At 68.6% G+C, this 54862-nt stretch carries 54 protein-coding genes, 3 tRNA genes, 1 other RNA gene and 4 pseudogenes (2 of these 62 cut by a window edge); 19 read left to right on the forward strand and 43 right to left on the reverse strand.

Translation table 11 applies throughout. The features are described 5' to 3' along the window. The 3 genes in view from recR to dnaX are tightly spaced (at most 34 nt apart) and all read right to left on the reverse strand, a layout consistent with a single transcriptional unit that may run on beyond the window. A protein-coding gene (recR, locus tag IPG65_RS18050) for a recombination mediator RecR (RefSeq protein WP_293192486.1) crosses the window boundary here: on the reverse strand, nt 1–83 show its beginning. It extends 502 nt beyond the left edge of the window; the window shows 83 of its 585 coding nt (coding positions 1–83); the start codon lies at nt 81–83; its stop codon lies off the left edge, out of view. A 34-nt stretch (nt 84–117) separates the two neighbouring features. Beyond that, entirely contained in the window at nt 118–453 is a 336-nt protein-coding gene (locus IPG65_RS18055) for a YbaB/EbfC family nucleoid-associated protein (RefSeq protein WP_293192489.1), read from the reverse strand. Between the two features lie 29 nt (nt 454–482). Then, nucleotides 483–2426 carry a DNA polymerase III subunit gamma/tau gene (dnaX, locus tag IPG65_RS18060; RefSeq protein WP_293192492.1) on the reverse strand — a complete coding sequence of 648 codons (1944 nt, stop codon included), beginning with the start codon at nt 2424–2426 and terminating at the stop codon, nt 483–485. 175 nt (nt 2427–2601) lie between these two features. Between dnaX and IPG65_RS18065 the strand changes: the two genes are divergently transcribed. Next, a complete protein-coding gene (locus IPG65_RS18065; protein WP_293192494.1) occupies nt 2602–2853 on the forward strand; it encodes a hypothetical protein in 252 nt (83 codons plus the stop codon). A gap of 5 nt (nt 2854–2858) precedes the next feature. Further along, nucleotides 2859–2955: signal recognition particle sRNA small type (gene ffs, locus IPG65_RS18070), an RNA gene on the forward strand. A gap of 213 nt (nt 2956–3168) precedes the next feature. Here ffs and IPG65_RS18075 read toward each other — a convergent pair. The 8 genes from IPG65_RS18075 to IPG65_RS18110 all read right to left on the reverse strand — a co-directional run bounded on the left by IPG65_RS18075 (nt 3169) and on the right by IPG65_RS18110 (nt 10604). Continuing rightward, nucleotides 3169–3450: a nitrogen fixation protein FixH gene (locus tag IPG65_RS18075; protein ID WP_293192496.1), complete on the reverse strand. Its 282-nt coding sequence runs from the start codon at nt 3448–3450 to the stop codon at nt 3169–3171. A gap of 4 nt (nt 3451–3454) precedes the next feature. Further along, nucleotides 3455–4882, reverse strand: a complete 1428-nt coding sequence (ccoG, locus tag IPG65_RS18080; protein WP_293192498.1) for a cytochrome c oxidase accessory protein CcoG — start codon at nt 4880–4882, stop codon at nt 3455–3457. Nucleotides 4883–4904: 22 nt separating this feature from the next. After that, a complete protein-coding gene (gene ccoP / locus IPG65_RS18085; RefSeq protein ID WP_293192500.1) occupies nt 4905–5828 on the reverse strand; it encodes a cytochrome-c oxidase, cbb3-type subunit III in 924 nt (307 codons plus the stop codon). A gap of 36 nt (nt 5829–5864) precedes the next feature. Further along, a complete protein-coding gene (locus tag IPG65_RS18090; RefSeq protein ID WP_293192502.1) occupies nt 5865–6002 on the reverse strand; it encodes a cbb3-type cytochrome c oxidase subunit 3 in 138 nt (45 codons plus the stop codon). Nucleotides 6003–6020: 18 nt separating this feature from the next. Next, nucleotides 6021–6623, reverse strand: a complete 603-nt coding sequence (gene ccoO / locus IPG65_RS18095) for a cytochrome-c oxidase, cbb3-type subunit II (protein WP_293192503.1) — start codon at nt 6621–6623, stop codon at nt 6021–6023. A gap of 42 nt (nt 6624–6665) precedes the next feature. Next, nucleotides 6666–8102 (reverse strand): cytochrome-c oxidase, cbb3-type subunit I, encoded by a 1437-nt coding sequence (gene ccoN, locus IPG65_RS18100; protein WP_293192505.1) that lies wholly within the window; start codon nt 8100–8102, stop codon nt 6666–6668. Between the two features lie 67 nt (nt 8103–8169). After that, the gene (gene ccoS / locus IPG65_RS18105) at nt 8170–8307 is read right to left on the reverse strand and encodes a cbb3-type cytochrome oxidase assembly protein CcoS (RefSeq protein ID WP_293192507.1); all 138 of its coding nucleotides are present in this window, start codon (nt 8305–8307) and stop codon (nt 8170–8172) included. Continuing rightward, nucleotides 8307–10604, reverse strand: a complete 2298-nt coding sequence (locus tag IPG65_RS18110; protein WP_293193064.1) for a cation-translocating P-type ATPase — start codon at nt 10602–10604, stop codon at nt 8307–8309. The genes ccoS and IPG65_RS18110 overlap by 1 nt, the downstream gene beginning before the upstream one ends. 190 nt (nt 10605–10794) lie before the next feature. Between IPG65_RS18110 and IPG65_RS18115 the strand changes: the two genes are divergently transcribed. Next, entirely contained in the window at nt 10795–11238 is a 444-nt protein-coding gene (locus tag IPG65_RS18115; RefSeq protein WP_293192509.1) for a universal stress protein, read from the forward strand. Between the two features lie 100 nt (nt 11239–11338). Here IPG65_RS18115 and IPG65_RS18120 read toward each other — a convergent pair whose 3' ends face one another. The 5 genes and pseudogenes from IPG65_RS18120 to IPG65_RS18140 all read right to left on the reverse strand — a co-directional run bounded on the left by IPG65_RS18120 (nt 11339) and on the right by IPG65_RS18140 (nt 16685). Continuing rightward, nucleotides 11339–11941: a LapA family protein gene (locus IPG65_RS18120; RefSeq protein WP_293192511.1), complete on the reverse strand. Its 603-nt coding sequence runs from the start codon at nt 11939–11941 to the stop codon at nt 11339–11341. A 113-nt stretch (nt 11942–12054) separates the two neighbouring features. Further along, nucleotides 12055–13614 (reverse strand): malonyl-CoA synthase, encoded by a 1560-nt coding sequence (locus IPG65_RS18125; RefSeq protein ID WP_293192513.1) that lies wholly within the window; start codon nt 13612–13614, stop codon nt 12055–12057. A 107-nt stretch (nt 13615–13721) separates the two neighbouring features. Further along, nucleotides 13722–14912, reverse strand: a complete 1191-nt coding sequence (locus IPG65_RS18130) for a CoA transferase (protein ID WP_293192515.1) — start codon at nt 14910–14912, stop codon at nt 13722–13724. Next, nucleotides 14909–15874 (reverse strand): tripartite tricarboxylate transporter substrate binding protein, encoded by a 966-nt coding sequence (locus tag IPG65_RS18135; RefSeq protein WP_293192517.1) that lies wholly within the window; start codon nt 15872–15874, stop codon nt 14909–14911. Before IPG65_RS18135 ends, IPG65_RS18130 begins: the two co-directional genes overlap by 4 nt. Nucleotides 15875–15936: 62 nt before the next feature. After that, nucleotides 15937–16685 (reverse strand): annotated as a pseudogene (locus IPG65_RS18140) (enoyl-CoA hydratase/isomerase family protein). A gap of 50 nt (nt 16686–16735) precedes the next feature. On the opposite strand from IPG65_RS18140, the gene IPG65_RS18145 reads away from it, so the two are divergent. Then, nucleotides 16736–17464, forward strand: a complete 729-nt coding sequence (locus tag IPG65_RS18145; protein ID WP_293192519.1) for a GntR family transcriptional regulator — start codon at nt 16736–16738, stop codon at nt 17462–17464. Nucleotides 17465–17599: 135 nt separating this feature from the next. Here IPG65_RS18145 and IPG65_RS18150 read toward each other — a convergent pair. The 7 genes and pseudogenes from IPG65_RS18150 to uvrC all read right to left on the reverse strand — a co-directional run bounded on the left by IPG65_RS18150 (nt 17600) and on the right by uvrC (nt 23425). Further along, nucleotides 17600–17676: transfer RNA gene (locus IPG65_RS18150), tRNA-Arg, on the reverse strand. A 154-nt stretch (nt 17677–17830) separates the two neighbouring features. Then, nucleotides 17831–19771 carry a SurA N-terminal domain-containing protein gene (locus tag IPG65_RS18155; RefSeq protein ID WP_293192521.1) on the reverse strand — a complete coding sequence of 647 codons (1941 nt, stop codon included), beginning with the start codon at nt 19769–19771 and terminating at the stop codon, nt 17831–17833. Nucleotides 19772–19840: 69 nt separating this feature from the next. Beyond that, nucleotides 19841–19916 (reverse strand) — tRNA-Val (locus IPG65_RS18160). A 17-nt stretch (nt 19917–19933) separates the two neighbouring features. Continuing rightward, nucleotides 19934–20206, reverse strand: a complete 273-nt coding sequence (locus IPG65_RS18165; RefSeq protein WP_124862790.1) for an HU family DNA-binding protein — start codon at nt 20204–20206, stop codon at nt 19934–19936. A 389-nt stretch (nt 20207–20595) separates the two neighbouring features. After that, nucleotides 20596–20750 (reverse strand): annotated as a pseudogene (locus IPG65_RS18170) (EamA/RhaT family transporter); the annotation flags it as partial. Beyond that, nucleotides 20747–21313 carry a CDP-diacylglycerol--glycerol-3-phosphate 3-phosphatidyltransferase gene (pgsA, locus tag IPG65_RS18175; protein ID WP_293192531.1) on the reverse strand — a complete coding sequence of 189 codons (567 nt, stop codon included), beginning with the start codon at nt 21311–21313 and terminating at the stop codon, nt 20747–20749. The gene pgsA and the pseudogene IPG65_RS18170, both read right to left, overlap by 4 nt. A gap of 141 nt (nt 21314–21454) precedes the next feature. Beyond that, nucleotides 21455–23425, reverse strand: a complete 1971-nt coding sequence (uvrC, locus tag IPG65_RS18180; protein WP_293192534.1) for an excinuclease ABC subunit UvrC — start codon at nt 23423–23425, stop codon at nt 21455–21457. Between the two features lie 46 nt (nt 23426–23471). Here uvrC and earP point away from each other — a divergent pair, with 46 nt between their 5' ends. The 4 genes from earP to IPG65_RS18200 all read left to right on the forward strand — a co-directional run bounded on the left by earP (nt 23472) and on the right by IPG65_RS18200 (nt 27360). Further along, nucleotides 23472–24578, forward strand: coding sequence for an elongation factor P maturation arginine rhamnosyltransferase EarP (gene earP, locus IPG65_RS18185; RefSeq protein WP_293193066.1), 1107 nt, complete (start codon nt 23472–23474; stop codon nt 24576–24578). Between the two features lie 142 nt (nt 24579–24720). Next, nucleotides 24721–25275: an elongation factor P gene (gene efp, locus IPG65_RS18190; RefSeq protein ID WP_293192537.1), complete on the forward strand. Its 555-nt coding sequence runs from the start codon at nt 24721–24723 to the stop codon at nt 25273–25275. Between the two features lie 102 nt (nt 25276–25377). After that, nucleotides 25378–26244, forward strand: a complete 867-nt coding sequence (locus IPG65_RS18195) for a TIGR00730 family Rossman fold protein (protein WP_293192540.1) — start codon at nt 25378–25380, stop codon at nt 26242–26244. Nucleotides 26245–26382: 138 nt separating this feature from the next. After that, nucleotides 26383–27360, forward strand: coding sequence for a GMP reductase (locus IPG65_RS18200; RefSeq protein WP_293192542.1), 978 nt, complete (start codon nt 26383–26385; stop codon nt 27358–27360). Nucleotides 27361–27446: 86 nt separating this feature from the next. Here IPG65_RS18200 and IPG65_RS18205 read toward each other — a convergent pair whose 3' ends face one another. Continuing rightward, the gene (locus tag IPG65_RS18205; RefSeq protein ID WP_293192544.1) at nt 27447–28334 is read right to left on the reverse strand and encodes an alpha/beta hydrolase; all 888 of its coding nucleotides are present in this window, start codon (nt 28332–28334) and stop codon (nt 27447–27449) included. Between the two features lie 698 nt (nt 28335–29032). Between IPG65_RS18205 and IPG65_RS19440 the strand changes: the two genes are divergently transcribed. After that, a complete protein-coding gene (locus IPG65_RS19440; RefSeq protein ID WP_366819516.1) occupies nt 29033–29662 on the forward strand; it encodes a hypothetical protein in 630 nt (209 codons plus the stop codon). On the opposite strand, the gene IPG65_RS19445 is transcribed toward IPG65_RS19440, so the two are convergent. Both IPG65_RS19445 and IPG65_RS18215 read right to left on the reverse strand, forming a co-directional pair. Next, nucleotides 29586–29918 (reverse strand): DUF1016 N-terminal domain-containing protein, encoded by a 333-nt coding sequence (locus tag IPG65_RS19445; protein ID WP_293193662.1) that lies wholly within the window; start codon nt 29916–29918, stop codon nt 29586–29588. The two genes, IPG65_RS19440 and IPG65_RS19445, sit on opposite strands and share 77 nt — an antisense overlap. Next, nucleotides 29915–30493, reverse strand: a complete 579-nt coding sequence (locus IPG65_RS18215) for a hypothetical protein (RefSeq protein ID WP_293192546.1) — start codon at nt 30491–30493, stop codon at nt 29915–29917. The genes IPG65_RS19445 and IPG65_RS18215 overlap by 4 nt, the downstream gene beginning before the upstream one ends. A gap of 39 nt (nt 30494–30532) precedes the next feature. On the opposite strand from IPG65_RS18215, the gene IPG65_RS18220 reads away from it, so the two are divergent. The 4 genes and pseudogenes from IPG65_RS18220 (at nt 30533) to IPG65_RS18235 (ending at nt 35653) form a co-directional block, all read left to right on the forward strand. Beyond that, nucleotides 30533–31015 (forward strand): YhcG family protein, encoded by a 483-nt coding sequence (locus IPG65_RS18220; RefSeq protein WP_293192548.1) that lies wholly within the window; start codon nt 30533–30535, stop codon nt 31013–31015. Between the two features lie 68 nt (nt 31016–31083). Next, nucleotides 31084–32335 (forward strand): annotated as a pseudogene (locus tag IPG65_RS18225) (IS256 family transposase). An 82-nt stretch (nt 32336–32417) separates the two neighbouring features. Continuing rightward, a complete protein-coding gene (locus IPG65_RS18230; protein WP_293193068.1) occupies nt 32418–32828 on the forward strand; it encodes a PDDEXK nuclease domain-containing protein in 411 nt (136 codons plus the stop codon). Then, a complete protein-coding gene (locus IPG65_RS18235) occupies nt 32825–35653 on the forward strand; it encodes a DUF499 domain-containing protein (RefSeq protein ID WP_293192550.1) in 2829 nt (942 codons plus the stop codon). The genes IPG65_RS18230 and IPG65_RS18235 overlap by 4 nt, the downstream gene beginning before the upstream one ends. Before the next feature lie 134 nt (nt 35654–35787). Here IPG65_RS18235 and IPG65_RS18240 read toward each other — a convergent pair. The 3 genes and pseudogenes from IPG65_RS18240 to IPG65_RS18250 all read right to left on the reverse strand — a co-directional run bounded on the left by IPG65_RS18240 (nt 35788) and on the right by IPG65_RS18250 (nt 36927). Next, a tRNA-Ala gene (locus tag IPG65_RS18240) sits at nt 35788–35863 on the reverse strand. A gap of 15 nt (nt 35864–35878) precedes the next feature. Then, nucleotides 35879–36070, reverse strand: a pseudogene (locus tag IPG65_RS18245) (aminotransferase class V-fold PLP-dependent enzyme); the annotation flags it as partial. 17 nt (nt 36071–36087) lie between these two features. Beyond that, entirely contained in the window at nt 36088–36927 is an 840-nt protein-coding gene (locus tag IPG65_RS18250) for a TatD family hydrolase (RefSeq protein ID WP_293192552.1), read from the reverse strand. 77 nt (nt 36928–37004) lie between these two features. Between IPG65_RS18250 and IPG65_RS18255 the strand changes: the two genes are divergently transcribed. From IPG65_RS18255 to IPG65_RS18270, 4 genes are read left to right on the forward strand one after another with little or no spacing between them, the layout of a single operon-like run. After that, entirely contained in the window at nt 37005–37922 is a 918-nt protein-coding gene (locus IPG65_RS18255; protein ID WP_366932147.1) for a trypsin-like peptidase domain-containing protein, read from the forward strand. Nucleotides 37923–37945: 23 nt separating this feature from the next. Next, entirely contained in the window at nt 37946–38965 is a 1020-nt protein-coding gene (locus IPG65_RS18260; RefSeq protein ID WP_293192554.1) for a MoxR family ATPase, read from the forward strand. After that, nucleotides 38962–39975, forward strand: coding sequence for a DUF58 domain-containing protein (locus IPG65_RS18265; protein ID WP_293192555.1), 1014 nt, complete (start codon nt 38962–38964; stop codon nt 39973–39975). The genes IPG65_RS18260 and IPG65_RS18265 overlap by 4 nt, the downstream gene beginning before the upstream one ends. A 35-nt stretch (nt 39976–40010) precedes the next feature. Then, entirely contained in the window at nt 40011–41105 is a 1095-nt protein-coding gene (locus IPG65_RS18270; protein ID WP_293192557.1) for a VWA domain-containing protein, read from the forward strand. Between the two features lie 122 nt (nt 41106–41227). On the opposite strand, the gene IPG65_RS18275 is transcribed toward IPG65_RS18270, so the two are convergent. The 5 genes from IPG65_RS18275 to IPG65_RS18295 all read right to left on the reverse strand — a co-directional run bounded on the left by IPG65_RS18275 (nt 41228) and on the right by IPG65_RS18295 (nt 44917). After that, on the reverse strand, nt 41228–41749 hold the full coding sequence (locus IPG65_RS18275) for a GNAT family N-acetyltransferase (RefSeq protein ID WP_293192559.1): 522 nt from the start codon (nt 41747–41749) through the stop codon (nt 41228–41230). Between the two features lie 10 nt (nt 41750–41759). Next, the gene (gene lolD / locus IPG65_RS18280) at nt 41760–42488 is read right to left on the reverse strand and encodes a lipoprotein-releasing ABC transporter ATP-binding protein LolD (protein ID WP_293192562.1); all 729 of its coding nucleotides are present in this window, start codon (nt 42486–42488) and stop codon (nt 41760–41762) included. Then, nucleotides 42481–43749 (reverse strand): lipoprotein-releasing ABC transporter permease subunit, encoded by a 1269-nt coding sequence (locus IPG65_RS18285; protein ID WP_293192565.1) that lies wholly within the window; start codon nt 43747–43749, stop codon nt 42481–42483. Before IPG65_RS18285 ends, lolD begins: the two co-directional genes overlap by 8 nt. A gap of 228 nt (nt 43750–43977) precedes the next feature. Then, nucleotides 43978–44238, reverse strand: coding sequence for a hypothetical protein (locus tag IPG65_RS18290; RefSeq protein ID WP_293192568.1), 261 nt, complete (start codon nt 44236–44238; stop codon nt 43978–43980). 103 nt (nt 44239–44341) lie between these two features. Then, a complete protein-coding gene (locus IPG65_RS18295) occupies nt 44342–44917 on the reverse strand; it encodes a hypothetical protein (RefSeq protein ID WP_293192571.1) in 576 nt (191 codons plus the stop codon). Between the two features lie 13 nt (nt 44918–44930). On the opposite strand from IPG65_RS18295, the gene recJ reads away from it, so the two are divergent. After that, on the forward strand, nt 44931–46670 hold the full coding sequence (gene recJ / locus IPG65_RS18300) for a single-stranded-DNA-specific exonuclease RecJ (RefSeq protein WP_293192574.1): 1740 nt from the start codon (nt 44931–44933) through the stop codon (nt 46668–46670). 101 nt (nt 46671–46771) lie between these two features. Beyond that, a complete protein-coding gene (locus IPG65_RS18305) occupies nt 46772–47545 on the forward strand; it encodes a ferredoxin--NADP reductase (protein WP_293192576.1) in 774 nt (257 codons plus the stop codon). An 88-nt stretch (nt 47546–47633) separates the two neighbouring features. Here the strand turns inward: IPG65_RS18305 and IPG65_RS18310 are convergent, their stop codons facing one another. From IPG65_RS18310 to IPG65_RS18350, 9 genes are all read right to left on the reverse strand, one after another. Further along, nucleotides 47634–48497 (reverse strand): dienelactone hydrolase family protein, encoded by an 864-nt coding sequence (locus tag IPG65_RS18310; protein ID WP_293192578.1) that lies wholly within the window; start codon nt 48495–48497, stop codon nt 47634–47636. A gap of 40 nt (nt 48498–48537) precedes the next feature. Further along, nucleotides 48538–49038, reverse strand: a complete 501-nt coding sequence (gene coaD, locus IPG65_RS18315; protein WP_293192580.1) for a pantetheine-phosphate adenylyltransferase — start codon at nt 49036–49038, stop codon at nt 48538–48540. 156 nt (nt 49039–49194) lie between these two features. After that, nucleotides 49195–49803: an RsmD family RNA methyltransferase gene (locus tag IPG65_RS18320; RefSeq protein ID WP_293192582.1), complete on the reverse strand. Its 609-nt coding sequence runs from the start codon at nt 49801–49803 to the stop codon at nt 49195–49197. 97 nt (nt 49804–49900) lie between these two features. Beyond that, nucleotides 49901–50272, reverse strand: a complete 372-nt coding sequence (locus tag IPG65_RS18325) for a DUF1304 domain-containing protein (RefSeq protein WP_293192584.1) — start codon at nt 50270–50272, stop codon at nt 49901–49903. Between the two features lie 7 nt (nt 50273–50279). Further along, on the reverse strand, nt 50280–50705 hold the full coding sequence (locus IPG65_RS18330) for an organic hydroperoxide resistance protein (RefSeq protein WP_293192586.1): 426 nt from the start codon (nt 50703–50705) through the stop codon (nt 50280–50282). 75 nt (nt 50706–50780) lie between these two features. Beyond that, a complete protein-coding gene (locus IPG65_RS18335) occupies nt 50781–51233 on the reverse strand; it encodes a MarR family transcriptional regulator (protein ID WP_293192588.1) in 453 nt (150 codons plus the stop codon). An 84-nt stretch (nt 51234–51317) separates the two neighbouring features. Next, nucleotides 51318–52139: a crotonase/enoyl-CoA hydratase family protein gene (locus IPG65_RS18340; protein ID WP_293192590.1), complete on the reverse strand. Its 822-nt coding sequence runs from the start codon at nt 52137–52139 to the stop codon at nt 51318–51320. An 82-nt stretch (nt 52140–52221) separates the two neighbouring features. Next, a complete protein-coding gene (locus IPG65_RS18345) occupies nt 52222–53865 on the reverse strand; it encodes a hypothetical protein (RefSeq protein ID WP_293192592.1) in 1644 nt (547 codons plus the stop codon). A gap of 189 nt (nt 53866–54054) precedes the next feature. Beyond that, nucleotides 54055–54862 carry the 3' portion of a pitrilysin family protein gene (locus tag IPG65_RS18350; RefSeq protein ID WP_293192594.1) on the reverse strand. Its footprint extends 542 nt past the window's final position, so the window shows 808 of its 1350 coding nt (coding positions 543–1350); its start codon lies beyond the right edge, outside the window — the gene reads right to left on this strand; it ends in the stop codon at nt 54055–54057.

The raw sequence follows: 54862 nt of genomic DNA on the forward strand, positions 1-54862 counted from the left end.
AAGGCCATGCGCTGCGCCGAGCGCACGCCCACGCCGGGCAGGCGGCGCAGCGACTGCACGAGGGTGTCGAGAGCGTGGGGCATGGGGAGGCTGGCGTTGAGCGCCAAGCGCTCGACCTCAGAATGGGAGCTTCATCCCCGGCGGCAGGCCGGGCATGCCGGCGGGCATCAGCTTGCCCATCTTCTCGGCCGACACCTCCTCGGCCTTGCGCACGGCCGCGTTGAAGGCGGCGGCGACCAGGTCTTCCAGCATGTCCTTGTCGTCGGCCAGCAGGCTGGGGTCGATGGTGACGCGCTTGACGTCGTGCTTGCAGGTCATCAGCACCTTGACCAGGCCGGCGCCGGATTCGCCCTCGACTTCGAGCGTGGCCAGTTCGTCCTGCGCCTTCTTCAGGTTGTCCTGCATGGCCTGGGCCTGTTTCATCAGGCCGGCGAGTTGTCCTTTGTTGAACATCGGGTTCCTTCTTTCAAGTCGTCATGGCATCAAAGGGCCTTGATGCTGCCGGGCACGATTCTCGCCCCAAAGTCGCGCATCATCTCCTGCACGAAGGGGTCGGCCATGAGCAGCGCCTCGGCGGCCTTCAGGCGGCCGGCGGCGTGGATGGCGTTGCGGCGCGCGGGGCTGTCGCCGACGGGGCCGGTCTCGACGCGCAGGCGCACGGCATGGCCGGCGTCGGCCAGCGCGGCCTGCAGGCGCTCGCGCGCGGCGGACTGGCCGAGCGATTCTCGCTCGACGCGCAGCGTCCACTCGCCCTCGGCGCGGGCCACCAGTTGCGACTGCAGGGCCAGCTCGCGCACCAGCGCGGCGATGGCCTCGCGCGCGACCAGCTCCTGCACCAGCGCATGCCAGAAATCGCCCTCGGACGTGGCCTGCACGGGGAGCGGCTGGGGTAAGGTGGCTTGGGGCGCGGGCCCGGCGGCGGGGCTTTCGCGCACCTTGACTGCTACTATTTCAGTAGCTTTTGGCGCATACTCGGCGTGGGCTTTAGGCACTTTTTGCACTGAATCGGCGGACGGCGGCCGCTGGCGCACGGGCAGCGGCTGCACCGACGGGTGCGCGCGGGGCGACAGAGCCGCCGGCAGCAGGTCGTCGGGCGCCCATTCATCGGGGGGCGGCTGGTCGGCCGGGTCGGCATCGAGCGGGGCGAATTCGCCTGCGGCCGCGTCGCTGGACGCCGCTTCGACGGCCGCCATCGCCGGAGGCGGCGGTTCAGGCGCTGCGGCTGGGGCCGGGGGTGGATCGATGGACGCGCGCCCAGGCGGCGGCGCGGGGGTGGGCGCCGGGGGCGGCACCTCAGCCGTTTTCAGAGTTTTTTTTTCCGCCGCGCCCGCCTTGAAGGGCAGCAGCCGCAGCAACACCATGGTCAGGCCGGCGTATTCGTCGGGCGCCAGCCCCAACTCGGCGCGGCCGTGGATGCACAGGCTGTAGAGAAGCTGGGTCTCGTCGGGCGGCATCGAGCCGGCCAGGCGCGCGGTTTCCTGCGCGTCGGGATCGGTGTCGTCGATGGCCATGCCGGGCACGGCCTGGCGCACGGCCATGCGCTGCAGCACGCCGGCCATGTCCTCCAGCGTGGCGGCGGCGGACAGGCCGGCGGCGCGCAGCTGCTCGGACTGCTCGACCACCGCCTTGCCGTCGCCGGCCGCCAGGGCGGCGATGAGGCCGAAGACGGCGCCGCGGTCGGCGCTGCCCAGCATCAGGCGCACCGGGGCTTCGTCGATGCGGCCGGAGCCGAAGGCGATGGCCTGGTCGGTCAGGCTGAGCGCGTCGCGCATGGAGCCGCGCGCGGCGCGCGCCAGCAAGCGCAGCGCCTGGGGCTCGGCGGGCACGCTCTCTTGCGCCAGCACGCGCGCCAGGTGCTCCAGCACCGTCTCGGGCGCCATGGGGCGCAGGTTGAACTGCAGGCAGCGGCTCAGCACGGTGACCGGCACTTTCTGCGGATCGGTGGTGGCGAGCACGAACTTGAGGTATTCGGGCGGCTCCTCCAGCGTCTTCAGCATCGCGTTGAAGGCGTGGCCGGTGAGCATGTGCACTTCGTCGATCATGAAGACCTTGAAGCGGCCCTGCACGGGCTTGTAGACGGCCTGCTCCAGCAGGCCCTGCACCTCGTCCACGCCGCGGTTGCTGGCGGCGTCCAGCTCGGTGTAGTCGACGAAGCGGCCGGCGTCTATGTCCCTGCAGGCCGGGCACTGGCCGCAGGGCGTGGCGGTGATGCCGCCCTTCCCGTCGGCGCCGGTGCAGTTGAGCGACTTGGCCAGGATGCGCGAGACCGTGGTCTTGCCCACGCCGCGCGTGCCGGTGAACAGGTAGGCATGGTGCAGGCGCTGCTGCGTGAGCGCGTTGCTCAGGGCCTGCACCACGTGCTCCTGGCCCACCATCTCGGAGAAGTTCCGCGGCCGGTATTTGCGGGCCAGCACCAAATAAGACATGGCGCCAATTTTACGGGGCGAAAAGGACGAGGCCGCGATTAGGGAACCGATTCAGAAACTGATGCGTTATGGCAACGCTGCCTCACACCGCCGGGCAAAGGGGGTATGCTGCAGTGCAATATAAATGTCATCGCCGGTCACGCGGCGCCCCGCGCCAGCCTCCCCCGTCCACACCATGCTGCACCGCATCGAGAGTCCTGATTTCGCCGACCCGGAGACGGCCCTGGCCGACGCCTGTCCACAGGCCGCCGCGCTGGTGCAGTTGCTGTGCGACTGTCGCCACCCCCGCGCCGGACGCCTGATGGCGCGCCTGCGCGACTGCCAGGAATCGCAGCAGATCGACCTGCTGCGCGCCGAGGTCTTCAACCTGCTGGCCCTCAGCTTCGGCCCCACCGAAGCGCAGCGCCGCCTGCAGCCACTACAATAGACCTCGACGGGCCTTCCCGCATGGTGAAGGAGCCAACCGGGTCAGGTGGGGAACCAAGCAGCCCTCACTCTGGAGTCAGTGCCGGGGTCAAGGCTCGTCACCTTTCCGCCCTCCTCTCAAGACGCCTTCCGCTACTATATTTGTAGCTGACAGCGCAATTTGGGCGCGGGCAAACGCCTGTTTTGATCAAAAACGCAGGTGTGCGGGGTGAAAATGCTGGAGACCCGCATCCGCAGCACCGCCGCCCTCAAGGCGGGGCAGGCGCCCCACATCAAATCATCGCGAAGCACCCGCTGTCCTTGAGGACCGTGCCCATCACGGCTGCGCGGCCGGTGCGGCGCCGGGCGCGGCCACGCCGCCGGTGGCCGCATGGTTGCGCGCCTGCATGGCGGGCGCCAGCGCGGCGGCGCCAGGGACGACTTGACTCACCTGCGGGATGGGCCGCGTCGCATCGGTGTACACCGGATCGGGCCAGCGGATGGCCAGGTACAGCGTGACGAAACCGGCCACGACGACGACCGCCGGGCCGCTGACCACCAGCCACATGTGGCCGTACTTCCACCACGGGCCGGAAGAGGATGTCTGGGAGGGGTTCATCGGGCTACCTCGGGACCATGAAGACGGATTTTTCCTTGACCTCGCCCACGTCCGGCGACCGCACGAGGAAGTGGATCTCGTGCGAGCCGGGCCGGGCCGCGTCGTAGGGCAGGCGCAGCCGCACCGGCACCCACAGCGCCTGCGCGCCGTCGATGGTGACGCTGGCGTCCGTCGCCAGCTCCAGCCCCAGCAGGCCCTCGGCGGCCAGTGTGTAGGTGCGCGGCTGCTCGGTGGCGTTCATGATCTGGAGACGGTAGACGTTCTCGATCAGGCCGCCCTCGACGATGCGCGCCAGCGTGGCGCGGTCGCGCACGATGTCTACCTTGAACGGCGTGCGCAGGAACAGGCTGGCGACCAGCGCCAGGGTCACGGCCGCCAGGATGGTCGCGTACACCAGCACGCGCGGGCGCAGCACATGGCGCACGATGCGGCGGCTGTCCCAGCCCTGCTCCAGCGCGTGCTCGGTGGAGTAGCGGATCAGCCCGCGCGGGTAGCCGACCTTGTCCATCACGTCGTTGCAGACGTCGATGCACGCGGCGCAGCTGATGCATTCGTGCTGCAGCCCGTTGCGGATGTCGATCCCGGTCGGGCAGACCTGCACGCACAGCGTGCAGTTGACGCAGTCGCCCAGGCCCAGCGTCTTCGGGTCGGCCTTGCGCGAGCGCGCGCCGCGCGGCTCGCCGCGCCGGGCGTCGTAGGTGACGATGAGCGTGTCCTTGTCGAACATGGCGCTCTGGAAACGCGCGTAGGGGCACATGTACTTGCACACCTGCTCGCGCATGTAGCCGGCGTTGCCGTAGGTGGCGAAGCCGTAGAAGGAGATCCAGAACATCTCCCACGGCCCCAGCGACCAGTGGACGACGTGCGAGGCCAGCTCGCGGATGGGCGTGAAGTAGCCGACGAAGGTGAAGCCCGTCCACAGGCCGACGGCGATCCAGGCCGCCTGCTTGGCACCCTTGCGCAGCAGCTTGTTGGGCGACAGGGCCGCCGCGTCGAGCCGCATGCGCGCGGAGCGGTCGCCCTCGATGCGGCGCTCGATCCACAGGAAGATCTCGGTGTAGACGGTTTGCGGGCAGCTGTAGCCGCACCATTGGCGCCCGGCCACGGTGGTGAACAGGAACAGCAGCAGCGCCGAGATGATAAGGATGGCGGCCAGGTAGATCACGTCCTGCGGATACAGGACCAAGCCGAAGATGTAGAAGCGCCGGGCGTCCAGGTCGAACAGCATGGCTTGGCGCCCACCCCACTGGAGCCAGGGCATGCCGTAGTAGAAGATCTGCGTGGCGAAGACGAAGAACCAGCGCCACTTGGCGAACAGCCCCGTCACGCTGCGGGGATAGACCTTCTTGTGCGCCTCGTACAGCGACACCATCACCTCGTCGCCCGCGTGGTCGGCGACGGCGGGATGCTGGGTGGCGGAGCGCTGGTTCATGGGAGGCAAGGGCTGCGGGGAGTCAGTTCTTGGCTGCGGCGGGCTCGCCGCCGCCCCTGCCCCAGACGTAGGCAGTCAACACCGTCAGTTGCTCGGGCGTGAACTTGCTCTCCCAGGCCGGCATGACGCCGGTCTTGCCGCTATTGATCATGTTGACGATGTGCGACTCCACGCCGGGACCATGGGTGAAGATGCCGCTCGTCAGGTTGGGGGCGCCCAGCGCCGCGTTGCCCTTGCCATCGGCCCCGTGGCAAGCGGCGCACACCATGAATTTCTCGCGGCCCAGGTTGGCGCGGACCGAGTCGTGCGGCGCGCCGGACAGGCTGAGCACGTGGTTGGCCAGGTTGCGCACGTCCTCCGGCGAGCCGACGGCGGCACCCATCGGCGTCATGACGCCGGTGCGGCCCTTGGCGATGGTTTCGCGGATCTGCTCGGGCTGGCCGCCCCAGTTCCACTGGTGGTCGGTCAGGTTGGGGAAGCCCTTGCTGCCGCGCGCGTCGGAGCCGTGGCACTGCGCGCAGTTGTTCATGAACAGCCGGTCGCCGATGGCCATGGCCTGCGCGTCCTTGGCCAGATCCTCGGGGCTCTTGCCGGCGAAGGCGGCGTAGATGGGGGCCACCTGCTCATTGCCGCGCTCGACCTCGCGATCGAATTGGCCGGTCTGCGACCAGTTCAGCGAGCCGGCATACGACCCCAGGCCCGGGTACAGGTACAGGTACGCGACCGCGAACACGCAGGTGATGATGAACAGCCCCACCCACCAGCGCGGCAGCGGGTTGTTCATCTCGCGCAGGTCTTCGTCCCAGACGTGGCCGGTGGTGTTGTCGTGCAGGGTCATGGCCTTGGTCTTGCCGCTGATCCACAGCAGCGCCAGGCAGAACACGATGCCGCCAATGGTGATGGCGGTGATGAACACCGACCAGAAGTTGCTCGTGAAGTCGCTCATTTGTCGTTCCTTGTCGTGCGGCGGTGCCAGGCCGGATCAGTCCTGCTCGAAGGGCAGCCGCGCCGCTTCCTCGAAGCGCGCCCGGTTGCGGTCCGACCAGGCCCAGACCACGATGCCGATGAACGCAATGAGCGCCACCACGGTCACGATGCTGCGCAGAAGATTGATGTCCATGACGATGCGCCTCGCGGCTTACTTGCGGTGAATGCCCAGCACCTGCAGGTAGGCGATGAGGGCTTCCATCTCCGTCTTGCCCTTGACCTCCTCGGGCGCCTTGGCGATTTCCTCGTCGGTGTAGGGCGCGCCCAGGGTGCGCAGGCCGCGCATGTGGGTCTGCACCGTGTCGGCGTCGGCGGCGCTGCGCTCCAGCCAGGGGTAGGCGGGCATGTTGGACTCGGGGACCACGTCGCGCGGGTTGTTGAGGTGCGCTCGGTGCCAGTCGTCGGAGTAGCGCCCGCCCACGCGCGCCAGATCGGGGCCGGTGCGCTTGCTGCCCCACTGGTGGGGCCGGTCGTACACGAACTCGCCCGCCACTGAGTACGGCCCATAGCGCAGGGCCTCGGCGCGGAACGGTCGGATCATCTGCGAATGGCAGTTGTAGCAGCCCTCGCGCACGTAGATGTCGCGCCCGACCACCTGCAGCGCGGTGTAGGGCTTGAGGCCCTCGATCGGCTGCGTGGTGGACTTCTGGAAGAACAGCGGCACGATCTCCACCAGTCCACCGACGGAGACCACCAGCAGGATCAGCACGATCATCAGGAAGTTGCTGGTCTCGATCCGGGCGTGGCCGGTCACCTTTCTTGAGCCATGATGCTTTTGCCCTCTTCTTCTTTGGCTTCAGGCGTGCGCCGCGACGGCGGGAATCTGCACCGGCACCGCCCGCCCGGCCGTGGCCGTCTTGATGGTGTTCCACAGCATGATGACCATGCCGCCCAGGTACAGCAGGCCACCCAGCAGGCGCAGCACGTAGAACGGGTAGGTCGCCTTGACGGACTCGACGAAGGTGTAGGTGAGCGTGCCGTCGGTGTTGACCGCCCGCCACATCAGGCCCTGCATCACGCCGGCGATCCACATCGCGGCGATGTACACCACGATGCCGATGGTGGCGATCCAGAAATGCGCCTCGATGGCCCGGACGCTGTACATCTGCTTGCGGCCGAACAGGCGCGGGATCATGTAGTACATCGAGCCCATGGTGATCAGGCCCACCCAGCCCAGCGCGCCGGAGTGCACGTGGCCCACCGTCCAGTCGGTGTAGTGGCTGAGCGCGTTGACCGTCTTGATCGACATCATCGGCCCCTCGAAGGTGGACATGCCGTAGAACGACAGCGCCACGATCAGGAAGCGCAGGATCGGATCCTCGCGCAGCTTGTGCCACGCGCCCGAGAGGGTCATGATGCCGTTGATCATGCCGCCCCAGCTCGGCGCCAGCAGGATCAGCGAGAACACCATGCCCACCGACTGCACCCAGTCCGGCAGCGCCGTGTAGTGCAGGTGGTGGGGCCCGGCCCACATGTAGGTGAAGATCAGCGCCCAGAAGTGGACGATGGAAAGGCGGTAGCTGTACACCGGCCGCTCGGCCTGCTTGGGGATGAAGTAGTACATCATCCCCAGGAAGCCCGCCGTCAGGAAGAAGCCCACCGCGTTGTGGCCGTACCACCACTGCACCATGGCGTCCTGCACGCCGGCGTAGGCGGAGTACGACTTCATCAAGCCGACCGGCCACGCGGCGCTGTTGACCACGTGCAGCAGCGCGATGGCCAGGATGAACCCGCCATAGAACCAGTTGGCCACGTAGATGTGCCTGACCCGGCGCGTGCCCACGGTGCCGAAGAACACCACGGCGTAGGACACCCAGACCAGGGTGATCAGGATGTCGATCGGCCACTCCAGTTCGGCGTACTCCTTGGCGCTGGTGTAGCCCAGCGGCAACGAGAGGACAGCCGCCACGATGACCAGTTGCCAGCCCCAGAAGGTGAAGGCCGCCAGCTTGTCGGAGAACAGGCGCACCTGGCAGGTGCGCTGCACCACGTAGTAGGAGGTGCCGATCAGCCCGCACCCGCCAAAGGCGAAGATCACCGCGTTGGTGTGCAGCGGCCGCAGGCGGCCGTAGCTGAGCCAGGGGATGCCGAAATTCAGCTCCGGCCAGGCCAGCTGCGCGGCGACGATCACACCCACCAGCATGCCGATCACGCCCCAGACCACCGTCATGATGGCGAACTGCCGGACCACCTTGTCGTTGTAGACCGTCGCTTGTGTATTGGCGAATGTCATTTCAGCCTCTTCCTTTTCATTCCGTTCGCAGTGTCCTGGAACCCGCCATGGTTTTGCTTGATGTAAATCAATCGTGCTCGAGAATCCGCTCGCCCTCTCGGTCCACGTCCTCGAACTGACCCCGGTGGATGGCCCAGCCCAGCGCTCCCAGGATGAAGAACACCAGCACCACCGACAGCGGGATCAGCAGAAAAAGAATGTCCATCACGCCCCCTCCAGGTCCGGCCCGGAGGCCAGGCGCAGCGCGTTGAGCACCACCAGCAGCGAACTCGCCGCCATGCCCAGCCCCGCCGCCCAGGCCGGCATCCAGCCCACCATCGCCAGTGGCACCCCCGCCGCGTTGTAGGCCACGGCCCAGCCCAGGTTCTGCTTGACGATGCGCAGGGTGCGCCGGGCCTGGCGCTGGGTGGAGTCGATCAGCATCAGCCGCTTGCCCAGGACGACGAAATCCGCTTGCGCCCGCGCCAGCGGCACGGCCCGGCCGAAGGCGAACGACACGTGGGCGCCAGCCAGCACCGGGCCGTCGTTCAGGCCATCGCCCACCATGGCCACGCGGGCGCCCTGGCGCTGCGCCTCGCGCGCCAGGCGCAACTTGTCGGCCGGCGTGCAACCACCCAGCACCTCATCAATGCCCGCCAGGTGGCCGACCCGCTCGGTCGCCTGCGGGCGGTCGCCCGACATCAGGCGCACCCGCAGGCCCAGCTCGTGCAGGGCGGCAACGGCCGACGCCGCGTCCGGGCGCAGATCCTCGCGCAGATGGAAGCTCGCCAGCCAGCCGCGCGCGTCGCTCAAATGGCTCGCCGGGCCGGCCGGAGAGCCGGCAGGTACGCCGCAGAAATCCGCCGAGCCCAGCCGCACCTCGCCCCGCGCATCGCCGATCCGGCCCCGCACGCCCTGGCCAGCCACCTCGGCCACCTCTTGCACATCCGCAGCGGCGACCGCCCCCGCATCCCGCGCCGCCGCCAGCAAGGCACGCGAGACCGGGTGCAGGCTGCCCTGCGCCAGCGCCGCCGCCAGGGCCAGCGCCTGCGCGGGCGTCACGCCTGCGCGCACATGGACCTGCTCCAGCACGAAGGCGTCGCGCGTCAGCGTGCCGGTCTTATCGAACACCACCGTGTCCACCTCGGCCAGCGCCTCGATCGCCTGCAGCCGCCGCACCAGCACGCCCCGCCGGGCCAGCGCGCCGGCGCTGGCCAGCATGGCGGCCGGCGTGGCCAGCGACAGGGCGCACGGACAGGTGACCACCAGGATCGCCACCGCGACCATCGGTGCCCGTCCCGGATCGCTGGGCCACCACCAGGCGCAAGCGAGCCCGGCGGCCAGCAGCACGAAGACGAGAAAGGGCGTGGCCAGTCGGTCGGCCCGCTGGGCGATGCGCGGCTTGCTGATCGAGGCCTGCTCCATCAGCGCCACGATCTGCGCATAGCGCGTCTCGGCGCCCACCTGCTCCACGCGCACCTCGACCGGCGCGGTCAGGTTGTGGCTGCCGGCCACCACGCGCTGCCCCTGGCCGCGCGCCAGCGGTGTGGATTCGCCGGTCAGCAGGGCTTCGTCGACCGAGGTGTGGCCGCCGAGCACCACGCCGTCGGCGGGAAAGGCTTCGCCCGGCAGCACGCGCACCACGTCCTCCACGCGCACGCGGCGCGCCGACACGCGCTCCCAGCCGCCAGCCGCGTTGCGGCGCTCCACGCTGTCGGGCAGGCGGTGCATCAGCGCCTCCAGCGCGCCGGCGGTGCGATCGCGCAGGCGCAGCTCCAGCCAGCGGCCGGTGAGCAGGAAGAACACGAACATGGTGAGCGAGTCGAAGTACACCTCGTGCCCGAACACGCCCTCGGGCTCGAAGGTGCCCAGCGTGCTGACGACGAAAGTGATCACCATGCCCAGCGCCACGGGAAGATCCATGCTGACGCGGCGCAGCTTCAGATCCCGCAACGCGCCCCCCAGGAACGGCTGGCACGAGAACAGCACGACCGGCACCGACAGCAGCCACTGCGCCCAGCGCAGCAGGTATACGATGCCGGGCTCGATCTCGCCCGGCGCGGTGAAGTACGTCGGCGCGGCGTACATCATCACCTGCATCATGCACAAGCCCGCCACGCCCAGGCGCCACAGCATGCGGCGCGTCTCGGCCTGGCGGCGCGCGCTGGCCCAGGCGTCGTGCGCGGGCACGGGGCGGTAGCCGGTGCGCATCACGGCCTGCATCCATTCCGACGGCCGGGTCGCCCCCTCCTCCCAGACCACGCGGCCGCGGTGGCTGGCCGCGTTGACTTCCGCCTCGCGCACGCCCGGGGCGCCGCGCAGGGCCTGCTCGATGGTTACGGCGCAGGCCGCGCAATGCATGCCCTCGAAGACGACGCTGGATTCCCAACGCGCGCCTGGCCCGCCGGGGGAAGAAGCTGGCAGCTCGCGGCTGAAGGCGAGCCATTCGTCGCGCTCGTCCAGCAGGGCAAAGCCCGGCGCCGCGCGCGTCGGGCCGTCCGTCCGGGCCGCCGCCAGCGGCATTGGAGGAGTCATGCCCACGCCTTGCATAGGTCGGGCACTTTACGCGCACTTCACACGCCTGGGGGACCCCGGATTTGATCCAGGTCAAGGGTAAGCAGCTTTGTGGGGGATAAGGTAAGGTATCGTTCACTCTCACCGCCGCGTGCGGCGCGGGTGCTCAAGTCAACGACAACTCCCAAGGAGATCCACCATGTACCAACGCATCCTCGTGGCCACCGACGGCTCCGACCTGTCACGCAAGGCCGTGGACAACGCGATCAACCTGGCCGCCACGTGCGGCGCCGAGCTGATCGCCATCAAGGTGGTGCCGCACTATCCGCGCAGCTACTTCGAGGGCTCCGCGCCGCTGTCCGCCGATGAGGTGAGCCGCGTCGAAAAACACTGGGCCGAGGACGGCCAGAGCGTGGTCGAGGCGGTCAAGAGCGCTGGCGCGGCCAAGGGGGTCAAGGTCACGGCCCTCGTGGTCAAGTCGGACCTGGTGTCCGACGCGCTCATCGAAGCGGCCAAGAAACACGGGGCCGACCTGATCGTGATGGCGTCGCACGGCCGCAAGGGCGTCAAGCGCCTGCTGCTGGGCAGCGAGACGCAACAGGTGCTGACGCACTCGGAAACCCCGGTGCTGGTGCTGCGCTGACCCGCCAGCCGCCGGAAACTATCAATTTGATAGCTTCTAACGCAATAAGGGTGCGGACTTCAGGCCGATTTGACCTTAAACCCGCCCCTGGTTCGCCCCCTCAGCGCGGCACGGCGCTGCCGACCGGGTCCTCGGCGGGCCGGGGATTGTGCGCCACCGCGGGCCGCACACTGGCTGGCGCGGGAATGTAGCCGGCCAGCCCTTCGCGCAAACCCATCTCCAGCCGGTCCACGCGCGAGTGCAAATCGCGGTTGTGGTTCTCCACCGTCTGCACGAGGCGGCCGATCTCGGAATCGATCGGGCGCTCGCGCAACCCCATCTCGGCGCGGTCGATGCGCGACAGCGTCTCGCGCGACTGGTTGTTGACGACTTCCGACAGGCGGGCGACTTCCTTGTCCAGGTGCGCGCGCAGGTCCGTGAAGCGCGAGGCCTCGGCCTTGTCGGCCAACTCGCGCTGGGCCGCCAGCTCCTTGGCATGGCGGCGCGTTTCCACCAGCACCGTGCCCTGCGTGAAGGCGATCAGGAGCACGAACATCACCGCCAGCAGCGCCATCAACCCCAGCAGAACCAGGCCGAGCGGCGCGCGCACCTCGGTGAAAATCAGCGACAGATCGGTGGGCCGGTTCATCTCCGTCCAATTGACGCCGACGAAAACGACGATGGCGGCGCAAACCAGCAGCAGAAACAGCGATCGCAAGGACATGGGCAGACTCCTTCGGTTTCCTTGTCAGACTCCAGCCGGCACGCGAGCCAGCCAGTCACGCCTGCGAGTGTAGCCTCGCGCCGCGAGCGGCCCTGTCAGCGAGGGCCGCCTGTTCACGCCCCGGTGAACAAGTCCTTGAAGCGTTCGCGCAGCAGATTCTTCTGCACCTTGCCCATCGTGTTGCGCGGCAGTTCGGTTTCGATGAAGCAGCGCTTGGGGATCTTGAAGTTGGCCAGCTTGGCCTTGAGGTCGGCGATGAGCTGATCGGCCCCCAGCGCCGCGCCCGGCTTGGCGATGACCACCGCCACCCCCACTTCGCCGAAATCGGGGTGCGGCACGCCGATGATGGCGCTCTCGGCCACGCCGGGCATGTCGTTCAGGTAGCCTTCGATCTCGGCCGGATAGACGTTGTAGCCGCCACTGATGATCAGGTCCTTGCTGCGCCCGACGATCGTGACGTAGCCGCGCTCGTCCTGCTTGCCCACGTCGCCGGTCTTGAAGAAGCCGTCCACGGTGAATTCCTCGGCCGTCTTTTCCGGCATCTGCCAGTAGCCGGCGAACACGTTTGGCCCCTGGACCTGGATGCCGCCGATCTCGCCCGCGGGCACGTCCTGGCCGTCGTCGCCCCGCACCCGCAGGCTGACGCCAGGCACCGGAAAGCCCACCGTGCCGCCGCGCCGCTCGCTCTGGTTGCCGTAGCGCGCGTCGGCGCGGTACGGGTTGGACGTGAGCATGATGGTCTCGCTCATGCCGTAACGCTCCAGGATGGTGTGGCCGGTGCGTGACTGCCAGTCGTTGAAGGTCTCGATCAGCAGCGGCGCCGAGCCGCTGATGAACAGGCGCATGCGCGCGGCCTGGGCCTGGGTGAGCGCCGGCTCGGCCAGCATGCGCACGTACAGCGTGGGCACGCCCATGAACACCGTGGCGCGCGGCAAGTCGGCGATGACCCGCTTGGGGTCGAACTTGCCGTGCCACAGCATCTTACTGCCGTTGAGCAGCGCGCCGTGGATGGCCACGAACAGCCCGTGCACGTGGAAGATGGGCAGCGCGTGGATCAGCACGTCGCCAGGTTCCCACCCCCAGTAATCCTTGAGCATCATCGCGTTCGACAGCAGGTTGCCGTGCGTCAGCATCGCGCCCTTGCTGCGGCCGGTGGTGCCGCTGGTGTAGAGGATGGCGGCCAAGTTGCCGGCCTTCCGCTCGGCCGGCACCTGCTGGTCACTGCAATGCGCCGCGCGCTCCAGCAGGCTGCCGCTGCGGTCGTCATCAAGGGTGAACACGTGCCGCGTGCCGGCCTGGAAGGCGATCTGGCTCACCCAGTTGAAGTTCTTGCCGCTGCACACCACCACCGCCGGCGCGGCATTGCCCACGAAATACTCGATCTCGGCGCTCTGGTAGGCGGTGTTGAGCGGCAGGAAGACGAACCCGGCGCGCAGCGTGGCCAGGTACAGGATCACGGCCTCGACCGACTTCTCGACCTGCACCGCCACGCGCGGCGGCACAGCGCCGTCGCGCGGGATGTCGAGCGATTGCAGGAGGTTGGCCATCATGGCCGTGGCGCGGTCGATGTCGCCCCAGGAATAGACCAGGCCGTCGTCGGTTTCGATGGCCGTGCTGTCGAGATCGGAGGGGAAAGCGGCGCGCAGCGCCACGAACAGGTTCTGGTTGGGCATGGTCGGGCTCGATACGGAAAAGCAATGAAAAGCGCGGCAGGACGGCGCGTGCAAGAGCAATCGTAATCAAAATGCGCAGCCATCCGGCCGATGGGAGAGGCGCTGCGTCAGGCGGCACTAGGCGCCACGCTGCGGCCCAGTTCGGCCAGGATGGCATGGCGGTCGGCATCCAGTGCGGGGGGCTGGCGCCGCACCAGCGGCGCGGTGCTGCCGCAGGCCAGCGGATTGCCGGCCACCCGCAGCGGCGCGCCCTGGGGCGAATGCACCTGCGCGACCATGCCGCGGGCCTGAATCTGGGGATGCTCCACGATCTCGGCCACCGAGTGGAATTCCCCCGTCGGAATGCCCTGGCTGCTCAGCAGCTTCATCCAGTGCTGGCGCGGTTGCGTGCGAAGGCGCTCTTCCAGGCAGCGCTTCAACTCCGCCTCGTTCTCCACGCGCTGGGCATTGCTCCGAAAGCGCTCGTCCCGCGGCAGGGCAGGCAGCTCCAGCAGTTCGCACAGGTGCTGGAAGCCGGCGTCGCTGCCCACCGCCACCACGAACCACCCATCCGCGGCGGCATAGACGTCGAACGGCGCCATCGAGGGGTGGCGAGAGCCGATCGGCCCCGGCACGCTGCCCATGGCGCCGAAACGGGCGATGGCGTTTTCCAGCAGTGCCACCTGGCAGTCGAGCATGGACACGTCCACCCGCTCGCCCGCACCGGTGCCGGCCCGGCACAGCAGCGCCGCCTGCGTGCCGATGACGGCGTACAGGCCCGCGCCCAGATCGCCGATCGACACGCCCACGCGGCACGGGCCGGCGCCGGGATGGCCCGTCACGCTCATCATGCCGCTCATGGCCTGCACCACCATGTCGTAGGCCGGGAAACCCCGGTACGGCCCCGTCTGTCCGAAGCCCGAGATCGAGGTCATGATCAGGCGCGGGTACTTCTGCCGCAGTGCATCCCAGCCGTAGCCGAGCTTCTCCATGGTGCCGGGGCGATAGTTCTCGACCAGCACGTCGGCGCGTTCGAGCAAGCGCTCGAACACGTCGCGGTCGGCCGGCGCCTTCAAATCGAGCGCGATCGACTCCTTGTTGCGGTTCACCGACATGAAGTAGGCCGACTGGCCGTCCACGAACGGACCGATGCTGCGCGAGTCGTCGCCGACGCCGGGCTGCTCGACCTTGATCACGCGCGCACCCAGATCGGCCAGCGTCTGCGTGCAGATCGGCCCGGCCAGCACGCGCGTGAGATCAACGACGGTGATGCCCGCCAGCGGCAGCGGCTGGGCGGCGGAATCGCTGGCCGCGCTCATTGCAGGTTCGCCCCGGAACTGCTTGTCAACTCCTTGGAACGCTTGCCTTCCTGCAGCGCCCAGGCACGGAATTCCTCCATTGATGCCGAAGGCAGGGCCTGGTTGCCCTGCTTTTCAAGGCGGGCGCGCACATCGGGATCCTTCAGCGCCTCGACGCTGGCCTGGTACAGGCGTTTGCTCACCTCCGGCGGCAGGCCGGCGGGCCCGAACAGACCGAACCAGAAGGTGAAGTCGAAGTTGTCCACGCCCGACTCCCGCATGCCGGGCACATCAGGAAACAGGGGCGATCGCTGCGCGGTGGTCACCGCGAGCACCCGCAGCTTGCCCGCCTGCGCCATCGGCAGCACCGAGGGCGGCGTGCCGAAGGTCATGTCCACGTCGCCCGCCGCCACGGCCTGGATCGACGGCGCGCCACCCTTGAACGGCACGTGCATCAGCTTGGCATTGACGGCCTGGGAAAACGAAAGCGCTGCGAGGTGCGTGACCACGCCGGCACCCGAAGACGAATAGCTCAGCTTCTCGGGCGCCTTGCGGGCCTCCTGCACCACCGCGCGCACGTCCTGCGCAGGGAAATCCTTCTTCACCGCCAGCAGCATCGGCGCCGACGACCAGCGCGTGATGGGCGTGAAGTTCTTGACGCCGTCGTACCGGGCGCTCTTGTACAAGAGCTGGTCTGAACCATAGATGTTGGCGCTGCCCAGCAGCAGCGTATAGCCATCGGCCGGCGCGCGCGCCACGGCTTCCGAGGCCAGCGTCGTGCCCGCACCGGGTTTGTTGTCCACCACGATCGGCTGGCCCAGCACCTTGCCCATCTTGTCGGTCACGATGCGCGCCACGGCATCGGCGCCGCCACCCGGAGGAAAGCCCACCACCAGGGTGATCGGGCGTTGCGGGTAGGTATCGGCCAGGGCGGCCGCGCTGGCGCAGGCCAGCAGCCAAGGCAGAGCCTTTCGTTTGAACATCCTGTCTCCTTCGTCGATTGTCGTGAAATGAGGCCCGGCACACCGCACGGACCACGAGGGCTTCAGCGCCCCTTGAAACGCGGCGCGCGCTTCTCGCGCCAGGCGGCGCCGCCCTCCAGCAGGTCTTCGGACTGCACCGTGCGGTGCACTTCCGCGGCGATGGCGTCGGCATCGTGCTGGCCGCGTGCGATGAGGTTGAGGTGCTTCTTCATGCCGAAGAGCGGCAGCGGCGCCATGGCTTTCAAGGTGTCCACCAGGGCGCCCGCGGTGCGCTCCAGTTCGGCCGGCTCCGCCAGATGGGTCAGGAAACCACAACGCCACATCTCTTCGGCACGGAGACGCTCGCAGGTCAGGAACAGCCGCTTGGCCGTGTCCAGGCCCAGGCGCGTGACGTAGCGCTCCATTCCGCCCTGGTAGAAGTGCAGGCCAAGGCGGGCCGCCGGCATGAACATCTCGGCGCTGGTGCTACCCACGCGAAAGTCGCAGGCCAACGCCAGATCGGTCGCTCCGCCGTAGACGCCGCCTTGAATCACGGCGATCGAAACCGCCTGCACTGCTCAAAGGCGTCCACCATTTCCCCAAAGCTGCTGCCCTTGGTCTGGCTGCCTTGGACTTCTGATATATCATAACCGCTGCAAAAATACTTGCCCTCGCTGCGCAGGATCAACACGCGAATGTCGTCATGGCGATTCACCTCTTCCAAGTGCTGGATCAGGACCGGCAAATCCTCCGGCGTCAGCTTGTTGGCGGCACCAGGGCGCTGAAGCGTAATGGTGGCGGAGTGCTCTTGAAGGTCGAGGTGAGGCAACATTAGTATCAGAGACTGTATTAGATATATCTAATTCTCAAAGGAATACTCGATTGCAACAATCAGGGTTAACCCGCTCCCCATGGAGCCGGCAGGATGAAATACGGCGGGAACTCGAAACCGCACTGATCAATGGCCAGTTGACTCCCGGCATGGCCATCGACGAACAGGCGTTATGCGCTCGCTTCGGCACCTCGCGCACGCCCGTGCGCGAGGCCTTGCTGCTCCTGGCCGCCAAGGGATTGGTGGATATCGTGCCGCGCACCGGCATCTATGTGCGCCGACTCGGCGTGCGCGAACTGGTCGCCATGATGGAGGGCCTGTCCGAACTCGAGGGCGTGCTGGCACGCCTGGCCGCCAGCAGATGCACCGACGACGCCAGGGCGCGCATGTCGGACGCACTGGCGCAAACCGCCGACTGCGCGCGACAGGACGATCGGCTGGGCTACGCACAGGCGAATGCCGTGCTGCATGAATTGATATATCAAACGAGTGGCAATGACTTCATGGTCGAGCAGACCCGTTTGGCGCGGCTGCGAATCGCCCCCTACCGAGGCCAGCTGTTCGAAAAGCCCGGACGCCTGGCCCGCTCGCATGCCGAGCACGTGGCGGTGATCAGCGCCATATGCGCCGGCCAGCCCGAGACCGCTGCCGAGGCGATGCGTGCCCATATCCTGGCGGGCGGCCAGGCGTTCACCGACGTGGTGCTCAGCGCTTCAGCGCCCGCAGCCGAACCCAAGCCAAGGCGCCGCCAGCGGGCATCAGACATGCGGCTGGCTTGACGATCCCGTGGACCGGCCCCGTCCTGGGTGGCAGAGCGCCGGAACCAGCTCCTTGCCCGCTCCTGACGGCGGTTTTCGCCCATCCAGGGCAAATAAAAAGCCTTGCAACTCATGGAGTTGCAAGGCTTGAATGGATGGCGCGGCTGGCAGGATTCGAACCCACGACCCCTTGGTTCGTAGCCAAGTACTCTATCCAACTGAGCTACAGCCGCGCGAAGCCATAAAGTATACCACGAGAAAATCGTAAATTCATAGCGCCTTCATGTTGGTGGGCTCACCGTGTCGAGGTAACGTTGTCGGCTGGAAGTGACCGACCTCAGGCGCGAGAGGATGACGGATGGTTCAATGAACCAACCTTAGAAACGCCTATCGGGCCGCTGCGGCGTTGGCCGTTCCGGTCGCCGGCATCGGCACCAGGATTTCGGCCTTGTAGCGTGCCTTCAGCAGATCGTAGTAGCTGCGCGCCTCGGCGATGCCCCAGAGTTCTTCGTAGCGCGCCCGGACTTGCGCGGCCTGCTCGGTGGTCTGCTCGGCGGGCGGCAGCACCTTGTCCACGCGTGCCACGGCGTAGCCGTCCGCGCCCAAATCGACACCGACGAACGCAGGCAGCTTGGCCGGGTCGGCGCGCAGCACGGCCTCGACCAGCGACGCGGGCTGATCCTGCGGCGCGTCGCGCGACAAGGTCACGGGGGCGGGCAGGCTGGTGGCGCTGGCCGGCTGGGCCACCCAGGCCTTCAGGCGCGCCTGGCCTTCCTGGCGCGCCATCTCGGCGCCGCGTTCGTTGACGAAAGCCTGGCGCACCTCGTCCTTCACCTCGGCCAACGGGCGCGCGTGCGCCGGGGTGTGCTGCGTCACGCGGCCGGATGCGAGCTGGTTGGGGCCGATCTCGATGGCTTCGGTGTTGCGCTTGTTGTTCAGCGCATCTGCGTTGAACAGCGCGCTGATGAACTTCGGATGGGCCAGCGCACCGGTCGTGCCGGGTGCCGGCGTGCGCGTGACGTAGTCGGCCGTCTGGATGGGGAGCTTGAGCCTGTCGGCCACGGACTTCAAGCTGTCGGACTGCTCGTACACCCCGTTGGTGAAGCTCTCGGCCAGCTCGCTGAACTGCTTTTGCGCCTGCTGGGCGCGGAACTGGTCCTCGAGCTGCGGGCGCAGCTTTTCGAACGGCGGGACGGTGGCCGGTTTGACTTCGGTCAACCGGATGATGTGATAGCCGAATTCGCTTTCGACCAGTTCGCTGATGTCGCCCGCCTTGCCCAGGCCAAACGCCGCCTGCGCGATGATGGGATCAGCGCCCTTGCTGCGCTGGAAGAACCCCAGGTCGCCACCGCTGGGCGCGCTGATGTCATCCTGGGAAGACTTGCGGGCCACGTCGGCGAAGCTGGCCGGCGCGGCGCGCACCTGGGCCAGCAGTTCGGCGGCCGCGGCCTTGGCCTTCTCGCGCTCGGCGGCGGGCACGTCCTTGGGCGCGGGAATCAGGATGTGGCTGGCGCGGCGCTCTTCCGGCGCGCCCAGGGTCGCGGCGTTCTGGTCGTAATAACTGCGCAGCTCCTGCTCGCTCACGTTCACGCCCTTCTTGACGCTGTCAAGGTCGAGCACGAGGTACTCGATGCGGGCGGATTCGGGCGCCTGGTACTGCGCCTGGTGCGCCTTGTAGTAGGCCTCCAGGTCGGCATCGCTGGGGTTCAGTTTGGCGGTGTAGTCCTTGGGCGCGAAGCGCACGACCCGCGCCTCGCGCCGCTCAAGGAAAGCGCCCATCGCCGCATCGACCTGCGCCTGGCTGACGATGGCGGAGTCGACCACGCCGCCCAGCACCTGCCGCTGCGTCAGGTCGGCGCGCACGCGCGCCTCGAAGCCTTCGGGGGTCAGGCCCTGCGTGGCCAGCAACTGGCGGTAGCGGTCCATGTCGAGCCGGCCGTCGGCCCCGCGCAGCGCGGCGATGTTGGGGTCGCGCTGCAGATCGCCGGCCAGGCGTGCGTCGCTCGCCATCAGGTGGGCATCGGCGGCCGCGGCGGCCAACACGTGGTCACGCAGCAGGCGCTCCAGCGTGGCGTACTTCATCCTTGGCGAGTCGAGCAGACCCAGGTCGAGCGCGGGATTGGTGGCGCGCAGGCGATCGATTTCCATGCGATGGGCGTTGTCCCATTCGGTCTGCGTGATGGGCTTGCCGTTCACGCGCGCCACCTTGCTGGCCCCTTCGTTGAACTGGCTGTAGCCCTCGATGCCGAGAAGCATGAACGAGGGGATGACCAGCAGAAACAGCACCACCATCAGGATCTTGGTGTGCTTGCGGACAATGTCGAACATGCCTGGGACTCTTCGTAGGGGAACGGGTGGAAATGAAAAAGGCGAACCGGGGTTCGCCTTTGCGTCAACTGGTGGGTGCTGAGGGGTTCGAACCCCCGACCTACGCCTTGTAAGGGCGCCGCTCTACCAACTGAGCTAAGCACCCCACCTGAACGGCTTGTATCAGTTCAGCGCGTCCTTCAGCGCCTTGCCGGGACGGAACTTGGGTACTTTGGCGGCCTTGATTTTAATCGTTGCGCCGGTGCGTGGATTGCGGCCCGAGCGTGCCGCCCGCTTGCCGACCGCGAAGGTACCGAAGCCCACCAGCGACACGGTACCGCCCTTGCGCAGGGTGGTCTTGACGGCGCCAATGGTCGCTTCCAGGGCGCGCGTGGCGGCAGCCTTGGAAATGTCGGCGTTCTTGGCAATGTGTTCGATCAGCTCGGTTTTGTTCACGAAGGTGCCCCTCTTTCAGGATATTTCAGGAATCTGGAGAAAGCGACATCGGGTTGGCTGGACTGATGGTTTCGCCCATCCCCGTTGTTCGCCAGACCTGCGCCTAGGCCGTCAGCCAAAGCAGCGTGGCACCGCCTGGTGCCCATCCGCCACTCGGCAAAAGCCCGGCCAGCGAGCGATGCATTCTAGACGCAATAGCCCGCCGGCCCGCCGCGCCGCGCCCTGCTGGTGCGATGACGCAACAACAATTCACAAAGTCGAGCGCTGTCGTGAGATATGGAGCAGCTTCGTCAGGACGTCTGGCCCGCGGGGGGCCGCACGACCAGGGCCGTCAGGGCCATGCCGGCGAGGGTCGTCGGCGTGATGGGCTCATCGAACAGCACCCATGCGATCGAGAACGCGTAGCGAATCAGAAAAAGGTGAACGGCGGCGCGTACGGCATGCCGTAGCGCGCGACGATGAAGCCGGTGGCCCAGATGAGGACGAACACCGCCGGCATCCAGCGGACCAAGGCGGAAGTGCCGACGCCGGGATCGCCGCTCATCGAACGCGCGCGCGAATCTCGGGCAGCGCCTTCTGCAGGTAGTACACCATCGACCACACGGTCAGCACCGCCGCCAGCCAGATCAGCCACTGGCCCCAGGCGCGCGTATCCACCAGGCCGAACAGGTGCCCGTCGTACAGCAGGAAGGGGATGGCCACCATCTGCACCGTGGTCTTGAGCTTGCCGAGCATGTGCACCGCCACGCTGCGGCTGGCGCCGATGCGGGCCATCCACTCGCGCAAGGCCGAGATGGCGATCTCGCGCCCGATGATGATCAGCGCCACGAACACGTCCGTGCGCTGCAGGTGCACCAGCACCAGCAGCGAGGCGCAGACCAGGAACTTGTCGGCCACCGGGTCGAGGAAGGCGCCGAAGGACGAGGTCTGGTTGAGCTTGCGCGCCAGGAAGCCGTCGAGCCAGTCGGTCCAGGCGAAGACGATGAACATCACCGTGGCCACCAAGTTGCGCGTTTCGGGCGCCAGCGGCAGGTAGAACACGCCGATGATGAGCGGGATCGCGACGATGCGTGTCCAGGTCAGCAGGGTCGGCACGGTGAAGAACATGGTGGGCGATTGTGTCACGCCGCCGGCGCGCGGCGGGCCGCGCCCGGCGCAAGACCACTTGCTACTTAATACATAGCTGTTGGCCCAGTATCCGTGCTGGCTGGAGGCCGATTTTGCTTGAAACCACGCCGCAGGGCGGATTCAATGCAGCGCGCGGTAGATGTCCTCGGCCAGCGCGCGCGAAATGCCCTCCACCGTGGCCAGGTCGTGTACGCTGGCCGCCTCCACGCCGCGCACGCCGCCGAAGCGCTGCAGCAGGCGCGCGCGCTTCTTGGGGCCGACGCCGGGAATCTCCTCGATGCGGCTGCCGCCCACGCGCACCCGGTCGCGCTGCGCGCGCATGCCGGTGATGGCGAAGCGGTGCGCCTCGTCGCGGATCTGCGCCACCAGCATCAGGGCGGCCGAATCCCTGCCCAGCCAGACCTTCTCGCGCCCGTCGGCGAACACCAGCTCCTCCAGGCCGACCTTGCGGCCCTCGCCCTTCTCGACGCCGACGATCAGCGACACGTCCAGCGCCAGCTCGGCGAACACCTCGCGCGCCACCGCCACCTGCCCCTTGCCGCCGTCGACCAGCACCAGGTCGGGCATGCGCACGGTGGCGGCGTTGCCCTGCTCGCCCAGCGCCTCGGCGATCTTGCCGTAGCGGCGCCGCAGCACCTGGCGCATGGCGGCGTAGTCGTCGCCGGGGGTGATGCCCTCGATGCCATAGCGCCGGTACTCGCCGCCCTGCATGCGGTGGCCCTGGAAGACGACGCAACTGGCCTGCGTGGCCTCGCCGGCGGTGTGGCTGATGTCGAAGCATTCGATGCGCAGCTCATCCAGGTTGTCGGCGGGCAGGTCCAGCGCTTCGGCCAGGGCGCGCGTGCGCGCCTGCTGCGAGCCCTCCTCGGCCAGCAGGCGGGCCAGTTGCAGGGCGGCGTTCTGCTCGGCCATCTCCAGCCACGCGCGGCGCTGGCCGCGCGGCGCGTGCGTGGCCTGGATGCGCGCGCCGGTCTGCTCGCCCAGCGCCTTCAGCAGCGCGGCGCTGACCGGCTCGCTGCTGATGAGCTGCGCCGGCGCGGGCACGCCCAGGTAGTGCTGGGCGATGAAGGCGTCCAGCACCTGCGCCTCCACCGTGGGCAGCTCGGCGTCGCCGCGCTCGGCCGCCAGCGCGTGCGCGTCCTCCACGTGCGTGGGGAAGTACGCCCGGTCGCCCAGGTGGCGCCCGCCGCGCACCATGGCCAGGTTGACGCAGGCGCGCCCGCCCTGCACCTTGACGGCGAGGATGTCCACGTCGGCCTCCGACCCCACCTCCACCGCCTGCTGGTGCAGCACGCGCGAAAGCGACTGCATCTGGTTGCGGATGGCGGCCGCCTGCTCGAACTCCAGCGCCTCGGCGTGCGCCATCATGCGGCGCTCCAGCACCTGCAGCAGCTCCTGCGTCTCGCCGCGCAAGAATTGCTCGGCGTGCGCCACGTCGGCCGCGTAGTCGTCGACGCCGATGTGGCGCACGCACGGGCCGGAACAGCGCTTGATCTGGTACAGCAGGCAGGGCCGCATGCGGTGAGCGAACACCGTGTCCTCGCAGGTGCGCAGGCGGAACACCTTCTGCAGCAGCTGGATGGTTTCCTTCACCGCCCACGCGCCGGGGTACGGCCCGAAGTAGCGGTGCCGCTTGTCGGTGGCGCCGCGGTAGTAGGCCATGCGCGCGTAGGCGCCGGCGGGCGGAAAGCCCTCGCCCGGGTCGCGCGGCGCCTGGCCGGTGCCGGTGATCTTCAGATAGGGGTAGCTCTTGTCGTCGCGAAAGAGGATGTTGTAGCGGGGCGCGAGCTGCTTGATCAGGTTGTTTTCCAGGATCAACGCCTCGGCCTCGGAACGCACCACCGTCGTCTCCAGCCGCGCGATCCGGCCCACCATGTGGCCGATGCGCGTGCCGCCGTGGTCGCGGCCGAAGTAGCTGGACACGCGCTTCTTCAGGTGCCGCGCCTTGCCCACGTACAGCACCTGCCCGGCCGCGTCGTAGTAGCGGTACACGCCCGGCAGGCCGGGCAGCGCGGCCACCTGCGCCAGCAGCTCGGGCGCGTGGCCGGCGGTCGACGAATCGGCGGGGGCGGGCACGTCGGGTTCGCTCATGCGCGGCAGTTTACGGGCGCGCCTGGGCAACAATCGCCCGATGGTCATGCCGTCGCTCACCTGGGACGTGTTCTGCCGCGTCGTGGACAACCACGGCGACCTGGGTGTGTGCTGGCGCCTGTCGCGCGAGCTGGCCGCGCGCGGCCACCAGGTGCGCCTGTGGGTGGACGACGCCCGCGCCCTGCCCTGGATGGCGCCCGGCGCACTGCGGGGCGCCGTGCCCGGCGTGCGGGTGCTGCCCTGGACGCAGCCCCTCGATCCCGCGGTTCTTGCCGCCCTGCCCCGCGCCGACGTGTGGGTCGAGGCCTTCGGTTGCGAGCCGCCGCCGGAATTCGTCGCCCACGGCTCCCAGGCCGTCATCGCGCCGCCGCCCGTGTGGATCAACCTCGAGTACCTCAGCGCCGAGCCCTGGGTCGAGCGCATGCACCGCCTGCCCTCGCCCGTGCCGCGCGGGCCGGCGGCGGGCTGGACCAAGTGGTTCTTCTATCCCGGCTTCACGCCGGGCACCGGCGGGTTGCCGCGCGAACACGACCTGCCCACGCGGCAGGCCGCTTTCGACCGCGCCGCGTGGCTGGCAGCCCAGGGCATCGACTGGCGCGGCGAGCGGCTGGTGTCGCTGTTCTGCTATGAGCCGCCGGCCCTGCCCGCGCTGCTGGCGCAACTGCGGGCCGCGCCGCGGCCCACGCGGCTGCTCGTCACCGCCGGCCGCGCAGCGCAGGCCGTGCGCGCCGCTCTTCAAAATCAAAATGGCCACCAACCCGCACTGGTACTGCGCGAACAGCTATCGATTTCATACCTGCCGCACCTGCCGCAGACCGCCTACGACGAGCTGCTGTGGGCCTGCGACCTCAACTTCGTGCGCGGCGAGGACTCGCTGGTACGCGCCCTGTGGGCCGGCCGGCCCTTCGTCTGGCAGCCCTACCCGCAGCACGACGGCGCGCACCACGCCAAGCTGGACGCCTTCCTGGACTGGTTGGCGGCGCCGCCCGGCCTGGGCGCCTTCCACCGCGCCTGGAGCGGCATCGGCGCCGCCCCGCTGCCCATGCCCGACGAGCCAGCGTGGGCGGACTGCGCCCAGGGCGCGCGGCGCCGCCTGCTGGCGCAGAACGACCTGCTCACCCAACTGGCCGGCTTTGTCCGCGAAAAACGTTAGAATTCAAGGCTTTGCAAAAACCCGCCGGCGGCCGCGAACAGCCAGCCTGCCGGCCCCGGCGCACGTCGCCGCAGCGCGCACAGAACGCCTAGAGCCAGTGCACGAGCGGCCCACGCTCCACCTTCCACTGGAATCTCTACCCATGAAAATCGCTCAGGAAATCCGCGCCGGCAACGTCATCATGCACGGCAAGGATCCGATGATCGTCCTGAAGACCGAATACGCCCGCGGCGGCCGCGGCGCCGCCACCGTGCGCATGAAGCTCAAGGCCCTGCTCAACAACATGGGCACCGAGGTCGTCTTCAAGGCCGACGACAAGATGGACCAGGTCATCCTCGACCACAAGGAATGCACCTACTCCTACTTCGCCGACCCCATGTACGTGTTCATGGACGCCGAGTACAACCAGTACGAGGTCGAGGCCGAGAACATGGGCGACGCCCTGAACTACCTCGAAGACGGCATGGCCGTCGAAGTGGTGTTCTACGACGGCAAGGCCATCTCCGTCGAGCTGCCCACCACCGTGGTGCGCGGCATCACCTGGACCGAACCGGCCGTCAAGGGCGACACCTCGGGCAAGGTGCTCAAGCCGGCCAAGATCGCCACCGGCTTCGAGGTGGCGGTGCCGCTGTTCGTCGCGCAGGACGACAAGATCGAGATCGACACGCGCACCGGCGAATACCGCAAGCGCGTCTGAGGCCACGCGCCGCCCGACTCGCCCAAGGCTCCGGTTTCGGAGCCTTTTCGCCTTCTAGCCCGCGTGGATGTTGCGCCAGTCGCTTCCAATAGAATAGCAATCATGGAAACCACCGAAGACATCAGGGAGTCCACGCCGCTCAGCGACGCCTGGGCCGCGCTGCAGGCCCATGCCGACCGCGGCGAGCCGCTGGAGCCCGATGCCTACAGGCTGGCCTTCGCCGACCCCGAGTTCCTGCTGCGGCGCGAGACGCGCGGCATCCGCTTCCAGCTCGAGCTGCTCAAGCCCGACCTGGGCCTGGCGGCGGCCGGCATCCACCACACGGTGGTCTTCTACGGCGGCGCGCGCTTCGTCGCCCCCGAGGTGGCCGAGCAGCAGCTGGCCATCGCGCGCGCGGCCGGCGACGCGCAGGCCCTGGCGCTGGCCGAGCGCGCCCTGCGCACCTCGCGCTACTACGACCAGGCGCGCGCGTTCGCCCGCCTCGTCGCCAGCTACAGCCTGCGCCAGCCGCAGGCGGAAAAGCTGTTCATCTGCACCGGCGGCGGCCCTGGCGTGATGGAGGCCGCCAACCGCGGCGCCGACGACGTCGGCGTGCCCTCGGTCGGCCTGAACATCGCCCTGCCGCACGAGCAGGCGACCAATCCCTACGTATCGCCGCACCTGGCTTTCAAGTTCCACTACTTCGCGCTGCGCAAGATGCATTTCATGATGCGCGCCAAGGCGCTGGTGGCCTTCCCCGGCGGCTTCGGCACGCTGGACGAGCTGTTCGAGGTGCTCACCCTGGTGCAGACGCGCAAGGCCAAGCCCGTGCCCATCGTGCTGTTCGGCCACGACTACTGGAACCGCTTGCTGAACCTGGAGCTCCTGGTCGAGGAAGGCGCCATCGCCCCCGAGGACCTGGCGCTTTACCAGATCGTCGACACGCCCGAGGCGGCGTGGGACGCCATCCGCCAGTTCTACGGCCTGTGACCGGGCGACGCGGCTAGAATCAGGCACCGGGCCCAGGATTTTCTGGCCCGGTTTTTTGTGCCCGCTTTACAGGGCGGGCACAGAGCCGGCGGCCAGGCCAAGCGCCCTTCCCTCAATCCGAATGGAGCTTGGATCATCATGGAAATCTTCGACTACGACCAGGTCCTGCTGCTGCCGCGCAAGTGCCGGGTGGACAGCCGCGGCGAATGCGACGCGGGCATCGACTTCGGCGGGCGGCGCTTCAAGCTGCCGGCGGTGCCCTCCAACATGAAGACCGTGGTGGACGAGCGCGTGTGCGTCTGGCTGGCCGAGCACGGCTACTTCTACGTCATGCACCGGTTCGACCTGGACAACGTCGCCTTCGTGCGCGACATGAAGGCGCGCGGCCTCTACGCGTCGATCTCGCTGGGCGTCAAGGCGCCCGACTACGCCACGGTGGACCGGCTGGCCGCCGAAGCCCTGGTGCCCGAGTACATCACCATCGACATCGCGCACGGCCACGCCGACTCGGTGCGGGACATGATCGCGCACCTCAAGGCCCGGCTGCCGCGGTCCTTCGTCATCGCCGGCAACGTGGCCACGCCCGAGGCGGTGATCGACCTGGAGAACTGGGGCGCCGACGCCACCAAGGTGGGCGTGGGGCCGGGCAAGGTGTGCATCACGCGGCTGAAGACGGGCTTCGGCACCGGCGGCTGGCAGTTGAGCGCACTGAAGTGGTGCGCGCGCGTGGCGACCAAGCCCATCATCGCCGACGGCGGCATCCGCAGCCACGGCGACATCGCCAAGAGCATCCGCTTCGGCGCCACGATGGTCATGATCGGCTCGCTCTTCGCCGGCCACGAGGAATCGCCCGGCCGCACGGTGGAGGTCGATGGCGAGCTGTTCAAGGAGTACTACGGCTCGGCCAGCGACTTCAACAAGGGCGAGTACCGCCACGTCGAGGGCAAGCGCATCCTGGAGCAGATCAAGGGCAGGCTGGCCGACACGCTGGTCGAGATGGAGCAGGACGTGCAAAGCTCCATCAGCTACGCCGGCGGCCGGGCGCTGCTGGACATCCGCAAGGTCAACTACGTCATCCTGGGCGGCGACAACGCCGGCGAACATCTGCTGATGTGAGACGGATCTCAAGCCATTTCGGCCTATATCCGGCGCTGGTATTGCGCCAGCAGCTATCAGTTCAATAGTTACCGACCTGGCGGCGGTCAGCGCAGCAACTCTTGCACCATCCGGTTCAGCCGGTGGCCGGGCCGCGCCAGCGCATCGACGATGCTGAAGTGGTTCAGCCCCGGCAGCGCCGCCGCCACCGGCACGCGCTCGCGGCCCCAGGCGCGCTGAATCAGGCGGTTCTGGCGCAGGTACTCGCCGCTCTCCTGCGCCCCCGCCACGCCGACCAGGCGCCCATGCCTGGGCGCCGGCAGCCGCGCCGGGCTGGCCTCGTGCACCTGGCGGGGCGTGAGGCGCAGCACCTCCTGCAGGCTGGGCGTGTGCATCAGCGGCTCCAGGTCGTACAGGCCCGACACGCCCATGGCCGCGCGCACCATGCGCGGGGGCAGCGCCGGGTCGAACGCGTCCCAGGCGCAGGCCAGCATCATCGCCGCCGCGTGGCCGCCGGCCGAGTGGCCGATCACCGTGATGCGGCGCGCGCTGCCCTTCAGGCTGGCGGCGTGGCGCCACGCCCAGGCCACGGCGCGCGCCACCTGCAACGTGATCTGCGGGATGCTGAGCCGCGGGCAGAACGCATAGTTGGGCACCACCGCAGCCGCCCCCATGTCGTGCAGCGCGGCGGCGATGAAGCTGTGCTGCGACTTGTCCAGCGCCTTCCAGTACCCGCCGTGCACGAACACCACCACCGGCGCGCCGGCGCGCGGCGCGGCGAAGGCGTCCAGCCGCTCCTGCGGGCCGTCGCCGTAGGCCACGTCCAGCGTGCACGGCAGAGAGCGCCGCGCCAGCGCCGATTCGGCCGCCCAGCGCGCGAAGTACGCGCCGTGGTCCGGCACGCGCATGCGGTTGTTGTACATGCGCTCCAGCCACTGCGTGTCGGGCAGCTCGCGGGGCGGGAGGTGGCGCAGGGATGGGTCGGGACGGTCCATGGTGGGACGAGATTGTCTCAAACGGCGGGCCCCCGCCAGACACCGCCCCGGAGCCGTGGTTGCGGGTCGTGCCGGGCTGCGGCAATTCAGTGCCTGAAGTGCCCGAAGCCTGCCCTCCATCTGTGCGATAAGCTATCTTTCAAAGAGCAAATTCGGCGCGGCATGGTCGCCGGTTCAGGCGCCGGCCGCGCCAAGCAGCCGAACACCACTCCTCGCAGCCACTGGTTCGCCGGCTCTTGGGCCTGCGCCTCGGCGCACGAACCTGGATATCCCGCCAAGTCGGCCGAGACTGGCCCATCCTGAAATGAGTTGACACCAGAACGGTTAGAAATTGCCGGGGCCACCCAGCGATAGACGCCCGGCACACTGCATCGGGCGTTTGCATTCTCAGCAACAGATGCGGTCGCTCGACGCCCCACACATCGACGCGGCGATGGCGTGGATTGGGCACGCCACGGCATCCGTGCGCTTCGTGTTCGTCAAGTCCTTGTCGGAATTCTCATTTCGCCGCCCGCTCCTGGCGAGGCGAGCGATCGGCGACCATCGTTCCAGATCGGAATCAAACCGCCGCGCTTCTGGTAACGCTTCACATTATTATCATCATTTTGATGATATAAAATAATTATAATACTACTATAGTACGGAATTTTTTAATTCTATCGTGCTCTTCTAAAAGATAAGAAAACTCCCTCACCGTCATGCCCATCGACCGACTCTCAGGAATGACCCAAGCGCAACGCGATCGGCTCGCGTTCGTTGAGCTACGCCTGCGCTTCGTGGGCGAAATCCGCCGACAAGACTTGATCACGCGCTTCGATATCCAGGCAGCAGCCGCAACGCGGGACATCGCGCAGTACAAGGAATTGGCCCCGCGCAACATGGAGTACGACCCCAAGGGCAAGGTCTACGTCCGTGCTCCGTGGTTCCGACCTCTGTTCGACTTTTCGGCCGGGCGCGTGCTCGTCTGGCTGTCTCAAGGGTATGGCGATGCCGAGCCAGCCCCGTGGAAAGGCGCGGTGCCGACCGAAGGCACCAGCCTGACGAGCCACATTGATCTCGAATTGGTGCCGGTGTGGGAGGCGCTGCACCAGTTGATTCGCGCGCTGAACCAGCAGGGCGAATCGGCCGCCGGCGCCCTGCTGGCCCGCATGCCCAACCAGGCCGACACCACCCGCGCCCTGGCCTACCGCCTGTACACCCTGTGCGAGCGCAAGGGCTGGGCCGAGGAAGCGCGGGCGTACAACGAACTGGTCACGGCCTGGAGCGCCGTTGAGCAGGCGGCGGGCGAGGCGGGGGTGGTGGGGTCGCAGGCGCAATGGGAGATGTGAGGTACCCATGACTTCCTCTGCACAGCAAGCCCTTGCCGTAAGCCTGCGTCAATTCTCTACTCGCTGCGGAGACAATTTCCTGGCCGTAGGGCGCACGCTCTTCCTTGAGCAGTTTCACGCCAATCCGCTGACCCATGCGCCAATACAGCATCGTCAACGTGCTGTTGGCCATCTGCGCCACATGCTGGCGCGCCTGCTCGATCAACTGGCGCAATTCGCCCAGCAGCGCGGTGTCGGTCTTGGCGGGAACGGTCATGGCTGGCTCCCTAAAAAATCGCCTTGCAGGGCACGGTCGAGCACATCGATTTCGCGTTGAACTTGCAGGCTCAAGGGCGCGTCTAGATACGCCACGCCAGCGTGCAATCTGCCATGAACCCTGCGCCGGAATTCACGCAGCCCGCTTGCCAGTTCACGCATGGCGGCAACGTCTGCTTCGTCCAGTGGAATGTTCAGCGTATGCGGCTCGTTCAGTGACCGCGCCAAGTCGTTGTGGCTCAGGTACTTGTCCCGAATGCGCTTCAGACCCGATGCCTCCCAAATGGCATGCACGCCATGCACGTCCGAATCCGTATCAACTCGAACCTCAGCCAAGCGCTTCAAACTCAAGTTATCCATCGCCCGACGACCCTGCCCAGTCGCGGCAGGGTCCATCAGCCGCGACATGCGCATCAACAACGATTCCATGAGCGCGGTTTGCGTCAAGCGGTGGAACAGAGGCATGTCCCGCGCCAGCACAGCCAGCCCTTGCCCCTGCGCTTTGAAATACAAACATTCAACGGCTTCCCACAACAACTGAATGCCGGTGATCTCCTTGCTCAGGATGTCCCACATCGGTGTGGCATCGGCTTCACGGATCGAAATCTATGGCACATGAAGCGCTTCGCCGACGCGTTTCCCGACGAAAAGATTGTCTTCGCACTGAGTGCAGTGTTGTCGTGGACGCATTTCCGTCAGTTGATCTATCTGGATCGGCCTTTGCAGCGCGAGTTTTATGCCGAGATGTGCCGCGTCGAACGCTGGAGCACACGCACGCTGGAGAAGAAGATCGGCGGCATGCTCTACGAGCGCACCGCCATTTCCAGAAAGCCCGAAGCGGTGGTGGAGATGGAGATTGCCAAGCTGCGCGCAGGCGATACGGTCAGTGCAGAGTTGGTATTCCGAGACCCCTACCTGCTGGATTTTCTGGGCCTGCAAGGCGCCTACAGCGAACGCGACATGGAGTCCGCCATCCTGGCTGACATCGAGCGCTTTCTGCTGGAGATGGGCGACGGCTTTTGCTTCGTGGCCCGACAGAAAAGGCTGATCATCGGGCGCGATGACGAGCCTGTCCTGAATTTTGTGTTCGAGGCATAGCATGACGACCAGGAACATGTATGCCGACGAGCAAGACGAAGATGAAGAACGCGGCGATCGCCGCCAAGATGGCGGCGCTGCCGTCGATCCCGAAGGAGCTGATTGACCAGTTCGTCTCGGGGCCCATGACCGGCGATGCCGTGAACGCGGCGACGGTGGCATTCAAGAAGGCGTTGATCGAGCGCGCCCTGGGTGCCGAGATGTCGCACCATTTGGGCTACCCGAATGGCGCGAGCAAGCCCGGAGGCCGGCACTGCCAACCAGCGCAACGGCCGCAGCGCCAAGACCGTGCTGACCGACGATGGGCCGCTGCGCATCGAAGTCCCGCGCGACCGCGCCGGCTCCTTCGAGCCGGTGCTCATCCCCAAGCACGAACGCCGCTTCACCGGCTTCGACGACAAGATCGTGGCCATGTACGCGCGCGGCCTGACCATGCGCGAGATCCAGGGCTTCCTGCTGGAGAGCTACGGCGTGGAGGTGTCGCCCGAGTTCATCAGTTCGGTCACCGACGCCGTCATGGCCGAGGTCACCGCCTGGCAGGCGCGCCCGCTGGAGCCGAGGTACCCGGTGGTCTTCTTCGACGCCTTGCGCGTGAAGATCAAGGAAGACGCGGTGGTGCGCAACAAGGCCATCTACCTGGCCCTGGGCGTGCTGCCCGATGGCACGCGCGACATCCTGGGCTTGTGGATCGAGGGCACCGAAGGCGCCAAGTTCTGGATGAAGGTGTTCAACGACTTGAAGACCCGCGGCGTCAATGACATCCTCATTGCCGTCACCGACGGCTTGAAGGGCATGCCCGAAGCGCTGGCGGCGGTGTACCCGGCCACCACGCTGCAGACGTGCATCGTGCACCTGATTCGCAACTCCCTGGACTACGCCAGTTGGAAGGATCGCAAGCTGCTGGCGGCGGCCATCAGGCCGATCTACACGGCCGCCAGCGCAGAGGCGGCCGAGGCCGAACTCGACGCCTTCGCTCAAGGCCCGTGGGGCGTCAAGTTCCCCACCGTGGTGGCGGCCTGGCGTCGGGCGTGGGACCGGGTGATTCCGTTCTTTGCATTTCCACCGTCCATCCGCCGGGTGATCTACACGACCAACGCCATCGAGAGCATCAACGCGCGACTGCGCAAGATCATCAAGACACGGGGACACTTCCCCAGTGACGATGCGGCCTCCAAGCTGATCTGGCTGGCGCTGCGCAACATAACGGCCGACTGGGGACGGGCAGCCAAGGATTGGAAGGAGGCGATGAACCAGTTCGCGATACTCCACGAAGATCGCTTCACGCAGCCGACCCATGGCGCCAGCAAGCAAGGAGGTTGAACCATGAATACATGGCTCAACCGGGGCGCCTCCGGCGGCCTGGCAGGGGCCTGAAGACAGAAGAGAAATCAATCGAGAGCAGATCAACCAACCGCCTCGAACACAAAAATTCAGACAGGCCCGCGATGACTTCTATCTCGATCTGCTGTTCTATCACCGCAAGCTGCGGCGGCTGGTGGCCGTCGAGCTGAAGCTGGAACACTTCCAGGCCGGGCACAAGGGCCAGATGGAGCTGTATCTGCGCTGGCTGGACCGCTACGAGCGTCAGCCGACGGAAGAAGCGCCCATTGGCCTGATTCTTTGCGCCAGCGTGAACCGGGAAGAGATCGAAGTGCTGCAACTGGACGGCTCCAGCATCCGCGTGGCCGAGTACCTGACGGAGCTGCCGGATCGCGAGGCGCTGCGCGTCAAGCTGCATCAGGCCATCGAATTGGCGCGCAACAAGGCCGTGGTTGCGCTGCCGCATGCAAAAGATCGTGGAGAAGAAATATGAGCCTGAAACCCTGGCGCGAGATCGCCGAACCCCATGCCGACGTGCGCGAAGGCAAGTTCCAGCAGGCCGAGTTCGCGGCCGATTTGTCGCGCGTGCATGCGGGCACGGCCAATGCCGAATACCAGAACCCGGCGCTGTTTTTTCAGCGCACTTTCATCACCGAAGGCATGCACTTGTTGCTCAATTCGGTGGTCAAGCGCCTGGCGGGCCAGGGGGGCGATCCGGTCATTCAGCTTCAAACGGCCTTTGGTGGCGGCAAGACGCACACCATGCTGGCCGTCTATCACCTGGCCAAGGGCGAAGCGCCCGCCAGTGATTTGCAGGGCGTGCCCGCCATCCTTGATGCGGCAGGCGTGACGGAACTGCCGAAGGCGCGCATTGCAGTGCTCGACGGCATCAAGTCTTCGCCCAACCAGCCGGTGGTGAGGGATGGGCAGAGCATTCGCACCTTGTGGGGCGATCTGGCATGGCAACTGGGCGGCGCCGAGGGTTATGCGCGGGTGGCGGATGCCGATGCTTCGGGCACATCGCCGGGCAAGGAGGTGCTGGCCGATCTGTTGGGCCGCTACGCGCCCTGCGTGATCCTGATCGACGAGTTGGTGGCCTATGTGCGTCAGTTCGAGGAGGGCAAGGCGCTGACGGGCGGCACCTTCGATTCGAACCTGAGCTTTGTGCAGGCGCTGACGGAGGCGCTGAAGGCCGTGCCGACCGCGGTGCTGCTGGCCTCTTTGCCGGAGTCCAAAAAGGAGGCGGGCAGCGAGCGCGGGGAGAAGGCGCTGGCTTCGCTGTCGCACTACTTTGGCCGCATTCAGGCGCTGTGGAAGCCGGTGGCGACCGAGGAAGCGTTCGAGATCGTGCGCCGCCGCCTGTTCAGCAACATCAACGACAAGTTGGCGATGGAGTCGGTCTGCCGGGCGTTCGCGGACTACTACATCGCCCATCGCGACGACTTTCCGCAAGAAACGCAGGACAGCAAGTACCTGGAACGGCTGGTGCGCGCCTACCCGATTCACCCCGAGGTGTTCGACCGCCTGTACGAGGACTGGTCGACGCTGGACAACTTTCAGCGCACGCGCGGCGTGCTGAAGTTGATGGCCACGGTAATCCACCGCCTGTGGGTCGATGGCAACAACGACCCGCTGATCATGCCCGGCAGCTTTCCGCTGATGGATGTCAGCACCTTGAACGAGGTGATTTACTACCTGCCGCAGGGCTGGACGCCGGTGATCGAGCGCGACGTGGACGGCGAGCGTTCGGAAACCTGGGAGATCGAGAACAAGGACACCCGCTTTGGCAGCGTGCAAGCCTGCCGCCGCACCGCGCGCACGATTTTCCTGGGCAGCGCGCCCAGCACATCGAGCCAGGGCGTGCGCGGGGTGGAACTGGAGCGCGTCATCCTGGGTGTGGCCCAACCGGGGCAGCAGCCCAGCCTGTTCAAGGATGCGCTGCGCCGCCTGGGCGACCGACTGCATTACCTGAACGCCGCCAACAACCGCTTCTGGCTGGACACGCGCCCGAACCTGCGGCGCGAGATGGAAGAGCGCAAGCGCCGCTTTCAAGACCGGGAAGACGTGTTCCCCGCCATCCGCGACCGTGTGAACAAGAGCTTTGCCGTCGGGGTGTTTGGCGGCATCCACGTCTTCACCGGCAGCGGCGACGTGCCCGACGACTGGGCGCTGCGGCTGGTGGTGCTGCCGCCGGACGCGGCCTTCAGCAAGAGCGGCCAGAGCCTGGCCACCGAGCGCGCGACCGAGATCCTGAAAAAGCGTGGCGACCAGCCGCGCTTCAAGCAGAACCGCCTGATCTTCGTGGCGGCGGACTACGACAGCGTGAGCCGCCTGAAAGACCACGTGCGCTCGCAGCTCGCGTGGTGCAGCATCGTCGTTGACTACAAGGACAACCGCATCGTTCTCGACAACCTGATGGCCCAGCAGGCGCAGGCCAGTCTGGATCAGGCCGAAGAAACGGTGCGGCGCATGATCCGCGAGACCTACAAGTGGCTGCTGGCGCCGGTGCAGGAGGCGCGGCCCGGCAAGGGCTTGTTGCCCATGCAGTGGGAGCATTTCGCGCTCAACCCAGGGGCGCCGAGCACCGCGCAGGAGATCGAGCGCGTGCTCAAGGACAACGAGCTGCTCATCAGCGAATGGGCACCCATCCATCTGGCCAAGATGCTCAAGGACTGGTTCTGGAAGGACGACGCCAAGGAGGTCGGCGCGCTCAACGTCTGGCAGCAGAGCTGTCAGCAGCTGTTCTTGCCGCGGTTGAAGGACGACACGGTCTTTCAGATGACGATGGCGGCGGGCGCCGAAAGCCGCGATTTCTTCGGCTTCGCGCAGGGCAAGGACGATGGGCGCTACGTCGGGTTCAGCTACGGCAAGCGCACGTCGCTGATCATGGATGCGTCGCTGAGGCTGATCGAACCCCTTGCCGCGGCAGCCTACATGGAGAGCCTGCGCGCGGCGGAGGAAGCATCGCGCACCAAGCCTGTCGATACGGGTACGGGTGCAACGACCGTCTTGGTGACCGGAGACGGTCGCATCCCCCCACACGTCAAGGATTCCGGCAAGGGCGGCGGAGCGGCCGGCGCCAAGAAGCAGTTCTACGCCAGCATCGACCTCGACCCGATCCAGGCCAAGCGGCAGTTTGCCGATCTGGTGGACGAAGTCGTGCAGCAGTTCACCCTGCGCCCCGGCGTGAGGGTGCGGATCGCCGTCGAGATTCAGGCCGAATCCCCGACCGGCTTCGACGACGGTCTTCAGCGCGCCGTGAAAGAGAACTGCAACGTGCTGAGGTTCAAGAGCGCGGAATTCGAGGCGGGTGAATGAACGCCTCCAAAGTCTTCGATAGACACGCAGGTAACCCTTTCGCGACGACACACGCAGAACGGACCTGAAGCCGGGGTGGCGCGCGGAACCCACAAACGAAAACGCCCAACCGAGAACGGTTGGGCGCTGAATAGTGGTGGAGAGGAGGAGGATCGAACTCCCGACCTCCGCATTGCGAACGCGGCGCTCTCCCAGCTGAGCTACCCCCCCACGAAGATCGCTAGTTTAGCGCGATCCGGGCAGGCGCGCGCGGCGCACCGACGCCATCCGCTGCACGACGCCGCCGAGCCGATCGATCTCCTCGTGGGTCTTGTAGAACGCCAGCGAAGGACGCACCGTGGTCTCCACCCCGAAGCGCCACGGGATCGGCTGCTCGCAATGGTGACCGGTGCGCACGGCGATGCCCTCCTCGGCCAGGCCGCTCGTGGCCGCTTTCAGGCCGCGCCCGGCAGGGCCAGCCGGGGCAGGGCCGCCCGCGCGTTGGCGCTGGTCACGGCCGCCCATTCCTCCACCGTCACGCCGCGCAGCCCGGCCACCACGGCGGCGATGCGGGGCAGTTCGCCCGGCTCGTTGCGGCCCTGGCGCTGGCCGGCGGCGCGCTGGTCGGCGGTGGCGTAGAGCCAGTGCGGCGGAATGTCGGGCGCGTCGGTTTCCATGACGATGGCCCCGGCGGGCAACTCGGCGGCGAGCGTGCGCAGGCGCGTGGCGCGCTCGTAGGTCGCCGCGCCGCCGAAGCCGAGCCTGAAGCCCAAGCCCAGCAGGGCGTCGGCCTGCTGCCGGCTGCCGCTGAAGGCGTGGGCGATGCCGCCAGGCACCGCGATGTCGCGCAGCCCCTTGAGCACCTGATCGACCGAGCGCCGCACGTGCAGGATCACCGGCAGACCGTGCCGGCGCGCCAGCCTGAGCTGCTCGCGGTAGAAGCGCTCCTGCCGCTCGCGCAGCGGGCCCGTGGCCAGCTCGGGCACGAAGTAGTCGAGCCCGATCTCGCCCACGGCGACCAGGCGCGGATCGCCAGCGTGGACGTGCAGCGCTTCGTCCAGCCGCGCCAGCGCGTCGTCGGCCGCGCGCGCCATGTACAGCGGGTGGATGCCCAGCGCGTAGGCGTCGCCGAAGCGGTGCGCCAGCGCCCGCACCGGCTCGAACGCGGCCGCCTCGACCGCCGGGATGACGCAGATTGCTACGTTTTCAATAGCTGCCCGCGCACGAACGGCGCCGGTATCGGGCCCAAACTCCTCCGCATCAAGATGGCAGTGGGTGTCGATCCAGGTCGGCATGGGCGCATCATGCCCGAGAACGCCACGCCGCCGCCCAACCGTGATACCGTGTGGCTTGTCGTCGTCACGAAGTCCGGGTGACCCCATGCGTCGAACCGCGCTGTACAGCCGATCCTCCCCCGCCGCGCCGCCGCCGGAACCCGCCGCCTCCCCGCGGCCGACGCCGCGCCCCGCCCCCCTGGCGCCAGCGCCTGGCCGCCGCGCTGCGCCACCCCGGCCTGTTGTGGACGGCGGTCGGCGCGCTGGCCCTGGGGCCGGCGCTGACCCACAGCCCCTGGTTCAACCCCGCGCCGCGCCAGCTGACGCAGGACGACATCAACGCCGCCGTCCTGCACACGCTGCAGAACAAGGCGCTGCCCTCGCAAGCGGCGCGCGCGGCGGCGATGGTGGGGCCGTCGCTGGTGCGCGTGGAGGGCCTCGTGGAAGGCCGCAAGGACAAGAAGGGCCACGCCGAGATGGGGCGCGGCGTGGGCACCGGCGTGGTCATCATCGACAACGGCACCATCTTGACCAACCTGCACGTGGTGCAGGGCGCCCAGCGCATCACCGTGACCTTCGCCGACGGCCTGGAAAGCCCCGCCGGCATCCTCAACATCCAGCCCGAGAACGACCTGGCCGTGCTGCGTGCCCACCGCATTCCGGACGACCTGCACGCCGCCACCATGCGCTCCACGGGCGACTTGGCGCCGGGCGACGAGGTGGTGGCCATCGGCTTTCCGTTCGGCATCGGCCCATCGGTGTCGGCCGGCGTGGTCTCGGGCCTGAAGCGCAGCCTGCGCTCGCCCGAGGGCGGCCAGCAGATGAGCAACCTGATCCAGTTCGACGCCGCCGCCAATCCCGGCAATTCGGGCGGGCCGCTGATCACCATGGACGGCCAGGTGGTCGGCATCGTCACCGCCATCCTCAACCCCACGACGGCGCGCACTTTCCTGGGCATCGGCTTTGCCGTGCCGATCGAGAACGCCGCCACGGCGGCCGGCCAGCCGCCGTTCTGACTTTTCCCCTGGAGCGCTCCCCCATGAATCCCGTCGACGATCCCCGCTTCGCCCAGAACCCCGGCACCGCCGACCTGATGGAGCGCATCCTCTACGAGGTCAAGCGCGTCGTGGTCGGGCAGGACCGCTTCCTGGAGCGCGTGATGGTGGCCCTGCTGGCCGGCGGCCACCTGCTGGTCGAGGGCGTGCCGGGGCTGGCCAAGACGCTCACCGTCAAGACCCTGGCCGGCGTGCTGCAAGGCCAGTTCAAGCGCGTGCAGTTCACGCCCGACCTGGTGCCGGCCGACCTGGTGGGCACGCGCCTGTACAACCAGAAGACGGGCGACTTCTCCACCGCGCTGGGCCCCGTCTTCACCCACCTGCTGCTGGCCGACGAGATCAACCGCGCGCCCGCCAAGGTACAGAGCGCGCTGCTGGAGGTGATGCAGGAGCGCCAGGTCACCATCGCCGGGCAGTCCCACCCCGTGCCCGAGCCCTTCCTGGTGATGGCCACCCAGAACCCGATCGAGACCGAGGGCACCTACCCCCTGCCCGAGGCGCAGGTGGACCGCTTCATGATGAAGGTGCTGGTGGACTACCCGAGCGAGGAGGAGGAGTTCGTCATCGCTCAGCGCGTGACCGGCCCGCGCATCGACGTGAGCCCGGTCGCCACCATGGACCAGTTGGCGCGGCTGCAGGGCGAGTGCCGGCAGGTGTACGTCGATCCCTCGCTGGTGCAGTACGCGGTGCGGCTGGTGTCGGCCACGCGCGCGCCGGCACAGGCCGGGCTGAAGGACCTGGCGCCGATGATCACCTTCGGCGCCAGCCCGCGCGCCACCATCGGCCTGATCGAGGGCGCGCGGGCGCTGGCCATGATGCGCGGGCGCACCTACGCCCTGCCCGAGGACATGAGCGACCTGGTGCCCGACGTGCTGCGCCACCGCCTGGTGCTGTCCTACGAGGCGCTGTCCGAGGGACTGGCGGCCGACCAGATCGTGCTGCGGGTCATGGCCAAGATTCCGCCGCCGCCCAGGCCGCTGCAGCACGAGAAGCTGGCCGCATGATCGATTGGCCGCGCCGGACAGCGCCGCCCCACGCGGTGCCCAACCGGCCGCGCCCGGCCGATCAGGCCGACGCTCCCGGCCGCGCCGAGCAGGTGCTGCGCCGGCTCGAGTGGACGGTGCTCAAGCGCCTCGACGGCGCGCTGCAGGGCGACTGGCGCACGCTGATGCGCGGCGCCGGGCTCGACCTGGCCGACCTGCGCGAATACCAGCTGCACGACGACGTGCGCCACATCGACTGGAACGTCACCGCCCGCCTGCGGCAGCCGCACGTGCGCGTCTTCAGCGAGGACCGGGAGATGGCGGCGTGGTTCCTGCTGGACCTCAGCCCGTCGGTGGACTTCGGCTCCGGCGCGCAGCCCAAGCGCCAGGTGTCGGCCGAGTTCGTCGCCGTCATCGCGCGCCTGCTCACGCGCCACGGCAACCGCGTGGGCGCCCTGCTCTACGGCGCCGACGTCGAGGCCGTGATCCCCGCGCGCGCCAGCCGGCAGCACGTGCTGCACCTGCTGCAGCGCATGCTGGCGCGGCCCCAGCCCGTCCCGGCCGGCCCCGGCGGCGCCACGCGCCTGTCCGACCTGCTGCGCGCTGGCGCGCAGGCGATCCGGCGGCGCTCCACGGTGTTCGTGGTGTCGGACTTCATCAGCGAGCCCGGCTGGGACCGGCCGCTGGCGCAGCTGGCCCTGCGCCACGACGTGGTGGCCGTGCGCCTGCTCGACCCTCTGGAGCGCGAGCTGCCCGACCTGGGCCTGGTCACCCTGCGCGACGCCGAGACCGGCGAGCACCTGCTGGTGGACACGCACGACGGCGCCTTCCGCCGCCGCTTCGCCGCCGCCGCCGCCCGGCGCGAGGCCGCGTTGCACGCCGCGCTGGCGCGCGCCGGCGTGGACGCGCTGGAGCTGGCCACCGACGGCGACCTGGCCGGCGCCATCGTGCGCTTCACCGACCTGCGCCGCCAGCGCGTCCGCCTGGCCGCCGGGGCGGGCTTGCCCGCGCACCTGCGCAAACCGGCCTGAAGGGCGAAAATGAGCCCGCACCACGCCCCGCGACCATGAACCCGACCTGGCCCGCCTTCCTGAAGTGGCCTGCGGCCCTGCCGCAGCCCCACTTCCTGTGGCCGCAGTTCCTGTGGCTGCTGCTGCTGCTGCCCGTGCTGGTGCTGCTGTACCTGTGGCTGCAGCGGCGCAAGCGCAAGCTGGCCGTGCGCTACGCCAGCCTGTCTCTCGTGCGGGAAGCGCTGGGCCAGGGCCCCGGCTGGCGCCGCCACCTGCCGCCGCTGCTGCTGCTGGCGGCGCTGGCGGCCCTGCTGCTGGCCAGCGCGCGGCCGGTGGCCGTGGTGGCGCTGCCGTCCAACCAGCAGACCATCGTGCTGGCCATGGACGTGTCGGGCAGCATGCGCGCCTCCGACGTCGAGCCCAACCGGCTGGTGGCGGCGCAGAACGCGGCAAAGACCTTCCTGGCCGAGCTGCCGCGCGACGTCAAGGTCGGCATCGTCGCCTTCGCCGGCTCGGCGCAGGTGGCGCAGCAGCCCACGGTCAACCGCGAGGACCTCGTCACCGCGATCGACCGCTTCCAGTTACAGCGCGCCACGGCCACCGGCAACGCCTTGGTCATCTCGCTGGCCACGCTATTTCCCAACGCCGGCATCGAGCTGCAGCAGCTCAGCCTCGATCGCCTGCGCGGCGGCATGGGCCGCTCGCTGGACCAGGCGCCGCCCAGGCAGAACGAGTTCATCCCGGTGCCGCCGGGCTCGTACAGCTCGGCCGCCATCATCATGCTGACCGACGGCCAGCGCACCACGGGCGTGGACCCGCTCGACGCCGCGCGGATGGTCGCCGACCGCGGCGTGCGCGTGTACACGGTGGGCATCGGCACGGTGGACGGCGACACCATCGGCTTCGACGGCTGGTCGATGCGCGTGCGGCTGGACGAGGAAACCCTCAAGGCCATCGCCCACAAGACCGCCGGCGAGTACTACTACGCCGGCACCGCGCAGGACCTGAAGAAGGTCTACCAGAACCTCAGCAGCCGCCTGACGCTGGAGAAGAAGGAGACCGAGGTGTCCGCCCTGTTCGCCCTGGCCGGCGCCGCGCTGGCGCTGCTGGCGGGCGGGCTGTCGCTGCTGTGGTTCGGGCGGGTGCTGTAGCCGCCGCGCCCGCGCGGATATTTGAAAGAAATCGGCCTTCAGCGCCTGCCCAGCAAGCGCGAGAAGCTATCGATATGAGAGTAGATTGCGCGCCGCACCGAGATGGCACAACGGGTCGCCGCTCAGCCGGTGGCGTTGAACGCCGCGCTGTAGGCCACCGTGCCGGTGGGCACGGCTCCGTCCTGCATGGCCAGCGCCATGAAGTAGTCAGGCGGCACGCCTGGCAGCACCAGGCGCGGGTCGGCCCGGAAGCCGAAGCGCTGGTAATAAGCTGGCTCGCCCAGCAGCACGCAGCCCCTGGCCTGGCGTGCGCGCAGGCTGTCCAGTGCCGCGCGCATCAGATGCCCGCCGAGGCCCTGGCCCTGGCACCGCGGCAGCACCGAGATCGGCCCCAGCCCGTACCAGCCGACGTCGCGTCCATCGACCGTCACGAGCGACACCGCGACATGGCCGACGACCTCGCCGCCACATTCAGCCACCAACGACACCGCGAGCTGCCCCACCGCGCGCAGGGCGCCGACGATGAGATGCTCGGTGTGCGAGCTGTGCGGCGCCTGCGCGAACGCGGCGCGCGTCGCGGCCTCGATGGCCCGGGCGTCGGCGGCGGCCTCGGGTCGCAGCGTGCACGAAGCGGGCATTGGCATGCTCATTCGCTCAACCGGGCCGCAACACGCCGCGCTCCAACCGCACCATGCGCCCGCAGCGCGCGGCGAGCTGGTCGTCGTGCGTGACCAGCACGAAGGCGGTGCCGCGCGTGCGCGCCAGCTCCATCATCAGCGCGAACACGCCGTCGGCGGTGGCGCGGTCGAGGTTGCCGGTGGGCTCGTCGGCCAGCACGCAGGCCGGCTGGGTGACCAGGGCGCGGGCGATGGCCACGCGCTGGCGCTCGCCGCCCGACAGCTCGGCCGGCCGGTGCTGCGCGCGCCCGCCCAGCCCGACCTGGGCCAGCATGTCCTGCGCCACGCGCGCCGCCTCGGCACGCGGCTGGCGCCGGATCCACAGCGGCATGGCGACGTTCTCCAGCGCGGTGAACTCGGGCAGCAGGTGGTGGAACTGGTAGACGAAGCCCAGATGCCGGTTGCGCAGCCCGCCCTGCGCCGTGGGCGACAGGCCCGAGAAGTCCTGCCCCAGCAGCCGCACGCGGCCGCTGGTGGGTGCGTCCAGCCCGCCCAGCAGGTGCAGCAGCGTGCTCTTGCCCGAGCCCGACGCCCCGACGACGGCCAGCGTCTCGCCGGCCTGCACCGTGAGATCGACGCCGCGCAGCACCGTCACGTCGAGCGGGCCTTCATGGAAGCGCTTGGTCAGGCCCTCGGCTTCCAGTACGGCCCGCACGCCCATCCGGCAGGCGCCGTCAGCTCCTGGATCGATGGCAGCCTCATTCATAGCGCAGCGCCTCGGCCGGATTGACGCGGCTGGCGCGCCAGCTCGGGTAAATGGTCGCCACGAAGGACAGCAGCAGCGAGATCACCCCGATCGGCACGATGTCGCTGGCCTGCGGGTCGCTGGGCATCTTGCTGATGAGGTAGATGTCCTTGGGCAGGAAGCTGGCGCGAAACAGCTGCTCCAGCGCCGGCACGATGACGTCGATGTTGAAAGCGATGAGCAGGCCCAGCGCCAGCCCCCCCAGCGTGCCGATCACCCCCACCAGCGCGCCCTGCACGACGAAGATGCGCATGATGCTGCCGGGGCTGGCGCCCAGGGTGCGCAGGATGGCGATGTCGGCGCGCTTGTCCTGCACCGTCATCACCAGCGTGCTGACCAGGTTGAAGGCCGCCACGGCGACGATGAGGGTGAGGATGATGAACATCATGCGTTTTTCAAGCTGCACGGCGGCGAACCAAGTGCGGTTCTGGCGCGTCCAGTCCAGCAGCAGCAGGTGGCCCGACAGCGTGCCAGCCAGTTCGTCGGTGACCTGCCGCGCGCGGTGCAGGTCGCGCAGCTTCAGGCGGATGCCGGTGGGCCCCTCGAGGCGGAAGATGCGCGCCGCGTCGTCGATGTGCAGCATGGTCAGGGCCGAGTCGTACTCGTAGTGGCCCGAGCTGAAGGTGCCCACCACCGTCATCTGCTTCAGGCGCGGCACCACGCCGGCGGGCGTGACCTGGCCGCTGGGCGCGATCAGCGTGACCCGGTCGCCCTCGCCCACGCCCAGCTTGCGCGCCAGGTCGCTGCCCAGCAGGATGCCGAACTGGCCCGGCACCAGCCTGGGCAGCACGGTGTCCTTGAGCTGCGCGGCCACGTCGGTCACGCCGGGCTCCAGCGCCGGGTCGATGCCGCGCACGATGGCGCCCTGCATCGTCTCGCCGCGCGCCAGCAGGCCCTGCGCGCCGACGAAGGGCGCGGCGCCGACCACCTCGGGGTGCTGGCGCACCTCCGACAGCGTGCGCGCCGGGTCGGGCAGCGCCTGGCCGTCGGGCGAGAACACCTCGACGTGCGAGATCACGCTGAGCATGCGGCCGGCCACGTCCTTCTGGAAGCCGTTCATCACGCTCAGCACGATGATCAGCGCCGCCACGCCCAGGGCGATGCCCAGCATGGACGCGGCCGAGATGAAGGAGATGAAACCGTTGCGCCGCGTCGCCCGCCCGGCGCGCGTGTAGCGCCAGCCGAGCAGCATTTCGTAGGGCAGGCGGGAGGTCAGGGGCATCGGGATTCAGGTCGGGACACGGCCGGGATTGTGGCATCCCGGACAATACTCACCCTGAGCGGCGATTGACCGCTTGCCAACTTCAAGAGAGCCGCGTGAACACCGATTCCTGCAGCTTCGACGACGCTCACCTGAGACGTGACCGCGCTACGCACCCGCCAGCACCGCGCTCGCCGCGCCATGCCTGCCACGCCGATCACGGCACTGGCGGGCGCGTTCAACCACCGCTCAGGCTGACATGCCCTCCTCGACCGAACCGCTGCACCTGCTGATCCCCGACGCCGCCCGGTGGCTGCCGCCCGGCGCGCCGCGGCCCGCGCTGCCGCGGTTGCCGCAGTTGCAGGCGCTGCTGCGCCGGCTGCGGCCGGCCGGCACGATCGCGGTGGACGAGGACAGCCCGGCCATGCCGTTCGAGATCGCCCTCGCCCACGCCAACGGGCTGCCCGGCGAGCCGGGCCGCGTGCCGTGGGCGGCGTTCGAATCGGGCACCGTCGGCACGCCCTGCGCCTGGTTCAAGCCCTGCCACTGGCAACTGGGCCTGGACCACGTCAACCTGCTCGACCCCGCCGCGCTGGCCCTGACCGAGGACGAATCACGCGCCCTGCTCGCCGCCGTGCAACCGCTGCTGGCCGAGGACGGCCTGGCGCTGCGCTACGCCGCCCCCGACGCCTGGCTGGCGCAGGGCGAGCCGTTGCGCGGACTGGCCACCTGGTCGATGCAGCGCGCCTTGCAGCGCCCCATCACGCGCGACCTGCTCGCCCTGGCGCCCACCGAGGCGCAGAGCGCCCACCTGCGCCGGTTGCAGAGCGAGGTCCAGATGCTGCTGTACTCCCACCCCGTCAACGAGGCGCGCGAGCGCGAGCGCCGCTGGCCCGTCAACGCGCTGTGGATCACCGGCGCGGGCACGCTCGACGCGCCCCTGCCACCCGCGCGCCACGTGCTGGTCGAGCCGCGCCTGGCCCGCCTGTCCCCCGACGCCGGCCCCGACGACCACGCCCACGCTTGGCAGGCCATCGACGCCGACAGCCTGGCGCGCCTGCACGCCGTGCTGGAGGCCGGCGGCGACGCGCGCCTGACGCTGTGCGGCCCGCGCCGGGCGCAGACCTTGGCGCCGGCGCGCGGCGCGCAGCGGTTTTTGAGCCTTTTGGCCGGATGTCCGCGTCCGCATTGCACGATCAGCTATGAAAATCGAAGTAAGGGACGTGCCGCCGCGCGCCGCCTGGGCGCTGGAACAGGCCGGCGTGCACCCGCTGCTGGCGCGCCTGTTCGCCGCGCGCGGCGTGGCCAGCGCCGACGAGCTGGACGAGGGCCTGGCGCGCCTGCTGCCCCCCGCCGGCCTGAAGGGCGCGCAGGCCGCCGCCGCGCTGCTGGCCGACGCCATCGCCGCCGGCCAGCGCCTGTGCATCGTGGCCGACTACGACTGCGACGGCGCCACCGCCTGCGCCGTCGGCATCCGCGGCCTGCGGCTGCTGGGCGCGCCGCACGTGCAATACCTGGTGCCCGACCGCGTGATCGACGGCTACGGCCTCACCCCGCCCATCGCCGGGCGTGTGGCCGCGCGCGGCGCCGACGTGCTGATCACCGTGGACAACGGCATCGCCAGCATCGACGGCGTCGCCGCTGCCCGCGCCGCCGGCATGCAGGTGCTGGTGACCGACCACCACCTGCCGGGCAGCGAGCTGCCCACCGCCGACGTCATCGTCAACCCCAACCAGCCCGGCTGCGGGTTCGCCAGCAAATCGCTCGCCGGCGTGGGCGTCATGTTCTACGTGCTGCTGGCGCTGCGCGCCGAACTGCGCGCACGCGGCGCTTTCGACAACGCCGGTCAGCCGAAGCTCGATGCCCTGCTGCCCCTGGTCGCCCTGGGCACCGTGGCCGACGTGGTGCGGCTCGACGCCAACAACCGCCGCCTGGTCGCGCAGGGCCTGCGGCGCATCCGCGCCGGCCAGTTGCCCGCGGGCCTGGCCGCGCTGTTCTCGGTCGCCGCCCGCGACGCGCGCCGCGCCACCACCTTCGATTTCGGCTTCGCCCTGGGCCCGCGCATCAACGCCGCCGGGCGGCTGGCCGACATGACGCTGGGCATCGAGCTGCTGCTGACCGACGACGCCGCGCGCGCCGACGAGCTGGCGCGCACGCTGGACGGCATCAACCGCGAGCGGCGCGAGATCGAGGGCGGCATGCGCGAGCAGGCGATGCAAATCGCCGAAGGGCTGTTCGACCCGGATGACGAACCACCCGCTGCGATGTCGGTGTTCGACCCCGGCTTCCACGAAGGCGTGGTCGGCATCGTCGCGGCCCGGCTGAAGGACCGGCTGCACCGCCCCGCCTTCGTCTTCGCCGCCAGCAGCGCCCCCGGGCGCGGGCACGAACTGAAGGGCTCGGGCCGGTCGATCGCGGGCTTCCACCTGCGCGACGCGCTGGACCTGGTGGCCAAACGCCACCCCGGCGTGCTGCTGAAGTTCGGCGGCCACGCCATGGCGGCCGGCTGCACCATCGCCGAAGACCAGTTCGGCACCTTCGAGCAGGCGCTGCGCCAGGTCGCCACCGAGTGGCTGGACGAGGCCACGCTGACCCGCCGCCTGGCCACCGACGGCCCGCTGCCGCCCGAATACCGCCGCGCCGACGTGGCCGACACCCTGCTCCACGAGGTCTGGGGCCAGGGCTTCGCGCCGCCCGTGTTCAGCGAGGAAGTGGAAGTGCTGAGCCAGCGCCTGGTGGGCGAGAAGCACCTGGCGCTGAAGCTGCGCCACCAGGGCCAGCCCATGGACGGCATCTGGTTCGGCCGCACCGAACCGCTGCCCGCGCGCGTCACCCTGGCCTTCCGGCTGGAGGCGGACGAATGGCAGGGCATACGGCGAGTCAGGCTGCTGGTGGAGGGAATGGCGCGCCCGGACGATGCGGCCATCCAGAGCGCCCGCTGACCGGGTGGGGCCGCATACGTCTATACAGAAAAGTAATAAAACCTTGGTCAAAATAGCGGGTTACGACACTAACCCTCGCGCATCGCCCGCGCCCTCTCACCATGGCTGCTTTCAACGAAGAGAAAGTCCTCTCCGTCCACCACTGGACCGACCGCCTGTTCACCTTCACCACCACGCGCTCGCCCAGCCTGCGCTTTTCCAACGGCCACTTCACCATGATCGGCCTGCGGGTGAATGACAAGCCGCTGCTGCGCGCGTACTCCATCGTCAGCCCCAACTACGAGGAGACGCTGGAGTTCCTCAGCATCAAGGTGCCCGACGGCCCGCTGACCAGCCGGCTGCAGCACATCCAGCCCGGCGACCGCGTGATCGTGGGCCACAAACCCACCGGCACGCTGCTGATCGACTACCTGCTGCCGGGCAAGCGCCTGTACATGTTCTCCACCGGCACCGGCTTGGCGCCTTTCATGAGCGTCATCCGCGACCCCGAGACCTACGAGAAGTTCGAGGAAGTGATCCTGGTGCACGGCTGCCGCCAAGTGGACGAACTGGCTTACCGCGAGTACATCACGCAGGAGCTGCCGCGTCACGAAATCCTGGGCGAGACGGTGAGCAAGCAGCTCAAGTACTACCCCACCGTCACGCGCGAGGCCTTCCGCACCCAGGGCCGCATCCCCGAGCTGATCGAATCCGGCCACATGGCCAAGGACCTGGAACTGCCCCAGCTCAACCCTCAGATGGACCGCGTGATGCTGTGCGGCAGCCCGCAGATGCTCAAGTCGATCAAGGAAGTGCTGGAAAAGCGCGGCTTCAACGAGGGCAACACCACCACGCCAGGCGACTTCGTGGTGGAGCGGGCATTCGTGGACCAGTGAGGATGTTGGCGGGCCGATGCCGCCTTTTCATGCGGTATCAGCCCATGGGCCGCTTCGGAAGCGCCGGCAACCATCGACTTCAAAGAATTCAGCGTGCCTCGACCAGAAAGGCCAGCATCCGAGCGGTGGCGTCCTTGGTGACTTGCGGATCGAACACATAGCCCCTGGCCGACAAGCCGGGCTTGTCCCAGCCGTGAGTGGCGTCCGGGTAGACGTGCCATTGCACCGGCTTGCCGGCAGCCTTCATCTCTTCCAACAGCGGGAAACAAGCACTGGCCGGCACGTCATGGTCGCGCCCGCCCATGAGCAGCAGCAAAGGGCGGTCCGTGTCCTGCAGCACCAGCGCACCCGCCTTGTAGGCGCAGCCACCGTAGTTGGCCACCGTTGCAGCAAAGCGCAGTTCGGAACCCGCCAGCCGCGCGCTTTGCGGCGAAGCCAGCAGGGTCGCGGCCAGCGCTCCCCAGCTATAGCCGACCGAATAGATGCGCGCCTTGTCCACGAACGGCTTGCTGGCCAGCCAAGCCAAAGCCGCGTAGGCATCGACGATGCCAGCCGAGTTGCTCAGCAGCCGGGCGGCGCAATTGTCGAAGCCGCGTGAGCCGAAGCTGTCCACCACCAGCACGACGTAGCCAACGGCCAGCAACTCCCGCGCGTGCTGCTTCATGTGGGCGTTGGGCGCGCCCCTCAGGCCGCCGCAGGTGTGCATCAGAACGACCGCCGGAAACGGCCCCTCGCCAGCCGGCTTGAAGACTGCATTGGCGATGTCGGTGAATACCCCGATGGACTCCTTCGCTTCGCCGGCAAAAACCACCGGCTTCAACTCGATCGGCTGCATCAACTGCGCCTGGAGCTCCTGCGCCTCCGCAGTCACCAGTACAGCGCCGAGCGCCAGGGTCGTCAGGATGGCCCTGACGGTGCGCCCCGGACATGCAAACATTCGTTGCAATGGCATCGTCGCGATCTCCTCCTGACGTGGCGATGGCCGGACCCGTTCAAGGCTTGGTGCCAGCCTGCTTCTTCTCCATCAGCCGCGCGTGCACGTGCGGCGAGACGAATTTTTCCACCTCGCCGCCCAGCAGGCCGATCTCGCGCACCAGCGTGCTGCTGACGAACTGGAACTCGCTGCTGGGGGTGAGGAACACGGTTTCCACGTCGGGCATGAGACTGCGGTTCATGCCGGCGAGCTGGAACTCGTAGTCGAAGTCGGTCACCGCGCGCAGGCCGCGCACCATGGCCTTGCCGCCGCGCGCCACCACGAAGTCGCGCACCAGGCCCGTGAAGGGCTCCACGCTCACCTGCGGCAGATCCTGCACCGATGCGCGCGCCATGGCCATGCGCTCGTCCAGCGTGAACAGCGTCTTCTTGTGGTACGCGGTGGCCACCGCGATGATCACGTTGTCGAACAGCTGCACCGCGCGGCGCACGATGTCCTCGTGGCCCAGGGTGATGGGGTCGAAGGTGCCGGGGTAGATGGCGGTCACGCTGCGGCTCATGGGGGGTGTCTCCTGGGATGGGCGGCTTGAGCCGGGCATTATGCGGGGCGCGCGGGAGCGGGCGGCGCGGTGGCGCGGGCCCGACGCAGGATTTCCAGGCGTTCTGGCCTCCAGCCCTTGTCCAGAAAGCGCCGACAGCTATCGATTTGATAGAAATCAAGACCTCTCGCCGGGCCGCAGCAGGTGGGCGTGCACGGCGCCCGCCTGAAGATGCCGGTGCAGTTGCAGCCCGCAGCCGGCCAGGGCGTCGCCGCTCCACGCGGCGGGCGCTTCGAGGTAGACGAAGCCGTCCGCGGCCACCGCCCGCGCGGCGGCCTGCAGGGCGGGCGCGAACAACGCGGCCTGGTCGAACGGCGGGTCGATCAGCGCCAGGTGCAAGCTGCGCGGCGCGGCGCGGCGCAGGGCCGCGACGCCGTCGCCGCGCTGCACGCGCACGGTATCGGCCTTCAGGCGCTGGCACAGCGTCTCCAGTTGCGCGGCCAACGCGGGGTGGGACTCCACCAGCAGCACCTCGGCCGCGCCGCGCGAGGCGGCCTCCAGCCCCAGAGCGCCGGTGCCGGCGAAGGCGTCGAGGCAGTGCCAGCCGGTCAGGTCCTGGCCCAGCCAGTTGAACAGCGTTTCGCGCACGCGGTCGGGCGTGGGGCGCAGGCCGGGCAGATCCTTCACCGGCAGGCGGGTGCGGCGCCACTGGCCGCCGATGATGCGCACTTCGTGCGGCGGCGCGGCGGCGCGGCGGCGGGCGGGTGGAGCGGGGACCTTGGGCATGCGGGGATTGTCGCCGCGGCATCGCCGGCCGCGCGGCAATGCGATGGGGCTGGACGAGTCGTTCTCGTCCAGCCCCAATCTTCCGCGCGGGCGGCGCTCAGGCCCGACCCGGCTTGCCCAGCAGCAGCACCAGCGCCAGCGCGATGAGGGCGGGCAGCGCCTGGCTGAAGAAGATCTTCGGCGCGGCGGTCACCGCGCCGAAGACACCCGCGGTGATGACGCACAGCAGAAAGAAGATCACCACGCCGCGCTGGCGGGTGAACAGGCCCCACAGCAGCCCGGCGGCCAGGAAGCCGTTGTACAGCCCATGATTGGCCGCCAGCGTGGTCGTGGCGTCCGCCAGTTCCTGCGTGAGGTTGAAGGTGCGCAGGCCGAGCGGCCGGTTCCAGAAGAACATCTCCAGCACCAGGATGTAGAGATGCTCGATGGCCACCAGCAACACCATCGCCTTGGGCAGCAGGCGCTTCATGCCGCCTCTAGGCGATGCTGAGCTCGACCGGGATGTTGCCGCGCGTGGCGTTGGAGTACGGGCAGACCTGGTGCGCGGCGGCCACCAGCTTCTGCTTGGCGTCGGCGTCCAGGCCGGGCAGCGTGACAGCCAGCTTGACGGCGATGCCGTAGGCCGCGCCGCCGTTGGTCGGGCCGAGCGAGACGCTGGAGTCGACGGCCACGTCGTCGGGCACCTTCACGCCCACCTTCGGGCCCACCGCCTTCATCGCGCCGATGAAGCAGGCGGCGTAGCCGACGGCGAACAACTGCTCGGGGTTGGTGCCGGGCTTGCCGGTGCCGGGCGAGCTGAGCTGCACGTCGAGCGTGCCGTCGCTGGTCTTGCCGCTGCCGTCGCGTCCGCCGGTGGCGTGGGCCTGGGCGGTGTAGAGAACCTTGTCGAGTGCGGTGGTCATAGGTCGTTCCTTGGGTGGGTGGTGAAAGTGCTTCGGTCCGAAGCGGTGGGGAGAAACGGGGTGCGGCCTCGCGGGTCAGGCGGCCTGCTTCAGCCGGTCGCGCAGCGTGCGCAGCTGGCGGGTCAGGCTGGCGATCTCATCGACGGCGCACTGGCTGGACGCCACCAGGCAGCCGGGCACGTGGGCGGCGCGCGCCTTGAGCCGGCGGCCCTGGGGCGTGAGCATGACCAGCACGCGGCGCTCGTCGGCGGCGTCGCGCAGGCGGCGCACCAGACCGGCGGCCTCCAGCCGCTTGAGCAGCGGGGTGAGCGTGCCCGAGTCGAGCGACAGCCGCTCGCCGAGGGCGGACACCATCAGGCCGTCGCCCTCCCACAGCGCCAGCATCACCAGGTACTGCGGGTAGGTCAGACCCAGGCCATCGAGCAGCGGCTTGTACAGCTTGGTCATGGCCAGCGACGCGGAATAAATGGCGAAGCAGAGCTGGTTGTCCAGCTTCAGCAGTTCGTCGGTGGAGAGCGCGCTTGGCATGGCCTGAATTGTAGCGATCAATTGAATTGAACACAATTAAATTACCCTGAAAAACCCCGCGCGAGGCGGGGTCGGCGCGGGCCGTTAGCGGCCGGTGAAGCGCGCCGGGCGCTTCTCGATGAAGGCGCGCACGCCCTCGGCGGCGTCCTCGCTGGCGGCCAGCACCTTCTGCGCCGGGACGAAGTCGGCCACCGCCGCCGCCTGCCCCAGCTCGATGGCCTTGAGCACGTTCAGGCGCGTGGCCACCACGGCGGCCGGCGCCTGGGCCGCGATGCGCCGGGCGATGGCCAGCGCGGCGTCGATCAGACCGGCCACGGGCACCACCTTCTGCACGAAGTTGCAGCGGTAGGCTTCGGCGGCGTCGAACTCGTCGGCCGTCAGCAGGTGCAGCATGGCGTTGCCCACGCCGGCGCGCTCGGGCATGCGCAGGGTGGCGCCGCCGGTGGGCATGATGCAGCGCTGCACTTCCATCTGCGAGAAGCGGCAGTCGTCGGCCGCCACCACGATGTCGGCGCCCAGCATCAGCTCGATGCCGACGGTGAAGCAGATGCCCTTGACGGCCGCCACCATGGGCTTTTGCCGGCGCCGGTAACCGGGCATGCCGAAGTCGTGCGGCTCCACCAGGCCGGCGGGCGTGAGCTTCTCGCCGCGCTGCAGGTACGCCACCACCTGGGGCAGGTCGAGCCCGGCGGTGAAGTGCTCGCCGAAAGCGTGCAACACGCCCACGCGCAGGCTCGGGTCGTCGTCCAGCCGGGTGTAGGCCTCGGCCAACTGGCGGAACATGGCGGGCGTCCAGCCGTTGCGCTTGGCCGGGCGGTTGATGCCGATCAGCAGGATGTGGTCATCGATCACCTGGGTGTCGATGCAGCCCTCGGGTGGTGGGGTGGTGGGGGTCAGGGTGGTCATGGGTTCCTTCATTGATCTCCGGCCCGATCGGGAATGCCGCCGATCGGGCGCGTGTCGTTGCCGGGCGCGGCCCGGGCTTGATTCATCGCGCGGGGCGGATGCGGTAGATGCCGTTGTTGGTGTCGGACGAGAAGTACACGCTGCCGTCGCCGCCCACGGCCACGCCGGTGGGCGAGTTGGCGGGCGGCCCGCCGGCTTCGGCCGGCGCGCCGATGGGCAGCTTGTCGGCCACGGTGCGGCGGCTGCCGTCGGCCAGGTTGATCTCGGTCAGGCGCCTGGCGCCCACCTCGGCCACGATGAAGGTGCCCCAGGGCGTGGGCGTCAGCCCCTCGGGCTGGTTCAGCCCCTGGGCCACGGCCACGGGCGTGCCGCCGGCCGCCGGCACGCGCAGCAGCTTGCCGCCCAGCTCGGTCACGTAGACCTGGCCATCGGGGCCCAGCACCATCTGCACCGGGGCCTGGAGACCGCTCACGACTGTCTTGCGATTGGCGAACTTCTCGCCGCTGGCGCGCACGATGCTGCCGGTGATCAGCTCCAGCACCAGCACGCTGCCGTCGTCCAGGGGGATGGCGTCCAGCGGCACCTTGAAGCCGTGCGCCATGGCCAGCGTCTTGCGCGTGGCGCGGTCGATCACCTGCACCGAGTTGGTGGCGAACGAGGCCAGCGCGAAGCGCGTCTTCGACATGCCCACGGCCAGCGGGTATTCCAACTCGCCCGCGCCCCAGGCGCGGAAGATGTCGCTCACCGCGCCGGTCCTCAGGTTGACTTCGCGGAAAGCAAACACGTCGGCCACCCACAGCCGGTTGCCGTCGGCCTTCAGGCCGGTCGGCACGGCCACCGCGCCGCTGGTGAGCGTGCGCAGCTCGCCGGTGGCGGGGTTGAAGGCCTGCACCGAGTTGTCGGCCATGTTGGAGACGTAGATGGTGCCGTCCGGCGCGATGGCCAGGTTGTCCAGCGAGGGCTTGAGCTGCCTGGCCACCGTCTTCCTGCCGCTGGCCAGTTCGACGCGCACCAGCTCGCCGCCGCGCGTGTCCAGCACCCACAGGTTGCCCCTGCCGTCCAGGTTGGCGGCGGCGGGGATCTTGAAGCCGTCGGCGATCACCTGCATGTCGCCGTTGGCCGGGTTGATCTTGACCACCTGGTGCTTGAACCACAACGGGCCGTAGAGCCAGCCGTCGGGGCCGACCTCGAAGCCGTTGAAGCCGCCCATGTCCTTCTTGATCAGGCGCGGCGGCTTCTGGCCAGCGCGGTCGATCTCCCACAGCGCGTCGCCCAGGAAGACCTGCGAGGCGTAGAGCTTGCCATTGCGCTTGTCGAAGTCCAGCGAGTTCATGCCCGGCAGGCCCTTGGCCAGCACGCGGATCGGCGCCTTGTCGTTCTCGCGGTAGCGCAGCACGCCTTGGTTGAAGCCGGTCCAGGCCATCTCGCCCTTGGGGCCGATGGCGATGTCGTCCGACTGGCCCTCGGGCGCCGGGATGAACACGCGCGCCTCGCCGCTCTGGCGGTTGACCTCCCACATCTGGCTGCCAGCCACGGTGCCCGCCAGCAGCCTGCCTTGCCTATCGACGGCCAAGCCGTGCACGCCGGAGAAGGACGAGGGCTTGACCAGCACCTCGGGCGCCGACCAGGCGGCCGGGCGCGTGGGCGGGGTGGTGGAGCAGGCGGCCAGCAGGCCGGCCGCGGCCAGCGAGGCCGCCGCCGCGACGCGGCGCAGGGATGTGGACATGGAAGTCTCCTTGTGTGTGGTGCGGGATGCAGCGCGGCCAGTGGGCCCGGGACGCCGGCAAGGCGCTGCCGGACGAGTCTTCGGCAGCGCGGCGGCGGGCGCAATCACCCAGGGGACAAATTCAGGCAAAAAACCATCTCAATCCGCGCCAGCACTTCGTTGGCAGCTATCAATTCGATACTGTTCGAATCAACGCCCTGCCCCGCCCACCACCACCGTCACCATGCGATCCGGCTGCAGCTTGCGCTGGAAAGCGGCCTGGATGTCGGCGGCGGTGACCTGGGAGACGCGCTCGGTCCAGTGGTCGAGGTAGTCCAGCGGCAAGCCGTTCCAGGCGATGTTGGTCACGTTGTCGAGCAGCTTGCCGTTGGCGTCGATGCGCAGGGCGAAGCCGCCGATGAGGTTGTCCTTGGCGGCCTGCAGCTCGGCCTCGGTCGGCCCCTGGGCCACGAAGTCGCGCACCACCTGGCGCAGCACGCCGACCGTGTCCGCGGCCTGGTCGGACCGCGTCTGCAGCTCGACGGTGAAGGCGCCGGCGTGCAGGCCCGGCGCGAAGGAGCTGTACACGCCGTAGCTCAGCCCGCGCTTCTCGCGCACCTCCTCCATCAGGCGCGAGGTGAGATCGCCGCCGCCCAGGATGTGGTTGCCGACCAGCAGGGCGAAGAAGTCCGGGTCGCCGCGCTTGTAGCCGGGCTGGCCCATCAGCACGTGGGCCTGCGCCGACTTGAAGGGGATGCGCTCGTCCACCGCCCGGGCGAGCGGCGCCACCTCGGGCACGGCCGGCAGTGGCGCGCAGGCCCCGCCCTGCGGCAGGCGGGACAGCAATTGGGCGGCAATCTCTTCGGCCTGCGCGCGCGTCACCGCGCCGACCAGGCTGACCTTGGCGCGGCACGGCGCGATCAGGGCGGCGTAGCGCGACTTCATGTCGGCCACCTGGATGCGCGCCAGCGTCTCCGGCGTGGTCTCGTACCCGTAGGGGTGGCGGCCGTACACGGCG

This window comes from Ottowia sp. (assembly GCF_016703145.1).
Taxonomy (GTDB): Bacteria; Pseudomonadota; Gammaproteobacteria; order Burkholderiales; family Burkholderiaceae_C; genus Ottowia.

What these genes read in the sequence shown, in the direction of transcription:
- IPG65_RS18055 (WP_293192489.1), bottom strand. Translation starts at nt 453, where the DNA reads ATGTTCAACAAAGGACAACTCGCCGGCCTGATGAAACAGGCCCAGGCC.
- dnaX (WP_293192492.1), bottom strand. Translation starts at nt 2,426, where the DNA reads ATGTCTTATTTGGTGCTGGCCCGCAAATACCGGCCGCGGAACTTCTCC.
- IPG65_RS18065 (WP_293192494.1), top strand. Translation starts at nt 2,602, where the DNA reads ATGCTGCACCGCATCGAGAGTCCTGATTTCGCCGACCCGGAGACGGCC.
- IPG65_RS18075 (WP_293192496.1), bottom strand. Translation starts at nt 3,450, where the DNA reads ATGAACCCCTCCCAGACATCCTCTTCCGGCCCGTGGTGGAAGTACGGC.
- ccoG (WP_293192498.1), bottom strand. Translation starts at nt 4,882, where the DNA reads ATGAACCAGCGCTCCGCCACCCAGCATCCCGCCGTCGCCGACCACGCG.
- ccoP (WP_293192500.1), bottom strand. Translation starts at nt 5,828, where the DNA reads ATGAGCGACTTCACGAGCAACTTCTGGTCGGTGTTCATCACCGCCATC.
- IPG65_RS18090 (WP_293192502.1), bottom strand. Translation starts at nt 6,002, where the DNA reads ATGGACATCAATCTTCTGCGCAGCATCGTGACCGTGGTGGCGCTCATT.
- ccoN (WP_293192505.1), bottom strand. Translation starts at nt 8,102, where the DNA reads ATGACATTCGCCAATACACAAGCGACGGTCTACAACGACAAGGTGGTC.
- ccoS (WP_293192507.1), bottom strand. Translation starts at nt 8,307, where the DNA reads ATGGACATTCTTTTTCTGCTGATCCCGCTGTCGGTGGTGCTGGTGTTC.
- IPG65_RS18110 (WP_293193064.1), bottom strand. Translation starts at nt 10,604, where the DNA reads ATGCCGCTGGCGGCGGCCCGGACGGACGGCCCGACGCGCGCGGCGCCG.
- IPG65_RS18115 (WP_293192509.1), top strand. Translation starts at nt 10,795, where the DNA reads ATGTACCAACGCATCCTCGTGGCCACCGACGGCTCCGACCTGTCACGC.
- IPG65_RS18120 (WP_293192511.1), bottom strand. Translation starts at nt 11,941, where the DNA reads ATGTCCTTGCGATCGCTGTTTCTGCTGCTGGTTTGCGCCGCCATCGTC.
- IPG65_RS18125 (WP_293192513.1), bottom strand. Translation starts at nt 13,614, where the DNA reads ATGCCCAACCAGAACCTGTTCGTGGCGCTGCGCGCCGCTTTCCCCTCC.
- IPG65_RS18130 (WP_293192515.1), bottom strand. Translation starts at nt 14,912, where the DNA reads ATGAGCGCGGCCAGCGATTCCGCCGCCCAGCCGCTGCCGCTGGCGGGC.
- IPG65_RS18135 (WP_293192517.1), bottom strand. Translation starts at nt 15,874, where the DNA reads ATGTTCAAACGAAAGGCTCTGCCTTGGCTGCTGGCCTGCGCCAGCGCG.
- IPG65_RS18155 (WP_293192521.1), bottom strand. Translation starts at nt 19,771, where the DNA reads ATGTTCGACATTGTCCGCAAGCACACCAAGATCCTGATGGTGGTGCTG.
- pgsA (WP_293192531.1), bottom strand. Translation starts at nt 21,313, where the DNA reads ATGTTCTTCACCGTGCCGACCCTGCTGACCTGGACACGCATCGTCGCG.
- uvrC (WP_293192534.1), bottom strand. Translation starts at nt 23,425, where the DNA reads ATGAGCGAACCCGACGTGCCCGCCCCCGCCGATTCGTCGACCGCCGGC.
- earP (WP_293193066.1), top strand. Translation starts at nt 23,472, where the DNA reads ATGCCGTCGCTCACCTGGGACGTGTTCTGCCGCGTCGTGGACAACCAC.
- efp (WP_293192537.1), top strand. Translation starts at nt 24,721, where the DNA reads ATGAAAATCGCTCAGGAAATCCGCGCCGGCAACGTCATCATGCACGGC.
- IPG65_RS18195 (WP_293192540.1), top strand. Translation starts at nt 25,378, where the DNA reads ATGGAAACCACCGAAGACATCAGGGAGTCCACGCCGCTCAGCGACGCC.
- IPG65_RS18200 (WP_293192542.1), top strand. Translation starts at nt 26,383, where the DNA reads ATGGAAATCTTCGACTACGACCAGGTCCTGCTGCTGCCGCGCAAGTGC.
- IPG65_RS18205 (WP_293192544.1), bottom strand. Translation starts at nt 28,334, where the DNA reads ATGGACCGTCCCGACCCATCCCTGCGCCACCTCCCGCCCCGCGAGCTG.
- IPG65_RS19440 (WP_366819516.1), top strand. Translation starts at nt 29,033, where the DNA reads ATGCCCATCGACCGACTCTCAGGAATGACCCAAGCGCAACGCGATCGG.
- IPG65_RS19445 (WP_293193662.1), bottom strand. Translation starts at nt 29,918, where the DNA reads ATGACCGTTCCCGCCAAGACCGACACCGCGCTGCTGGGCGAATTGCGC.
- IPG65_RS18215 (WP_293192546.1), bottom strand. Translation starts at nt 30,493, where the DNA reads ATGTGGGACATCCTGAGCAAGGAGATCACCGGCATTCAGTTGTTGTGG.
- IPG65_RS18220 (WP_293192548.1), top strand. Translation starts at nt 30,533, where the DNA reads ATGAAGCGCTTCGCCGACGCGTTTCCCGACGAAAAGATTGTCTTCGCA.
- IPG65_RS18235 (WP_293192550.1), top strand. Translation starts at nt 32,825, where the DNA reads ATGAGCCTGAAACCCTGGCGCGAGATCGCCGAACCCCATGCCGACGTG.
- IPG65_RS18250 (WP_293192552.1), bottom strand. Translation starts at nt 36,927, where the DNA reads ATGCCGACCTGGATCGACACCCACTGCCATCTTGATGCGGAGGAGTTT.
- IPG65_RS18260 (WP_293192554.1), top strand. Translation starts at nt 37,946, where the DNA reads ATGAATCCCGTCGACGATCCCCGCTTCGCCCAGAACCCCGGCACCGCC.
- IPG65_RS18265 (WP_293192555.1), top strand. Translation starts at nt 38,962, where the DNA reads ATGATCGATTGGCCGCGCCGGACAGCGCCGCCCCACGCGGTGCCCAAC.
- IPG65_RS18270 (WP_293192557.1), top strand. Translation starts at nt 40,011, where the DNA reads ATGAACCCGACCTGGCCCGCCTTCCTGAAGTGGCCTGCGGCCCTGCCG.
- IPG65_RS18275 (WP_293192559.1), bottom strand. Translation starts at nt 41,749, where the DNA reads ATGCCAATGCCCGCTTCGTGCACGCTGCGACCCGAGGCCGCCGCCGAC.
- lolD (WP_293192562.1), bottom strand. Translation starts at nt 42,488, where the DNA reads ATGAATGAGGCTGCCATCGATCCAGGAGCTGACGGCGCCTGCCGGATG.
- IPG65_RS18285 (WP_293192565.1), bottom strand. Translation starts at nt 43,749, where the DNA reads ATGCCCCTGACCTCCCGCCTGCCCTACGAAATGCTGCTCGGCTGGCGC.
- IPG65_RS18295 (WP_293192571.1), bottom strand. Translation starts at nt 44,917, where the DNA reads ATGCGGACGCGGACATCCGGCCAAAAGGCTCAAAAACCGCTGCGCGCC.
- recJ (WP_293192574.1), top strand. Translation starts at nt 44,931, where the DNA reads ATGAAAATCGAAGTAAGGGACGTGCCGCCGCGCGCCGCCTGGGCGCTG.
- IPG65_RS18305 (WP_293192576.1), top strand. Translation starts at nt 46,772, where the DNA reads ATGGCTGCTTTCAACGAAGAGAAAGTCCTCTCCGTCCACCACTGGACC.
- IPG65_RS18310 (WP_293192578.1), bottom strand. Translation starts at nt 48,497, where the DNA reads ATGCCATTGCAACGAATGTTTGCATGTCCGGGGCGCACCGTCAGGGCC.
- coaD (WP_293192580.1), bottom strand. Translation starts at nt 49,038, where the DNA reads ATGAGCCGCAGCGTGACCGCCATCTACCCCGGCACCTTCGACCCCATC.
- IPG65_RS18320 (WP_293192582.1), bottom strand. Translation starts at nt 49,803, where the DNA reads ATGCCCAAGGTCCCCGCTCCACCCGCCCGCCGCCGCGCCGCCGCGCCG.
- IPG65_RS18325 (WP_293192584.1), bottom strand. Translation starts at nt 50,272, where the DNA reads ATGAAGCGCCTGCTGCCCAAGGCGATGGTGTTGCTGGTGGCCATCGAG.
- IPG65_RS18330 (WP_293192586.1), bottom strand. Translation starts at nt 50,705, where the DNA reads ATGACCACCGCACTCGACAAGGTTCTCTACACCGCCCAGGCCCACGCC.
- IPG65_RS18335 (WP_293192588.1), bottom strand. Translation starts at nt 51,233, where the DNA reads ATGCCAAGCGCGCTCTCCACCGACGAACTGCTGAAGCTGGACAACCAG.
- IPG65_RS18340 (WP_293192590.1), bottom strand. Translation starts at nt 52,139, where the DNA reads ATGACCACCCTGACCCCCACCACCCCACCACCCGAGGGCTGCATCGAC.
- IPG65_RS18345 (WP_293192592.1), bottom strand. Translation starts at nt 53,865, where the DNA reads ATGTCCACATCCCTGCGCCGCGTCGCGGCGGCGGCCTCGCTGGCCGCG.